This is a genomic window from Olsenella profusa (genome assembly GCF_016900315.1).
In the GTDB taxonomy this organism is placed as follows: Bacteria; Actinomycetota; Coriobacteriia; order Coriobacteriales; family Atopobiaceae; genus Thermophilibacter; species Thermophilibacter profusus_A.
Genome location: NZ_JACSNQ010000009.1, coordinates 1 through 57214, shown reverse-complemented (window position 1 = coordinate 57214; position 57214 = coordinate 1). Strand labels below are relative to the sequence as shown.

The following is a 57214-nucleotide window of genomic DNA, read 5'->3' as shown; positions in this document are numbered from 1 at the left end:
CTCTGAGCGTCCGCCCAAACGAGGCTTTGTGCGAGACCACTTTGGCGGCACGATGCTTTCCGGTTCCTGAAAAACCTGTCTCAGAGAGCCCGCCCCGGCGAGAAGAACCTCGGGGCGCGCACGGGAATTCCCCAGCTCAGTGCCTCTCGGGAGGGAAGGTCTCGGTGACTGGACAGGCGCGGCCCAGCCGGGTCGCACGCCGGACGAGCCGCACGACACCGAGCCGCGCGCGGCCTGGCGCCCGGCTGCCCGCCGCGCGGCGCCGAGCCGTACGTCGCGCCGCGCTAGATGCGGAAGAGGTAGCCGACGCCGCGGATGGTCACGATGTGGCTTGCCACCTGCGGGCCCACCTTGGAGCGGACGCGACGGATGTGCACGTCCACCGTACGGGTACCGCCGCAGTACTCAAAGCCCCAGACGCGGTGGAGCAGCGTCTCGCGCGAGTAGGCGCGGGAGGGGTGCGTGGCCAGAAAGGACAGCAGCGAGTACTCCATGAGCGTCAGGTCCACGGGCTTCTCGTCGATGTAGACCTGGTAGGTGGCGAGGTTGATGGTCATGTTGTCCACGGTCACCAGGTCGGCCGGCGCGCTCTCCTCCCCCGGCCAGAGCAGCAGCGTGCTGCGCAGCTCGAACTCGGCGAGGCCGGCGGTGGAGAGGATGAAGTCGTTGGTGCCCTGGGTGGGCATGTGGAGCGTGGCGAGCTTGTCCGGGTCCTGGACGAGCAGCATCGGGATGAAGCCGTTCTCCGCCACGAAGGCGTCGACGGAGTTGAGGATGTCCTGGCTCATGCCCTCGGCGTCAAGGATTACGAGGTCGAACTCGTGGCCGGAGCTGACCGCCTGCGAGAAGGTCTCCTCGTTCGCCAGGGCGATGGAAACGTCGATGGCGTGCGAGAGCTCGCGCATGCAATCGTGCAGCCGCGTGGTCGCGGATATGAGCAGGATGTTCTTATGGTGCATCCGTCGTGCCTCCCAACATGGACACATGTATTTGCAAAGGGTACCACAACGCCCCCGCGCGAGCAGGGGCGTTGTTGCAAATACTCAAATGAGGCGCAGATAGAGGGCGGTCCCCCGGGCGCGCGTAACACGTCCGAAACGCTGTGTTCGCCACGTTTGCGCAGCTCAGCGCCCCGCTTCCCGGCGAGAAGAACCTGCGGTCGCACCGCGGCCGCCCACCGGGGCGCCGCGCCGAATCCGGGTGCCAAATCCGGCGGGGTTGTGCGCGGCGCGGGAATCGGCGGGAGTGTGCGTTTGGGTGCCAGAATTCGCGGGTCTGTGCGCGCTGAAACGCACACTCCCCCAGAATCGGGCGGCCAAAACGCACACTCCCCGGAAATCGCGCGCAGCGCACAACCCCGCCCAATTCCGCGCGGCGCACAAACTCGCCGCTATACGCACGTTCTTCTCGCCGAGGGAGGGGCCGGGCGGGCGCAAGGCAGCCGCCCTTGGCCCTACTTGATCGAGCCGAGGAACTCCGCCGTACGGGCGTTCTCCGGGTGGTCGAAGACCTTCTCCGGCAGGCCCTGCTCCACGATCACGCCACCCTCCATGAAGACCACGCGGTCGGCCACGTCGCGCGCGAAGCCCATCTCGTGGGTCACGACGATCATGGTCATGCCGGAGTTCTCCGCGAGGTCGCGCATGACGTCGAGCACGCCGCGCACGAGCTCGGGGTCGAGCGCCGAGGTCGGCTCGTCGAAGAGCAGCACGTTGGGGTGCATGGCCACGGCGCGGGCGATGGCCACGCGCTGCTGCTGGCCGCCGGAGAGCTGGGCGGGCTTGAAGTCGGCACGGTCGGCAAGGCCCACGGCGGCGAGCTGCTTCAGGGCCTCCGCCTCGGCCTCGGCCTTGTCCCGCTTCAGAACCTTGGTCTGGCCGATCATCACGTTGCCCTTTGCCGTGAGGTGCGGAAAGAGGTTGAACTGCTGGAAGACCATGCCCACGTCGCGGCGAAGCTTGTTGACGTCGGCCGTGCTCTTGCCGGTAATCTCCTCGTCCTCGATGAGGATGTGGCCGGCCGTGGGCGTCTCCAGCAGGTTGATGCAGCGCAGCATAGTGGACTTGCCCGAACCCGAGGGGCCGAGAACCACCACGACCTCGCCAGGCCAGACGTTGAGGTTGACGTCTTTTAGGACCAGCGTCTCGTCGAAGCTCTTGTTGAGATGCTCGATGCGCACGATAGGGTGCTCCCCGGGCGTGAAGTGGTGACGCGTGAGGCCCTGGTCGGAGGCGTAGGCCGCGGCGGCGGCCTCGTCGGCGGGGAGCGCCGGCGGGACCTCGGGGACGTTCCTGCGGTGAATCCTAGCAGCCATCGGCGGCCTCCTTAGCGCTGGGGAGCGGGGCGACGCCCGCGGGGGCGACGGCGGGCGCGCCCGTGAGGGCACTCACGGCGGCACTCACGGCCGCTGAGTTCTTCTCGCCAGAGCGAACGAGCTCGTCGGCGTTGTCGGCGACCTGCGCGCGACGCTTGGGACGCGGGCCGCCGCCGCGCTCGGAGCGGGCGATGTTGTCCTCGACAATGCCGACGACCTTGATGAGCGGCAGCGTGACGATCAGATAGAAGATGCCGGCTGCCACATACGGGGTGATGTTGCCCGAGACGGTGGTGAGGTTCTTGGAGAACATCATGAGCTCCATGACGCCCACCGAGGACAAAAGCGAGGTGTCCTTGAAGGCGGTGATGAAGTCGCTCGTGACGGTGGGGATTACGCGGCGCACGGTCTGCGGCAGGATGATGTTGAACATGGTCTGCACGTAGTTCATGCCAAGGGAGCTCGCGGCCTCGTACTGGCCCTGCGGGATGGACTGGATGCCCGCGCGGAAGATCTCGGCGAGGTAGGCCGAAGAGTTGATCGCCATGACGATGATGCCGAGCAGGTTGTTGTCGATGTTGATGTTGAGCATCGGCAGGCCGAAGAACATGATGTAAATCTGCAGGAAGAGCGGGGTGCCGCGCAGCACGTTGATGTAGACCACGGCCACCGCGCGCACGATGCGCCAGCGGGAGATCTTGAGCATGGCGAAGAGCAGCCCCAGCGCGATGGCGAACGGGTAGGCCGCCACCACGATGCCCAGACAGAGGAGCCATCCGGGCGCGAGCGACGCGAACGACGTCACGAGCAGCTGCGGGCGCAGGAACATCCCCAGGAACTGGTTTGAGTTCCAGGCGTCCACCCACGGCTGCTGGTCGAGCCAGTTGACGATTGACTGCAGCGGAGTGTTAGCGATCGTGGTGATGGGGTCGGAGTCGGCGAGCGCGTGCTCGCCGTCTGCGGCCTGGTAGGTACCGGAGACCACCACGTCGCCGCCCGCGGCGGGGAACTGCATGTTGGTGATCTCCAGGCGAAGCAGCGAACCGGCCGGCACCGTCTGGTCGAAGGTGACGGTGATGCTAGAGCCGGAGGGCGTGGCCGTGCCGGTGACGTCCATGCGGGAGAGGCCCTCAAGCGCGGTGATGCGCGTGGTGGAGTGGTCGAAGCTCGCACCCTCGGGCAGGGTGAGCGTGACCGAGGTGACCTCCTCGCCGTCCTCGACGGTGCCCTCCCAGGTGAGGCGCGTGTCCATCCCGCCGATAACGCCATCGCCGCCATCCTCGTTGGGACGGGCGGTAGCGTTCTCGGTGGTGAGCGCCTGCGCCTGCTGCGGCACCGCGAGCGTGGTGGCAAAGACGCACGCAAGCGCGATGACCAGCGCCGCGAGCAAGGCCCCCCTTCTGTGCTGCATGCTACCTCCGTTCCGAGCCGGGAGATGTCCGACGGAAGCGGTCCCTCGGCCCACTCATCACGTATCGAGAGGGGCGCACGGCGTCTGCCGCCGCGCGCCCCGCCCGACCGTCCGGTTCTTCTCGCCTAGATCTCGGTGGTGCCGAACCACTTCTGCTTGATGTCGTCCATCGTGCCGTCCTCCTCCAGCGCGGCAAGGGCGTCGTTGAGGGCGTCCTTGAGGCCGGGGTTGTCCTTGGAGACGGCAATGCCGTACTGCTCGCCGGTGGGGATCTCGATGGCGACCTCGAGGTCAGAGAAGGACTGCGAGATCATGTTCTGGGCCACGGGCAGGTCGATGACCATGGCGGTGTAGAGGCCGGTCTGGACGCCCATGAGACCGGCGGTCACATCCTGCAGAGGCACCTTAGTGGCGTTGGGCAGGTGCTCGGAGATCCACTCGTCGCCGGTGGTGCCGGACTGGCAGGCGATCTGCTTGTCGGCGGCGTTGAGGGTGTCCTCGGTCTCGGAGGAGCCGGCGGGCAGGATGAGGCCCTGGTTTGAGGCCAGGTACGGGTCGGTGAAGTCGACCTGCTCAAGGCGCTCGTCGGTGATCGTCATGCCGGCGATGGAGATGTCGGCCTTGCCGCCCTGCTGGATGGTCGGGACAAGGGTGTCGAAAGCCTGGTTGGGCAGCCACTCGCAGGAGGAGAGGCCCATGTGCTCGGCGAGAGCGTTGGAGAGGTCCACGTCGAAGCCCACGGTGTTGCCGTCCTCGTCGATGTACTCGAACGGGGCAAAGCCGAGCTCGGCCACGTTGGTGAGCACGCCCTCCTTCACGAGGGTGTAGCTGGGCTCGTCGGAGGCGGTGTCATCGGTGGTCGTGGCGTCGTCGGCCGGGGCAGCGGTGTCGTTGCTGCAGCCGGCGAGAAGCGCCGCGGACCCCGCGAGGCCAAGCGTGGCGATGAAGTTGCGCCTGTTCATGGTGGTCATTGCTGTTCCTCCCTATGTATTCTGCGGCCCGGCGGCCGCCCTTCCCCTATGTAAATTGGGGACTGTCCCCAATTTGTTCTTCTCGCCCGGGTGGCCGGGCACGTAGCTAGAGCTCGGTACCGAACCACTTGACCTCGAGGTCGGAGATGGTGCCGTCCTGCTCGAGCTCGGAGAGTGCCTCGTTGATGGCCTCGGTGAGGCCGGGGTTGTCCTTGCTGACGACGATGCCGTACTGCTCGCCGGTGGGGATCTCCACGGCGACCTGGCAGTTGTCGTAGGAGTTGGCCAGGTACTGCATGACGGGAAGGTCCGCCACCGCCGCGTCATACTGGCCCGCGGAGACACCGGTCACTGAGAGCACCGGGTCGTCGAGCGAGACGACCTCGGCGTTGGGCAGGTGCTCCTCGGCCCACGCGGCGCCCGTCGAGCCGGACTGCACGGCGATGCGCATGCCCTCGGCGTTGAGCGCGTCCTCGGAGGTGGCCTGCGCGTCGGAGCGCGTCACGATGCCCAGGTTGGAGTCGAGGTAGGGATCGGTGAAGTCAATCTGCTCCCTGCGCTCGTCGGTAATTGTAAAGTTGGAGACGCCCACGTCCGCGCGGCCGCCCTGCTGGATGAGCGGGATGATGCTGTCGAACTTCATCGCGGGCAGGTACTCGCAGGTGAGGCCGAGCTTGTCGCACACGGCGCCCATGAGGTCGACCTCGAAGCCCATGGCCTCGGTGGAGCCCTCCTCCACGTAGTCGAGCGGCGGGTTGGCGAGGTCTGAGGCAACGATGAGCTTGCCGTCCTCGACGAGGGTGTAGGCCGCCTGGTCGTCTCCCCCGTCCGTAGAGACGGGAGTGCTGGTCTGCCCTCCCCCGCTGCATCCCGCGATTGTCACGGCTAGCGCGCAGGCAACCACCAGGCCGCCCGCAATCCGGCTGGAGAGCTTCATGTGTGGGTCCTTCCCCAAGTGCTTCGGCGCGTGGTCACGCCCTTTCCCGACAGGGGCACGGGGTCTTCCCCGTGTCGAGACGAGCCTGCCGCCGCGCTGCCGCGGCACGGACGCCTCGCTGTCGCCAGTCTGCAAGTTTGGTTCAAGCGACGTTCAGGAACGCGCGACGAGGGTTTTCTTAACAAGATTGACACGCTGAGAGAGGTTCTTCTCACCGCGTGGAACGGGGCGAGAAGAACCTCCCGCCGCGGCTCTTCTCGCCGCGTAGGAGCCAGGCGACGTTTCCAGCCCGAGGCGGCGCGGCGCCCTCGCTAAACACCGCCGTAGTAGTGCTCGCGCTCCCAGTCGGTGACGGAGGTGCAGAACTCGTCCCACTCGCGGCGCTTCTCGCGCACGAAGTAGGTGAAGATGTGCTCGCCGAGGACCTCGCGCATGAGCTCGGACTCCTCGAAGCGGTCGATGGCCTCGCCGAGGGTACGCGGCAGCCGTTCAATCCCCTTGGCGGCAAGCTCGCGGGCCGGCGCGTCGAAGGTGTCGCTCGTGCACTCCTCCGGCATCGGCAGCCCCTCCTCGATGCCCTTGAGGCCCGCCGCGATGGTCACGGCCAGCGCCAGGTAGGGGTTGGCCGTGGGGTCGGGGCTGCGCAGCTCGATGCGGGTGGCGATGTGCTTGCCTGGCTTGTGCGTGGGGACGCGCACGAGCGCCGAGCGGTTCTTGCGGCCCCACGTGGCGTAGTTGGGCACCTCACCGGTGGAGATGAAGCGCTTGTAGGAGTTGACGGTAGGGTTGGTGACCAGCGTGAACTCCGGGGCGTACTTGAGGATGCCCGCCACGTAGTGCTGCGCGAGGTCGGAGAGGTGGGCGGGGTGGTGCTCCTTGGGCGCCCAGAAGAGGTTCTCTCCGTCGTGGTCCAGCAGCGACTGGTAGAGGAACATCGCCGAGCCCGGCGCCGACGCGATGGGCTTGGGCATGAACGAGGCGAACATCCCCTGCCCCGCGGCCTCCTGCTTGATGACCAACCGCGCCGTCATGATGTTGTCCGCGCAGCTCACGGCCTCGGTGAAGCGCAGCTCGACGCCGTTTTGCGAGGGGCCGGCCGTGTGGTAGGAGTACTGCACCGGGATGGACATCTTCTCCAGGGTGAGGGTGGTCTGGCGACGCAGGTCGTTGGCCGTGTCCATCGGCGTGAGGTCAAAGTAGCCGGCGGTGTCCAGCGGCACGGGGTCGAGGTCGTTGTCAAAGTAGAAGTACTCGATCTTGGGACCCACGTTGGGAACGAAGCCCTGGTCGTCGGCCTTGGTGAAGACGTTGAGCAGGCAGCGGCGCGGGTCGCCCTCGAAGGGCTCGCGGCTCGGCGTGAAGATGTTGCAGAACACGCGCGCCACGCCGGACTCGTGCGGGCGCCACGGCAGCAGCTGGAAGGTCTCGGGGTCCGGGAACGCCAGCATATCCGACTCTTCCAGGGAGACGAAGCCGTCCACCGACGAGCCGTCGAAGCCGATGCCCTCCTCAAAGGCCTCCTCGAGCTCCTCGGGGGAGATCGCAAAGGACTTCAGGTTGCCGAGCACGTCGGTAAACCACAGCTGCACGAAGCGGATGTCGCGCCCCTCCACGGTGCGTAGGACAAAGTCGATGTCTTTCTCGCTGCTCATGCGAATTCCTCCCCGGTCATACGGCTCGGGCTCATAGTCTGGGATAGGTTCTCACATGAGTGTTTCGCGCCTGTTTCCGTCCGTCTGGCGAGAAGAACCTGGGACAGGCGGCGGTGGGGCGACGGGCGGGAGCGAGCACGGCGGCATGCGGCCCCCGGGGCGACGGGCGGGAGCGAGCACGGCGGCATGCGGCCCCCGGCGAGGCGGGCGGGGGCGAGCACGGCAGGCCCCGGCGGGCGGCCGCCGGTGAGGCGGGCCACGGCGAGGCGGGCCACGGCGAGGCGGGCGGCCGCGCCCCCGGCGGCGCCGCTAGCGCGGGTTCTTCTCGCCGAGGGCGGACTCCGCGCGCCGGAGCATGTCGGAGGCCGCCGGGCAGGGCGCGCCGGTGGCGTGCGCCGAGCAGCTCGAGGCGGAGCCGCAACCCGCGCATCCCCCCTTCCCGGAGCGGACGAGCGAGCGCACGGCCAGCACGAGCAGCGCGGCCACGACGGCGAGGATTGCAATGTCCACGGGACCCATGAGACCACTTCCCGACCGGGCGCGGGGCGGGGCGGCAGGCCGCCGGCCAAGACCGCGCAAAAACTTTGGTGTTAACTGAAGGTAACTATACCCGTTGCGTCATACTATAGATGTTTGGCGGCAGACGCCGCACAAACTCCGCATTGGGAGGACCAAAGAGAAGGGACGTGTCTCCAATGAACGACGACCAGACCATGCAGCTTGTCATCGTCCGCCACGGCGAGTCCGAGTGGAACAAGCTCAACCTCTTCACCGGCTGGACCGACGTCGACCTCACCGACACCGGCCGCGAGGAGGCCCACGCGGGCGGCAAGGCCCTCAAGGAGGCCGGCTACGACTTCGACGTCTGCTACACCTCGCTGCTCAAGCGCGCCATCCACACGCTCAACTGCGTGCTCGACGAGCTCGACCGCAACTGGCTGCCCGTCCACAAGGCCTGGCAGCTCAACGAGCGCCACTACGGTGCCCTCCAGGGCCTGAACAAGGCCGACGCCGCCGCCGAGCACGGCGAGGAGCAGGTCAAGATCTGGCGCCGCTCCTTCGACGTCCAGCCGCCCGCCCTCGAGCCCGGCGACCCGCGCGACCCGCACATGCTCGAGATGTTCCGTGAGGTGCCTGCCGAGGACCTCCCCTACACCGAGTGCCTGAAGGACACCATCGCCCGCGCCTGGCCGTACTTCGAGCAGGAGATCAAGCCGCAGATGGAGGCCGGCAAGCGCGTGCTGATCGCCGCCCACGGCAACTCCCTGCGCGCCCTCGTCATGCAGTTCGAGAAGCTGACCCCCGAGCAGATCCTCGAGGTCAACATCCCGACCGGCGTGCCGTGCTCCTACACCTTCGACAAGGACTGGAACGTCGTCGACAAGCACTACATCGGCGACCCGGCCACCATCGAGGCCAAGATCAACGCCGTCGCCAACCAGGGCAAGGCCAAGAAGTAGGCTGCCGTCGCAGACGCTTCGTCGCGCCGTCGTGCCCCCGGTCCGGTTTTCGGGCCGGGGGCTTTCTTGTTGCGGGGCGGGCTGGGCACGTGTGCCGTCTCCCAAGGTACGTACACCCCCTCCCAGGGTACGTACACTCCCCTCCCCGGGTACGTACACTCCCCTCCCAGGGTACGTACACTGTTGCAACTTTGACGTTCTTCTCGCCAGCCCATCTAGCTGCGAAAACGTCGAGCGGCCCGGCGAGAAGGACTTTTGGGAGTGTACGTACCCGACGGGGTGGTGTACGTACCCTACGGATTTAGGTGCGTCCAACGCAAAGGCGCCACCTGCCTAGAGGGGGTTGGCAGGTGGCGCGAAGGTTCGCCGTTCGCGACGGGGAGAGGGTCCGTCGCTTCAGGCAGGGTTAAACCCGTTGCGCCGCCCCCCGGTGAGTCGCTTGCTTCCCGGTTCTTCTCGGCGCACTGTTAGAATAAGTTAACTCTGGCTAATTCCTAGTGTTAACCTAGTCTTACATATCTTCTCCATAATTGATCTAGGGGAGGTCGGGCGGGGTAACCGGGACCGGCGGGGGGGCGCCCGTGGCCGGCGAGGACCGACAGGGGCGCCCGTGGCCGGCGGGTGACCCCGAGGCAACGGGCGCCTCCGAGACGCGCAAGGGACACCCGAGGCCGACGGAGAGAAGCCGCGGCCGGCTTGGAGGATGGCGTCGGCCCTCGTGCCCTACCCCAACGCCACGTCGAGCACCATCATCACCACGAAGCCGCCGATGAAGCCGAGGGTGCCCACGTTGGAATGCTCGCCGAGGTGAGCCTCGGGGACGAGCTCCTCCACCACCACGTAGATCATCGCGCCCGCCGCAAAGGCCAGAAGCCACGGCATGAACGGGCTGATCCAGCCGCTCGCCAGCACCACGGCCACGCCGAAGACCGGCTCCACCACGCCGGAGAGGCTACCGGCCACGAAGGCGCGCCGCCGGCTCATCCCCTCGCGCGCGAGCGGCAGGGAGATCGCCGCGCCCTCCGGGAAGTTCTGCAGACCGATGCCGATGGCAAGCGCGAACGCCATGCCGAGGTAGGCCTCGCCGGCCGCGCCCGCCGTCTGCGCCGCCATCGCAAAGAGCAGGCCCACGGACATGCCCTCGGGAATGTTGTGGAGCGTCACCGCCGAGACCAGAAGCGTCGTGCGCTTCCAGCCGGTGCGGACGCCCTCGGGCTCGGCCGCGTCGGCGTGCAGGTGCGGCAGCACGGTGTCGAGCGCCATGAGAAACGCGACGCCCAGCAGGAACCCGCCCGCGGCGGGCAGCCAGCCCGGGACGCCCTGGGCCTCGGCCTGCTCGATGGCCGGGTTGAGCAGCGACCACACGCTCGCCGCCACCATGACCCCGGCGGCGAAGCCAAGGAAGATGTGGTGCATGAGGCGCCGCTCGCTGCGGAAGAAGAACACCACGGCCGAGCCGGCGGTGGTCATGAGCCACGTGAAGCCGCAGCCGAGCGCAGCCCACAAGAGAGCCTGAAGCGTTCCTTCTGTCATGAGGGCCTCCTTGAGGTCGAGAAGTACGTGGGGTTGGTGACGTACCGTTTTAGGACGGTTCCGTCCGCCGGAACGTCCAGAGACAGTGTCCCCTCCCAGCGGCGCACCGCTGGCGGACGGTTCTTCTCGCCAGAACGTCCGGAAACAGTGTCCCGCTCTATGACGCACCACTGACGGACGGTTTTCTCAGCCGGAACGACCGGAAACGGTGCCCCCTTCCAGGCGCACTGTTTTCGGACGGTTCCCCATGTTGGAACGTCCGGAAACGGTACCACCCTTCCGCGGAGCACCGCCGGCGGACGGTTCGGGCGAGAAGAACGTCCGAAAACGGTGCGTCTCGCCAAGCCCAGCCGCCAGCCCAGCCCCGCCCCACGCAGCCGTCAGAGCCTGCGACCATAGCGCGCACGGAACGCACTCGGGCTCATCCGCAGGCACGCCTCGAACGCCCGCGCGAACTTCGACGGGTTGGCGTAGCCCACGGCCCGGGCGACCTCGGCCACCGACGCGCTTGTCCGCACGAGCAGCTTGGCCGCGGCGATCATCCGTCGCCGGCGGGCCCACGCGTAGACGCTCGTGCCGAACTCAGCGCGGAAGGCGTCCTTGAGCACCGTCGGAGAGGTGCCGCAGGCCCGCGCGAGCTCGGGGATCGTCACCCGGCGCGACAGGTTGGCCAGGATGATCCCGCGCGCGGCCGCGGCTATGTCGGAATGCCTGCCCATATCACACCCTCCCGGTAAAGACGAGCGCGCCGTCGGCCACGCGGACCGGCGACGCGCCCACGGGATGATACGAAGGGACTGTCCCTTCGTATCATGCGGCAAGGTCGGCGAGGATCTTGTCGTCGGACTGCTCGGTCTTGGGCATCGGCCGGACGATCTGGAAAATCATGCCGGCAAGCAGCACGAAGGCCACCACGGTCCACACGCCGAAGTTCCCCAGCACGAAGAGCTCCCAGAGCTGGTTGATGATGAGGCCCACGCACCAGGCGAAGACGCACTGGTAACCGATTGCGAACCAGAACCACTTGGGGCTGTCCATCTGGCGACGGATGGTGCCGATGGCGGCGAAGCACGGCGCGTCGAGCATGTTGAAGGCCACGAACGCGCACATGGCGCCGACGTGCAGGATGCCGGAGGCGTCGGTGAACATGCCGGCGAAGCCGCTCCACATGGTCACGGAGTTCTCGGTGGCGTCGCCGATGCCGTAGATGACGCCGAAGGTGGAGACGAGGTTCTCCTTGGCGATCAGGGCGTTGATCGAGGCCGCGGCCGCCTGCCAGGTGTCGGCGCCGAGCGGCGCGAAGATCCAGGCGATGGCGTTGCCCACGAGGGCGAGCAGCGAGTAGTCGGTGTAGTACTCGGGCGCGCCGTCCATGAGGGAGAGGAAGCCGAAGGCGCCGTTGCCGCCCTCCCAGTTGGCGAAGCCGAACTCAAGCAGGAACCACACGACCACGGACGCGGCGAAGATGATCGTCGCGGCCTTCTTGAGGTAGGCGGAGATGCGCTCCCACACGTGCAGCCACCAGCTCTTGAGCGTCGGGAAGTGGTAGTCGGGCAGCTCCATCACAAACGGGGCCGGGTCGCCGGCGAACATCTTGGTCTTCTTGAGCATGAGTGCGGAGACGATGATGGCGGCAAGGCCGAGGAAGTAGAACATCGGAGCCACCCACCAGGCGTCGGAGCCGCCGATGAGCACGCCCATCACCAGGGCGATGATCGGGGTCTTGGCGCCGCAGGGGATCATCGTGGTGAGCATGGCCGTCATGCGACGGTCCTTCTCGTTCTCGATGGTCTTGGTAGCCATGACGCCGGGCACGCCGCAACCAGACGAGATGAGCATCGGGATGAAGGACTTGCCGGAGAGGCCGAAGCGGCGGAACACGCGGTCCATGACGAAGGCCACGCGGCTCATGTAGCCGCAGTCCTCGAGGAAGCAGAGCATGATGAACAGGACGAACATCTGCGGGATGAAGCCGAGCACCGCGCCCACGCCGGCCACGATGCCGTCGAGCACGAGCGCCTGGACGAAGTCGGAGGCGCCGGCCGCCTGGAGCCAGCCCTCGATGATCGACGGGATCGACGGGACGAAGCTGCCGTAGTCCTCCAGGGCCGGCGCGCTGTCCTGCGCGGCCACGGCGTCCTCGAAGTCGGCGGCGGTCACGGTGTCGATGACCGCGAGCTCCTGGCCGTCAGCAAGCACCGGCTCACCCGCGGCGTCGAGGCGCGTGGCGATGCCCTCCTCGCCGTCGGCGTCCACGGTGATGAAGTTGCCGTCGCCGTCGTGCATCGGCACGTCGGTGGCCGTGACGCCCGCGGCCTCGGCCTCGGCGGCGAAGTCGCTCACCACGGCCTGCGCGTCGGCGTCCTCCGGATCCTCGGCAAGGGTGGCCACGGCGTCGGCCACCCCGTCGGTCGCCACGCCGTCGGCCTCGGCGGCGGCCAGGAAGCCGTCGATCTTGTCGCCGTAGTAGCCGGCCTCGTACTCCTCGGTAGCCTCCTCGTAGGCCGCCTGGTCGGAGGGGTTCCACAGCCAGCCGTCGCCAAAGACGCCGTCGTTTGCCCAGTCGGTGCCCCAGGTGCCCACCGTGGACACGGCGATGTAGTAGACCACGAACATCACCACGACGAAGATGGGCAGCCCCAGCACGCGGTTCGTGACCACGCGGTCGATCTTCTCGGAGAGCGAGAGCTTCTTGGGCGCCTTCTTCACGCAGGCGGCCATGACCTCGCCGATCCAGTCGTAGCGGTCCGAGGTGATGATGGACTCGGCGTCGTCGTCGCGCGCCTCCTCCACGGACTTGATGGCCCGCTCGGCCTCGGCGAGCTGGGCCTTGGAGAGCGCGAGAGCCTTGATGGCCTCGGCGTCGCGCTCAAAGACCTTGATCGAGTACCAGCGGACGAGCTCGGCGTCGCAGCTCCCGGAGATGAGCGAGGCGATGGTGGTCAGCGCGTCCTCGACCTCCGGCGAGAAGCACCTGGCGCCGGGCTGGACCTTTCCCGCGCGGCCGGCGTCCACGGCCACCTTCACGAGCTCGTCGAGGTTCTTGTTGCGCAGGGCCGAGACCGAGACCACCGGCACGCCGAGCCGCGCGGAAAGGGCCTTGGCGTCCACGACGTCGCCGCGCTGCTCGAGCAGGTCGCACATGTTGAGGCCCACGACCACGGGACGGCCGGCCTCCAGGAGCTGCGTGGTCAGGTAGAGGTTGCGCTCCAGGTTGGTAGCGTCCACGAGGTTGATGATCGCGTCCGGGCGCTCGCCGACGATGTAGTCGCGCGAGACGACCTCCTCGGGGGTGTACGGGGAGAGCGAGTAGATGCCGGGCAGGTCGATGAAGGTCACGCTCTTGTCGGCGCGCCAGGTGGCCTGCTTCTTCTCCACGGTGACGCCGGGCCAGTTGCCGACGTAGCCGTTCGAGCCCGTGAGCTCGTTGAACAGCGTGGTCTTGCCGCAGTTGGGGTTGCCTGCGAGACCGATGATGGTTTCTGCCATACCTTGCCTTCCTGTTTCAAATGCTACTTGGTGGGTAACATTAGTTAGAGACGGCTAACTTATGGGGCGAGAAAAACGGCCGTCGAGCGGCCGGGACCTCGCACCCGATGCGCCGCGGGCTACGCCTCGCCCTGGCGCACGTCGGCGACCTCGACGCTCGCGGCCTCCTCCTTCCGGATGGAGAGCTCGTAGCCGCGCACCGTGAGCTCGATGGGGTCGCCGAGGGGTGCCACCTTGCGCACGTAGACGCGCGTGCCCTTGGTGAGGCCCATGTCCATGATGCGGCGCTTGAGCGCGCCCGCGCCGGTCAGCGCCGCCACGGTTGCGCTCTCCCCCACCTTCACGTCCTTGAGTGTTGCCATAGAGGTTCCTTTCTGTCTGCCGATCAAAGGGGCGTCCCGCGCGGGGCCGCCCCGGGGCGCCCGTGCGGCTGCCCCGTGTTCAGAGGGGGTGCCCCCTCGAATCACCCGAGCGTCACGCTGATGCGGCTCGCCATCGCGCGGTTGAGCGCAAGGCGCGCGCCCTTGACGCTCACGATGACATCGCCGGCGGCGCGCGAGACCACCTTGACCGCACTGCCCTCGACAAAGCCGAGGTTCGCGAGGTGCTGGCGCGTCTCCGCGTCTCCGCGGACCTGTGCCACGCAGGCCGTCTCGCCCTCGCCCACCATCGCAAGCGGGAGCCTGGCCGCTGAAGCCATTGCCTTCGCCTCCAAAAGTTTGAGTCCACTAACTCAACATAAGTAATATAGAACTAACTTCTGCGAGCGCAAGTACCGTTCGCGGATTGAGTTACAGATGGGAAACTTTTGGGTGAGGGGGCGGGGTGGCGAGCGGCGCGCGGGCCGGCGCGGGCGGCCGCGGGCTGGCGCGGGCGGCGCGGCGACGCGGGCGGCCACGGGACGGCGCAGGCATCCGACCCCGAACCTTACGAAACCGCAAGGCGGCCGTAAGTCTCTTCGATGGCTCTTGACCTGCGCGTTTGCGAGCATTCAGTCAGCAAGGAAGCATCGTCAGCCCTCAGAAGGAGGTCCGCCATGAAGAAGCTCGTGTTCATCGCCGTCGTGGTGATCGCGGGGCTCGCCGTCATTCTCGACAGTGGCCGCCCCGAGCATCGCTGGAGGCGCCGCTAGCGTGGGAAGCGGCACGGCGAAACGTCAGTCTGCGGACGGCCGTACCCGTCCTCTGGCGCCTGCAGCCGCCCCGGGGCTCTTCGGGTCGCGAAGACCGCACAACCCCCGGCACCATGACCCCCGCGACCGACCCGCGCCGAAAATAACCCACATTTGAAGCGCACCGACAAACGCCCAGCTGGCGTTTCTCTCGATTCACAAAGCCAAATGTGGATTAATTCCGAGTCCCCGCGTCCGATGGCGCGTCATCGGATGACACACCCTCGGATGAAGCTCCCTCCAATGACGCGTCCTCGCGACCCAGCCGCTGCAGCACAGAGCCGTAGGTCGCGGCAAGGACCTGCTGGAAGAGCGTCCCGATGACCACCGGGAACATCACCTCGCCGGGGAAGTACTCCCCCGCGATGACCGCGCCGGCAGAGATGTTGCGCATGCCGCAGAGGTAGGTCATCGTCACCTGCTGGCCGGCCGGGCGGTGCCACGCACGCGCCACGAGCAGGCCGACCGCGTACCCCGAGGCGGCGAACACGCACACAAAGGCCGCCACCGCGACGAGCGTGGGCGTGAGGCTGCGCACGTAGGGCGCCACGCCCGTCGAGTTGGTCAGGATCACCAGGACAAGCGCGATCTTGGCCGCCGGGGCGATGACCGGGGAGAGCTCGCGCGCAGCCCTCCCGTGCGAGAGGTCGTTGGCCGCGGTGCCGAGAAGCGCCGGCAGCGCGATGGAGACGACCATCTCCCCCATCATGCGCGCGGCGTCCACCTCGACCGTCTGGCCCAGGAGCAGGTGCAGCGTGAGCGGGATGGAGAACGGCGCCGCCACGGTCGAGACGAGGATCGTGGCCAGGCCGAGCGACGGGTCGCCGCCGTGCATGTTGATCCACATGGCCGCGACCACGGCCACCGGCACGCTGTACTCGAGGACGAGCCCGCACACGAGGTTGGGGTCCGAGCCAAAGAGCAGCGTCCCGAGCGCGCAGGCAACGCATGGCATGGCCACCGACGCGATGGCCAGCGTCGCGAGCATCGGCGCCGGGTGGCGGACCGTCCGGGCGAGGTTCGCGAAGGTGTTGGAGAGCGAGCTCTGGAACGTCATGAAGGCAAAGAGCGCCGTGACCGCCGGCTTGAGCACCGAAAGCTGGTCGGGGAAGAGCACGCCGAGCACCACGCACGTCGGCGAGACGAACGCCATGTGGCTCCCGAGGAAGCTGCCGAGCCTGCGCCATGCGTCCATATGCGATGCCTCCCTCTCATTGACCGAGGGCCATCGTAGTGTGCGGCGAGAAGAACGCGCGGCGGCGTAACGCAGTCGACATGGGAGGACACGAAGTCGATACCGTCGGCAGACGGCAGGCGGGGCGGCGAGAAGAGCCGGGCCCGCCGGGCATGGCAGCCGGCGGGCCCGGTGAGGGGGGGTCTGGGGCCCTACTCGCGCGCGTAGTAGGAGTGGCGGAGCGGCAGCTCGCACTGAAGCTCGCCGGTGAGCGCCCGGTAGGCGTTCTGGACCGCCGGTGCCGTGGGGATCGTGGCGATCTCGCCGATGCCCTTGGCCCCGTAGCCCACGTCCAGCAGCTCGTCCTTCTCGACGTAGATCGCGTTGATGTAGGGGATGTCCGGCGCCCGGAACAGGCCCAGGGTGCCGAACTTGGCCTGGGGCACGCAGTCCTTCAGCGGGAAGCGCTCGGTCAGCGCGTAGCCCATGCCCATGAGCACGCCGCCCTCGATCTGGCCCTGGATGGCGATGGGGTTCACGACCCTGCCTGAGTCGTGCGCGGCGTGGACCTCGGTCACGCGGCCGTCATCGTCCAGGATCACGACGTGCGTGGCGTAGCCGTAGGCCACGTGGCTCTTGGGGTTCTCCACGTCGGCGCCGAGCTTGTCGGTCTTCTCGAGGTACTCGTAGGAGAACTCGCGCCCCTCGAGGGCGGCGAGCGCCGCCACGGGGTCGGCCGCGTGGTAGCCCGCCCCCGGCCCCACGTACGGCGAGCCGTCGGCGTACTCCACGGTGAAGCCGTCGCCGTGGGCCGCCACGGGGCCGTCGTCGGTCTCGGTCCCCTCCTCCACCGCGAGCATGGCGTCGCGCAGCAGGAAGGCGGCCCCGCGCACGGCCTCGCCGGTGATAAGGGTCTGGCGCGAGCCGGAGGTGGTTCCGGAGTCCGGCGCGTTCTCGGTGGAGCACTCGCCGTTCACGATGCTCGAGAGCGGGAGGCCCGTCGCCTCGGCGACGTCCTGCAGAAAGACTGTGTTGCAGCCCTGGCCGATGTCCGAGGTGGCCGAGTACACCACGGCGCGGCCGCCCTCAACGCGGATCTTGCAGCGGCCCGCGTCGGGCAGGCCCACGCCCACGCCCGCGTTCTTCATCGCGCACGCGATGCCCGCGTGGCCGGGGTGCGCCTCGTAGACGTCCCTCACGGCCAGTAGGGTCTCCTTGAGGGCCGTTGAGCGGTCGGCGATCTGGCCGTTGGGCAGGACCTTGCCCGGCTCGATGGCGTTTCTGTACCGGATCTCCCACGGCGAGATCCCCACCTCGTCGGCGAGAAGGTCGATGAGGCTCTCCAGGGCGAACTCGCTCTGGCAGACGCCGAAGCCGCGGAACGCCCCGGCGGGCGGGTTGTTGGTGTACCAGCCGTAGCCGCGGATGTCCGTGTTCTGGTAGCAGTACGGCCCCACGGAGTGCGTGCAGGCGCGCTCGAGGACGGGGCCGCAGAGGCTCGCGTAGGCACCGGTGTCGAAGTTGATCTCACAGTCGAGGCCGCAGAAGATGCCGTCCTCGTCGCAGCCGAGCGTGAAGGTTCCCTCCATGTAGTGGCGCTTGGGATGGAAGTTGATGGACTCCTGACGCGTGAGGCGGACCTTGACGGGGCGCCCCACCGCGAGCGCGGCGAGCGCGGCCAGGTGCTGCACGGAGACGTCCTCCTTGCCGCCGAAGCCGCCGCCCACGAGCATGGTCTCCACGACCACGCGCTCCGGCGTGTCGTCCCAGCCCAGCATGTGGGCGATCTCCTTGCGGGTGTCGTAGGCGCCCTGGTCGGAGGAGCACACCTTCACGCCGTCCCTGTACGGGAAGGCGACGGCGCACTCCGGCTCCAGGAACGCATGCTCGGTGAACGGCGTCTTGAAGGTCCGCGTCACCTTGTGGGCGGCGTGCGCGAGCGCGGCCGCCGCGTCGCCGCGGACCACATGCCGCTGCTGACAGATGTTGTCGGTGGGCGTGACCCAGCTCCCAAAGGCGAGGTAGGGCTTGTGGAGCACGGGCGCGCCCTCCGCGCGGGCCTCCTCTATGGAGCGCACCGGCTCCAGCTCCTCGTAGGTGACCTTCACGGCCTTCTTGGCCTTCTCGAGCGTGGCCGGGTCCTCGGCCACCACCAGGGCTATGGCGTCGCCCACGCAGTGCGTGACGTCGCCCTCGGCGATCATGACGTCCCAGTCGTAGAGCAGGTGGCCCACGGCGTTCACGGGCACGTCCGCCGCGGTGAGCACGGCCAGCACGCCCGGCAGGGCGCGGGCCTTCTCGGCGTCGACCCTAACCACGCGGGCGCGCGGGTACTTGGAGCGGACGGCGCTGGCGTAGGCGAGGTCGGGGAAGTCGCGCTCGTCGATGTCGTCGGGGTACTTGCCGTAGCCGAGCACCTTGCGGCGCACGTCCACGCGGAAGGCGCGCTTGCCCACGCCGTAGTCGTCCCCGCGCTCGAGCTCAGGGTCGATGCTCTTCTCGCCGCGCAGGATCGCCGCGGCAAGGAGGATGCCCTCGATGATCTTCTTGTAGCCCGTGCAGCGGCAGACGTTGCCGCGGATGGCCCTCTTGACCTGGTCCTCGGTGGGGTCGGGCACCTTGTGGATAAGGGCCGCGCCGGCCATGACCATGCCGGGGATGCAGAAGCCGCACTGTACGGCGCCCACCGCGCCAAAGGCGTAGACGAAGGCCTCCTGCTCCTCGTGGGGCAGGCCCTCCACGGTCACGATGTCGCGGCCCTGAGCCAGGCGCGTGGTGAGGACGCACGCCTTGGTGGCGTAGTCGTCCACGAGCACGGTGCAGGTCCCGCACGCGCCCTCCGAGCAGCCGTCCTTGACGGACGTGAGATGGAGGTCGTCGCGCAGATAGCGCAGGAGCGGCTTGTCGCAGGTGACGAGCCGCTCCTCCCCGTTGACGGTGAAGCGGTACTCGGCGGGTGCCTTGGCGGCAGGTGCCTTGGAGCTTGCGGCCATGTCTCCCCCTAGTGCGCCGGGGCGTAGATGCCCAGCGCGTCGTGGATGACGCCCTTGCGGCAGGCGGTGGCGCACATGCCGCACGCGATGCAGAGCGCGTAGTCTATGCGGGCCTGCCGGTCCTCCACGCGCATGGCGCCCGCGGGGCACGCGCGCTCGCAGAGGCGGCACCCTATGCAGCCGGTGTCGGCAACCCAGATGCGCCTGGTCTCGTCATCCATGTCTCTCCTTCCGATGAGACGAAGGGACGGTCCCCTTGTCTCATTTCTCCTTTGAAGATGCGAGGGAGCTGTCCCCCCGCATCAGGTAGGCGTAGCCGTCGCGGACGGCGGCGATGGTGAGGCGCACGTCCTCGGGCAGGCCGCACGCGGCGTCTTCCACGTCATAGACGCCCTCGCTGGAGGCCAGGCGCACGCGGAACGTGCCGTCGCCCAGCGCCAGGAAGCCGCGGTTCTCGCTTGCGTCCATGTCCTCGGCGCTCCAGAAGAGGGTCAGCTTGTCCTTGTAGGGACGCCCGCTCCACGGGCAGAACACGGCGCAGTTGCCGCACTCGTTGCACATGCCGTCCACGTGGACCACCTGCTGCTGCGCGAGCCCCGGCACCTTCACGGCCACGTTGGCGCGGTTGGGGCAGACGTCGCAGCAGACCTCGCAGACCGTAGCGCACCCCAGGCAGCGGCTCGTGGTGCAACTGTCCACGTCAAGGCAGACCTCGCCCTTGCGGCCCATGATGGCGTCGAGCTTGTCGGAGCGGACGTTCTTCTGCGCGTAGGCGTTGAAGTCCACGCCGGCAAGGTCACGGGCGACGGCCTGCGCGTCGGCGATGGCCTCCACGAAGGTGGCCGGCCCGCGGCGGCAGTCACCGGCGGCCCAGACGTGGGCCACGCCCGTGGCGGTGCCGGCCGGACGGCCGCGCCGGTCGCACGCCACGCCCGCGCCCTCGTAGAGCCCGCGCTCGATCTGCTCGCCCACGGCGCAGATAACGGCCGTGGCCGGGACCTCCACGGTCTCGCCGGTCCCCTCGGGGCGACGGCGCCCGGACTCGTCCGGCTCGCCGAGGCGCATGCGCTCGCAGGTGAGCACGCCGTCCACCACGCCGAGCGGGGCGAGAAGCTCCATCAGCTCCACGCCCTCCGCAAGGGCCAGCTGCAGCTCCTCCTCGTCGGCGGGCATCTCGTGCACGGTACGGCGGTAGACGATCCGCACGTGCTCAACGCCCTCGGCGCGCTTGGCCACGCGGGCGGCGTCCATCGCGGTGTTGCCGGCGCCCACGATCACCACGTCGGTCCCCAGCTCCATCGGCTCGCCGGACTTGGCCGCCTCGAGGAACTCCAGGACGTCGATCTCCTCGCCGGACGTGAGGCCCACGCGGCCCGGCGCCCAGGCGCCCGTGGCCACCACGACGTCCGTAAATCCCTCGTCAAAGAGCTCGGAGACGCTCGTGACCTCGCGGTTCATCTGAACCTGCGCGCCAAAGGCCAGGCACAGCGCCACGTCCTTGTCGATGTCCGCGCTCGGGATGCGGAACTCCGGGATCACGTGGCGCGCGATGCCGCCAAGGGCCCCCGTGCGCTCGATGACGGTGACGCGCGCGCCGGCACGCGTCAGGAAGAAGGCCGTGGCCAGGCCCGCCGGGCCGCCGCCGACCACCGCGACGTTCTTCTGTGCCGCGGAGGCAAGGCGCGCCGGCCCCGCCGTACGCAGCGCGCGCACGACCTCGTCGAAGCCCTCGTGCGCGGCGGTGAGCTTGTGCGCGCGGATGCTCGCGCCCTCGGGCTCGTAGAAGCTGCGCTCGCACTTGGCGCCGCAGGGGTGCGGGCAGAGGTTGCCAGTGATGTGCGGCAGGGCGTTGCGCTCCACGATGATGCGCAGCGCCTCGGCGAACCTCCCCTCGTCCACACGGGAGAGGTAGGCCGGGATGTCCTGGCTGATGGGGCAGCCGGAGCGGCAGGGCGCCGTGAAGCAGCTCATGAGCGGCAGCTCGGCGTCGATCTTGTGGGGCTTTGCCGGCTTGATGGGCTTGCGGTAGTCCGCACCGGACGCCACCCGCGCCGCGAGCTCGCTCACGGCGTCAACGTCCACCGTGTCGCGCCGCGGCGCACCGGCGAGAAGCCCCGCGATCTGGGAGAAGCGCTCGTAGCCGCCCGGCTTGAGGACGTTGGTGGCCATGGTGATCGGCCAGATGCCCGCCGCGTAGAGCTCGCGAATGTTGCGGGCGTCCGCGCCACCTGAGTAGGAGATGCGCAGCTCACCGTCAAACTGGCGAGAAACACGACGGGCCAGCTCGATCGTCAGCGGGAAGAGCGAGCGGCCGGACATGTACATCTCCTCGCTCGGCAGCTCTCCGCGCGTCACGTCCACCGGGAAGGTGTTGGTGAGCTTGACGCCAAAGGCGAGCCCGCGCTCGGCGCAGAGCGCGCGCAGGCGCTCGAACATCGGGACGGCGTCGGCCCACTGCAGGTCCTCGCAGAAGTGCGTGTCGTCGAAGGCGATGTAGTCAAAGCCCAGCTCGTCGAGGCGGCCGCGGGCGAAGTCATAGCCCAGGAGCGTCGGGTTGCACTTGATGTAGGTGTTCACGCCCTTCTCGGTGATGAGGTAGGTGGCGATGCGCTCGATCTCGTCGGGCGGGCAGCCGTGGAGGGTCGACTCGGTCACCGAGCGGGAGACGCGCGGCGAGACGGACTCCACGAAGGAGGCGTCCACGTTCTGGAAGCGGTCGAGGTTGGCAAGCGCCCAGTCGCGGCACTCCGCCCAGACCTCCGTGCCGCTCGCATCCTTCATGCCCTCGATGTAGGCGTCCACCTTGGGCGACTTGATGCCCTCCAGGCTGTAGCCGACGGACATGTTGAAGACGAAGCCGTCCGGGTCCCCGAGGCCGTACTCGCGGGCGATGAGCTTGCAGGCCCACCAGGCCTTGACGTACTCGGCAAAGGCCTGCGGAACCGTGAGCTCGGTGGACCACTCGCAGTTGTAGCACTCGTCCTCGGCCGTGATGCAGGGCTTGTTCACGCAGGCGGAGAGCTCCTCGCCGTCCATGACCTGCACGGTCTTGAGCTCGAAGAAGCGCGAGCCCGCCACGTAGGAGGCCACGATGTTCTGCGCGAGCTGCGTGTTGGGGCCGGCCGCCGGGCCGAAGGGCGTCTCGATGCGCTCGTCGAAAATCGGCTCCGCGCCGCCCTCGTGGACGTAGGCCTTGCGCACCCCGAAGATGGACCCCTGGGTCTGGTGCTCGGTCAGGATCCAGTCCATGACCTGGGCAAACGGCATCGGCCTCATGACGTCGCTCATTGCTGCTCCTCTCCTGGGAGGGCCCCGCCCTCCCCTGTCCGCCGACGAGACCGCGCGCCGGCAGATGGGTGAATCGGCCCCGCGGAGGCCGAGGGGGCCGGGCGCCCCTCGCACCCGGCCGCTGCGCTAGTAGGTGGTGCCGTTGAGCTCCCCCCAGAGCCGCTTGGCCTGCTCGAGGGTCCACGCGTTGATGCGCTCCTCGTCGATGCCCACGAACGAGCGGTCACGGTAGACCACCCGCCCGTTGATGATCGTGGTGCGGCAGTTCTTGCCCATCATCCCGAAGAGCATGTGGCCGTCCACGTTGTCCGCCGAGAAGGGCGTGAAGACCGGGTAGTCCATCACGATGACGTCGGCCACGGCGCCCGGGGCGAGCACGCCGATCTTCTCGCCGAAGTAGGCGCTGGCCATGGCGGGGTTGTTCTGGAAGAGCATCGTCATGTCCTCGACCCAGCCCACGTTGGGCATGCCCGCGTTGTGGCGCTGCGCGATGATGAAGACCTTGAGGCTCTCCAGCATGTCGTGCGTGTAGGCGTCCGTGCCCAGGTGCACCGGGATGCCGCGGCGGTAGAACTCCAGCACCGGCGCGATCCCCACGGCGTTGTTCATGTTGGACTCGGGGTTGTTGACCACGTGGGTGCCGGTCTCCTTGATGATGTCCATCTCGGCCGGCGTGACGTGGATGCAGTGCCCGAGCATCGTGCGCGGGCCCAGGAGGTCGTGCTGGAGCAGGCGCTCCACGGGCGGGATGCCGCCGCGGCGCTCGCGAGAGTCCCAGACGTCGTTCATGCCCTCGCAGACGTGGATGTGGAAGCCCGTGACGCCGTCGTTGGCCTCGGCCATCTTGTCCATCGTCTCGTCGGAGAGCGTGAAGGTGGCGTGCCCGCCGAACATCGCGGCCACCATGTGGTTGCCCTGGGCGCGGGCGTCGGCCGCCCAGCGCGCGAACGCGGCGTTCTCGGCGATGGCCTGGTCGCGCTTCTCCGCGCCGTCACGGTCGGAGGTCTCGTAGCAGAGGCAGGCGCGGATGCCGACCTCCTCGCAGACGTCCTTGATCGCGAAGAGCGAGCCGGGGACCTCGCGGTAGCTCGCGTGGTGGTCGAAGATCGTGGTCACGCCGTCGCGGATGGAGTCGAGCACCGTGGCGTAGGCGCTCGCGCGCGTGCCGTCCAGCGTAAGCGCGCGGTCGATCTTCCACCACTGCTGCTCGAGGTTCTCCAGGAAGTCGTGCGGGTCGCAGCCCTTGATGGAGAGGCCGCGGGCGAGCCCGGAGTAGATGTGAGTGTGGCAGTTCACCAGGCCCGGCATGATCACGCCGCCGTGGGCGTCCACGTACTCGGCGTCCGGGTACTTCTCGGCAAGGGCGGACTCGGGGCCCACCTCGCAGATTTTCTCACCGTCGATGGCGACGGCCCCGTGCTCGAGGTATGCATTGTCAGCGTCGCGCGTGACGACGCGACCGTTGGCTACGAGCAGCATGGCTCCTCCTCTCGCGCGAAGGGGCGTCTCCCCTCCGCGTCGGTGGCATGTGTTACTCCTTGCTGGCGGGCATGACCTTGGCGACGGCCTGCTCCTTGGTGGCCGCCTGGCGAATCTCGTACGGCGGGTCCACCGGCAGGATGAGGTTGAGGGCGATGGCCATGATCGCGGCCGGGGTGATGGCGTTGGATCCGATGACGGTGGTGACCCAGCTGGGCATGCCGGGGCCCGCCAGGCAGCCCGAGGCCATCCAGATGCCCAGGCCAAAGACGACCGAGGTGCCCACGATCGTGGTGGTGCGCGGCGTGAGGCCGTCCTTGATGAACATGCGCACGCCGTTCATGGTGATGGTGCCGAAGACGCCCACCGTGGCGCCGCCGATGACCGGCTGCGGGATGGCCGTGAGCACGGCGGAGAGCTGCGGCAGCAGGCCCGCCGCGGCAAAGACCGCCGCCACGATCACGAAGACCCACTTGTTGACGACCTTGTTGGAGGAGATGATGCCGACGTTCTGGCCCAGGGCGCTCGTGGGCAGGCCGCCGAGGAACGCCGAGACGATGGACGTGGCGCCCTGGGAGACGATGGCGCCGGAGAGCTCGCGCTCGGTGGGCATGCGGTCCATCGAGCCGAGGCAGGCGGCCGAGACGTCACCGATGACCTGGATGGCGACCATCGGGTAGACCACGGCGAGCGTGATGCAGACCTCGGGCGCGAACTCAATCGGGTACGGCATGATCTTGGGAAACGCAAAGATTCCCGCCTCGCCCACGGCAGAGAAGTCGAGCATGCCGAAGGGCGCGGAGACGATGATGCCCACGATCATGCCGAAGAACACGCTGCCGAGCTTGAGCGTGCCCTTGGCGAAGTTGTTGAGGCCAAAGACCACGGCAAAGGTGACGAGCGCCACGAACCACGCCTGCGGGGTGCCCCAGAGCGCGGTGCCCTCGCCGCCCGCCATGTACCTGATGGCCGTGGGGTAGAGCGAGACGCCGATGGTGAAGATCACCGTGCCGGTGACCACGGGCGGAAACAGGTTCTTGAGCTTGCTGTAGAACAGGCCGAAGAGGATGGCCGCCGCGCCGCCCACGATCTCTCCGCCGAGAAGGGCGCCGAAGGAGAACGTGGCGCCCATCGCCTGCAGCGCCGGCAGGAACGCAAACGAGACGCCCATCACGATGGGCAGGCCGCCGCCGATGCGGCGGAACGGCGCGAAGGCCTGCAGCGCCGTGTCGATGGCCGAGAGGATGAGCGCCACCTGGATGATGTCGGTGCGCTGCTCGGTGGTGAAGCTGAAGGTCGCCGCGATGAGGATGGCCGGCGTGATGATGCCGGCGAACGACGCCAGCACGTGCTGGAGCGCGCAGGGCAGCATCGCCCCGATCGGCGGCATCCCCTCGCGCTGGAACAGAATGGCGGACGACCCCCCGTCGCCCGCGGCCCGTGACTTCGCCATGTTCGTCCTCTCCACGAGTCTGCGACTATGTCCTCCATTATTCACGTGGAATATCTAACAAAATGTCTGCTTTAATGAAAATCTGTTAGACGGTAGGTTACGAAACGCGAACGGTTGACGAGCGCGCCGCTTACGGCGAGAATCTCGTTGTACTTGGGGCACTATAACGCCAGGTCGGCGCAGGGACCCCGCACCCTGCGACCAGACTGTTTGGCTTGTTTTGCTAACAAAAAGTTAGTTTTGAGAAGGCTTCGGGTACCATAGTTGACACGCCCGCTCACCCGCGCACGCGCGCGGGCCAAGGAGGTATCCCGTTGACCGAAACCCAGCTCGACTTCTACAAGCGACTCGCCCACGCGCTGGCGCTGCAGTTTGGCAGCGGCTGCGAGGTCGTGGTGCACGACCTGGAGTCGGCGGACCCGGGCCACTCCATCGTGGCCATCGAGAACGGTCACGTCACAGGGCGGCGCCTGGGGGACGGCCCGAGCCACGTGGTGCTCGAGGCGCTACACGCCGACGGCGCCAAGCTCACCGACCGCCTCTCCTACCTCACCAAGACGGCCGACGGCAAGCTTCTCAAGTCCTCGACGGTCTTCATCCGCAACGACGAGGGCCGCACGGTGGGCATCTTTGCCATCAACTACGACATCACGGTGCTGCGCGCCGCGCACGACGTCATCGGCTGGCTCGTGGGCACCGAGCCGAGCGCGCCGCGCGAGCCCGAGCCCATCGTCCGCAACGTGGCCGACCTGCTGGACGACCTCATCGAGCAGAGCGTGCAGCTCGTGGGCACGCCGGCGGCGCTCATGACCAAGGAGGAGAAGGTCCGCGCGATCCGCTACCTCAACGACACCGGCGCCTTCCTCATCACCAAGTCGGGGCCCAAGGTCTGCAGGTACTTCGGCATCTCCAAGTACACCCTCTACAGCTACCTCGACGAGGCCCGAAGCGGCGAGAAGGACGCGTAGGGCGCGGGCCCTTCTCGCTTCAGGTCCTTCTCGCCGGGCGGGGAGGATCCGAGGCGTGCCGCCCGCGGCTAGTTTACGCCGCGGAAGCCGCGCCCGATGATCTCCGAGCTGCTCGTGATCGTGATGAACGCGCCAGGGTCGGTCGCGCGCACGAAGAGCCTGAGCCGCATGGCCTCGCGCCGGGTGAGGACGCTCGTGAGGATGGTCTGCCGCCGCCCGGAGTAGGCGCCCCAGCCAAAGGTCACCGTGGCGGTGCGGCCGAGCTTCTTGACGATGAACTCCTCCACCTCGCGCGGGCGCGCGCAGATGACCTGGCAGACCTTGCGCTGGCGGATGGACTCGATGAAGCCGTCCACCACGAAGGTCTTGCCGATGAGCGCCAGCACGCAGTAGAGGCCCACGCGCGCGCCGAAGATCCCGATGGCGGCCACCACCACGGCCACGTCGACGGCAAAGAGCGCCTTGCCGATCTCTATGTCGGTGTGCTTGCGCAAGATCATGGCCAGGATGTCCGTACCGCCCGTGGACGCGCCGATGTCAAAGACCAGCGCCGAGCCCACCGCCGGCAGCAGCACGGCAAAGCAGACGTCGAGCCAAAGGTCGCCGGTGATCGACTGCGTCACCGGGAACAGCCACTCAAAGAGCGAGGTGTAGCCCGAGAGCGCGAACGAGGCGAACGCGCTCCACAGCACCGCCTTGCGGTCCAGGAAGACAAAGCCGAGCACCACCAGGACGGCGTTCATGACCCACATGTACGCCGAGACGGGCAGCACCGGCAGCGCCGCGTTGAACAGGATCGCAAAGCCCGTGGTGCCGCCGAAGGCCAGGTGGTTGGGCGTCTTGAAGAGCACGAGCGCTGCCGCCGTGAGGATGAGCCCCACGTTGAGCATGCCGAAGAACTGCGGGAAGCTGTAGGCCATCCGCTTCTTCGACAGCCGCTCGGCACGCTCGGCCTCGTCCGCGCTCACCACCTCCGAGACCGGCTCGACCGTCTCCGCCTGCTGCGCGCGCTCCTCAGCGTCCACTTTGCCCCTCTCGCCCTCTGACGTCCCCGGGTTCGGCAGTCTATCAGGTTTGCGCACCCCCGACGGCGAGAAGGACAGGCGGCGCGCAAAGTGGCCTACTCCGTTCCCCGGCGCAGTACGGCAAGGTAGTCATCATAGGCAAACACCCTGTTACGCTGGGCGTTTGTCCGCTCGGTCACAATGTCGAGCGCCTCCAGCCTCCTTACCGCACCGGACACGGTGTTGTAGCTCACGCCAAGTGCCCGGGCAGTCCGCCCAATGTCAATGATTGGCTGCTGCTCAAGGTACGTAAAAACGCGCTCGGTGCTCTTCAGGGCCCTCCCCGTTTTCGCTATCTTGCCGAGGTTGGCATCATGAAGCTCCACAAGCCTCCCGATGGCCTGGGACGCATCGACCGCCGCGGCGTCGACTGCCTCTACGAAGAAGCCGACCCACTGCTCGTAGTCGCCCGTCTCTCGCACCCGCGTCATACGGTCGTAGTATTCCCACTGGTTTCGCTTGAGAAAGTAGGAGGGACAGAGCACCGGCTTATGAAGCAATCCCTCCTGCATGAGAAACAGCAGGATGAGCAGCCGCCCAACACGCCCGTTGCCGTCAAGGAAGGGGTGGATGGTCTCAAACTGATAGTGGATGAGTGCCGCCCTCACAATGGGGTCATTGGCATCTCCGCTGTTGAGATAGGTCTCTAGCCTTCCCATCGCCTCGTACATGTCCTCCACGTTGGGCGGAACATAGCGGGCCTCCCTCAGCGTACAGCCCGCAGGCCCCACCCAGTTCTGCGACCGCCTAAACTCGCCCGGGGTCTTGTCCTCCCCGCGGACGCCCCGCATAAGAACGGCGTGGGCCCGCCGCAGCAGGCGGTTACAAAGCGGCAGTCCAGAAAGATCCTCGATGGCACCACGCATGGCTCGGACGTAGTTGACCACCTCGGCAACGTCGGCGTTGGCAGAACCCTCCGCCTCCGGGTCGAGCACATCATCCAAGGTGCACTGCGTCCCCTCAATCTGAGAGGACATGAGGGCCTCTTTGCGCACATACGACGAAATGAAGAGGTCGACGCTCGGAATGAAGCGCGACATGGCATCCAGCTCGGCAAGATGCCGGTTGGCGCTTCCGACACGCTCGGAAAGCGGGCCGTCAAAGAGCAGCGGCGGGTCAGGCGGCAACGGGGCCGGCCGGAACGACTGATACGCAAGCTCACCGCTTAGGTTGGTTATAAACGAGCCCGGCCGCGCACCTGGCACCACAACCATCTCCTAAGTTGAAATATGAGACAGGATACACCTCTCTTATTTCAAGATATCTTCTCTATTTGAAATAGTGAAGGGCAATCCCGAGCCATATTTCAAAATGGCGAGAAACACGTGCGGCTGGCGGACGCCCCGGAATCTCGAAGCATCCTCCAGCTGCACGTTGCGATACGGAATTCTTGAAACGCACGGCTCGCGGACGGGCTTAACCTAAATGTCCGCAGTGCGTCTTGCTCACTAGGCCTCCAGCCGCTCCGCAAGCATCTTGTTGAAGGCCTTGGGGTTGCCCGAGCCCTTAGCGGCCTTCATGCACTGGCCCACGAGGAACCCGAGCACCTTCTTGTTGCCGTCACGGTACTGCTGGACCTGGTCCGTGCAGCGGCCGAGCACCTCATCCACGATGGCCGAAAGCGCGCCCTCGTCGGTGGACTGGCGCATGCCGTGGGCGTCCACGTAGGCCACCGGGTCCTCGCCGGTCTGGCTCACCGCCTCCAGCACCTCGCGGGCCTGCGCAAACGTCACCGCGTCCTCGGCGAGAAGCCCCGTGATGCCGCGCACCTGCCCCACGGTCAGCCCCGGGAAGCTCGGGACGAGGTTCACCATGACGTTGGCCAGCGTGCCCACGTTCTTCTCGCCCATGCCGTCGAGGGCCTCCTCGAAGAAGGCGGCCACCGCCGGGTCGGACGCGATCTGGGCCGCGTCCTTCTTCTTGAGGCCGTAGTCAGCCATGTAGCGGGCGCGCTTGGCGTCCGGCAGCTCGGGGATGCGCGCCCGGCAGCGCTCGATGAACTCGTCGGTGAGGTCGAAGGGCGCGAGGTCGGGGTCCGGGAAGAGGCGGTAGTCGTCGGCGGTCTCCTTGACGCGCATGACCACGGTGCGCTTGCGGCTGGGCTCCCAGTGGCGCGTCTCCTGGTAGACGATGCCGCCCTCCTCGAGCACCTCGGCCTGACGGCAAATCTCGTGCTCCAGGGCGTCGTGCAGGCTCTTGAACGAGTTGATGTTCTTCATCTCGGTCTTGGTGCCCAGGCGGGTCTCCCCGCGGCGGCGCAGGGAGACGTTGCCGTCGCAGCGCATCGAGCCGCTCTCCAGCGAGCAGTCGGAGATGCCGAGCGTGAGGAAGGTCTCGCGCAGCTTCTCCATGAACAGGCGCGCCTCCTCGGGCGTGCGCAGGTCGGGCTCGGTGACGAGCTCGATGAGCGGGGTGCCGCAGCGGTTGTAGTCGATGAGGCTCTCGGTGGCCGCCGTGATGCGGCCCTCCTCGCCGCCCACGTGCACCATCTTGGCCGCGTCCTCCTCCATGTGAATGCGCAGGATGCGGACGGGGGCCACGTAGGAGCCGTCGGCGTCCTTCTCGACGCCCGTGCCGTCTGGCCGCTCGCGCGCGCCCTCGCCGGAGACCTCCAGGTCCAGGTGGCCGTGCATGCAGAAGGCCACCGGGCCCTGCGTGGTCTGGAAGTTCTTGGCCATGTCCGGGTAGAAGTAGTGCTTGCGGTAGAACATCGAGTGGCGCTGGATCTCGCAGTTGGTGGCCAGGCCCGCCATCACGATGGACTCGATGGCGTGCTCGTTGGGCACCGGCAGCGCGCCCGGCAGACCCAGGCACACGGGGCAGACGTTGGTGTTGGGCGGGTCGTCGTGCGACAGGCGGCAGTTGCAGAACATCTTGGTCTCGAGCGTGGTGAGCTCGGTGTGGACCTCCAGGCCAATCACGGCCTCCCAGTCCCTCAGGACCTCGGCGAGCTTCTTCATCTGAGCTCACCCCCCTTCCCCGCAAAGCCGGGCGCAACTGGCGCGGTGCCCACCGCGCGCTCGATGGCGCGGGCAAACGTGAGCAGCGAGCGGTCCTTGAACGCCGGGCCCTGGAGCTGCGCGGAGACGGGCAGGCCGGAGACGGCGCCCAGGCCCATCGGCACCGAGATGCCGCCGTTGCCGGCGATGTTGTTGGAGATCGTGTACATGTCCGAGGCGTACATCTGCGTGGGGTCGGAGATCTCCCCAAAGCGGAAGGCCGTGCGCGGCGTGGCCGGCATGAGGATGACGTCGCAGGTCTCATAGGCGCGTGCGTAGTCGGCCGTGATGAGGGTACGGACCTGCTGCGCCGGGTAGTAGTACGTGTCGTAGACGCCGCTGGAGAGCAGGTAGGCGCCGAGCATCTGGCGGCGCTTGGCCTCCTCGCCGAAGCCGTGCGCGCGGGAGAGCGAGGTCTGCTCGGCCAGCGTGGCGCAGCCGCTCTCCTGGTAGCCGTAGCGCACGCCGTCAAAGCGCGCGAGGTTGGAGAACGCCTCGCACGGCGCGATCACGTAGTAGGCGGCGATGGCCGAGGCGATGTTGGGAAGCTCCACCTCGACCACGCGGGCGCCCTGCTCCTCGAGGGCGTGCGCGGCGAGAAGAACCGCGTTCTTCTCCTCCTGCGTGAGGCCCTCGGCATCCATGAGGGCCGGGACGATGCCGACGCAGCGGCCCTCGATGGAATCGTCGAGGTGCTCGAGGAAGTCCACCGGGCAGTCCTGGGAGGTGGAGTCCCACGGGTCGTGCCCGGCGGCCACGAGCGCGTTCATGGCAAGCGCCACGTCCTCGACGCTGCGGCCGAACGGGCCCACCTGGTCGAGCGAGGAGCCGAAGGCCACCACGCCGTAGCGGCTCACGGCGCCGTAGGTGGGCTTCATGCCCACCACGCCGCAGAGGCTCGCGGGCTGGCGGATGGAGCCGCCGGTGTCCGAGCCCAGGGCCACGGTGACCTCGCCGGCGGCCACGGCCGCGGCCGAGCCGCCCGAGGAGCCGCCGGGCACGCGCTCGGTGTCCCAGGGGTTGTGCGTGGGGTGGAAGGCCGAGGACTCCGTGGAGGAGCCGAAGGCGAACTCGTCCATGTTGGTCTTGCCCACCGGCGTGGCACCGGCGTCAAGCAGGCGCTGGACGCAGGTGGCGGTGTAGGGGCTCTCGTAGTTCTCCAGCATGCGGGAGGCGCAGGTGGTGCGGGTGCCCACGAGGTTCATGTTGTCCTTGAACGCCACAGGGACGCCGGCCAGCGGCCCGAGGGGCTCGCCCGCGGCGCGGCGGGCGTCGGTCGCCTCGGCAGCGGCAAGGGCGAGGTCGGCCGAGACCTGCAGGAACGCCTGGACCTCGCCGTCGCGGGCCTCGACAGCGTCAAGGGCGGCGCGGGCCACCTCGACGGCGGAGAAGTCGCCAGCGGCCACGCCCGCGGCGATCTGGCGGGCGGAGAACTGGTCGAGGCTGGTGGTGCTGGCGGCGTTGGGCGCGGCGGCGCACATCAGCGGTCACCTCCCTGGTCACCGAGGATGGACGGCACGCGGAAGCTGCGCTCGCGGCTGGAGCCGGCGTTCTTAAGCGCCACGTCAACGGGCAGGTGGCGCACGTCGTCGTCCGGGACGTCGGCGGCCATCACGTTGGAGAGGTCCCCGATGGGGTGGAAGGTGGGCTCGACGCCCTCGAGGTCGTATTGGCGAATGGGCTCGAGCAGGGCCACGGCCTCGTTCATGTACGTGGTCATCTCGTCGAGCTCCGCGTCCGTGAGGGCGATCCGCGCGTAGTCCGCGATGCCCGCAACGTCTTCTCTGGTGAGCGGCATGAGGTCCTCCTGTCGTCAGATGGGGTCATTCTACGACAGGCCCCGCCCGCGCAGGCCACCAGCAACGCGCCAGAGACGCGGCCGCAACAAAGCACGCCGAGAAGGGCCTCACGCAGGCGGGTGCCGCCTCACCGCCCCCGCCCCCTTGCGGTAAGAGAACCCGCTCAGAGACGGCTGCCCCGCCGACCCCTTGGCTTTCTAAGCGAGAGTTCCGCGTAGCGCACTCTCGCGTGAAGTCCCGACGAGCGGCCGGGGGCAGCACCCGCGCGATGAACGTTCTTCTCGCCTAGCAGATCTTGACGACCCAGCCCTCCGGGCCCTCGATCTCGCCGTCTTGGATGCCGGTGAGGGTCTCGCGGAGCTTGGCCATCACGGGGCCGACGTGCTCCATGCCGCCCTCGCCGAAGACGACCTCGGTGTCGCCGTTGACGACCTTGCCCACCGGGGAGATCACGGCCGCGGTGCCGCACATGCCGCACTCGACGAACGCACCGCTCGCGACCTCCTCGAACTTGACCGGGCGCTCCACCACAGTCATGCCGAGCATCTCACGCGCAACCTGCACCAGGCTGCGGCGGGTGATCGACGGCAGGATGGAGTTGGTGGCGGACTGGGGCACCACGATCGTGCCCTCCTTGTCCACGAACATGAAGTTGGCACCGCCGGACTCCTCCACGTAGGTGTGGGTCTCGGGGTCGAGGAACATGTTGTCGGCGAAGCCCTCGGCGTGGGCCTGGACGCTCGGGTAGAGGCTCATGGCGTAGTTCAGGCCGGCCTTGATGGCGCCGGTGCCGTGGGGCGCGGCGCGGTCGTACTCGGGCACCTTGACGGCCACGGGCTTGACACCGCCCGAGTAGTATGGGCCCACCGGGGTCACGAGGATGCGGAACTGGTACTCGTCGGCGGGCTTGACGCCGATGACCTCGCCGGTGGCCACCATTAACGGGCGGACGTAGAGCGTGGCGCCCGAGCCGAACGGCGGCACCCAGGCCTCGTTGGCCTTGACGACCATCTTGACGGCCTCGACGAACTTGTCCTCCGGGAACGGCGGCATCACGATGCGACGCGCGGAGTCGGCCATGCGGGAGGCGTTGAGGTCCGGGCGGAAGCAGACGATGTCGCCGGACTTGGTGGTGTAGGCCTTGAGGCCCTCGAAGACCTCCTGGCAGTAGTGGAAGATGCCCGCGCACTCGGAGAGCGTGAGGGTGTGGTCGGTGGTGAGGCCGCCCTCCTCCCAGGCGCCGTCATGATAGTTGCAGACGTAGCTGTAGTCGGTGGGCTGGTAGGCAAAGCCCAGGCTGCCCCAGTCGATGTCCTTCTTCTCCATGTGGGTGTCCCCCTCTTGGTCTGGGTTGTGTTGCGCTCACGATAAACCCTGCGCGCCGGGCGGGGGCACCGCTTTGCGCAGGTTTAACATTGGCCGGTCCAAGCCGCCGAGAAGAACCGAGGCACCGCCATGCGCATGTTCCGCAACGACTACTCCGAGGGCGCCGCACCCGAGATCCTGGCCGCGCTCGTGGCAACCAACGACGAGCAGACCGTGGGCTACACCGAGGGCGACCCGCACTGCGAGCGCGCCCGCGAGCTCATCCGTGCCACCTGCGGCCGTGACGACGTGGACGTGGAGTTCTGCATCGGCGGGACCTCGGCCAACGTGATCGGCGTGACGGGCCTCCTCGAAGAGTGGGAGGGTGCCGTCTGCACGCCCGACGCCCACATCAACGTGCACGAGACGGGGGCCGTGGCGGCGTGCGGGCGCACCGTGCTGCCCACCGACGACCGCGACGGCTTCCTCTCCCCGGAGGCCGCCGAGCGCGTCTGGCGCTTCCAGACCTCCACGGGCCGCCACATGACGCGCCCCGGCTGCGTCTACATCTCCGACACCACCGAGATCGGCGGGGTGTGGGACCTGGCTCGCTTTGACGCCATCTGCGACTGGGCGGACTCCCGCGGCCTGCCGGTCTTTCTCGACGGCGCGCGCCTGGGCTCGGCGCTCACCTCGCCGGCCGCCGGCGGCCTCACGCTGGAGCACATCGCCCGCCGCTGCGGGGCCTTCTACCTGGGCGGCACCAAGAACGGCATGCTCATGGGCGAGGCCATGGTCATCGCCGACCCCAAGCTGCGCCGCGCCTTCCCCTACCTCCAGAAGGAGCGCGGCGGTCTTCTGGCCAAGGGGCGCCTGCTGGGCGTGCAGTTCGAGGCGGCCTTCTCGCCGGCGGCGGACGGCGGCGAGGCGCTCTACTGGCACCTGGCCCGCGGCGCCAACGAGCGTGCGCTCCAGCTGCGCGCAGGCATGGTCGAGCTGGGCTTTGAGCCGTACGGGGACTCCGCCTCCAACCAGCAGTTCTTTGTGATGAGCGCCGCGCAGCGCGACGCCTTCGAGGCGGCCTGCGGCTGCGAGACCTTCTACGAGCTCCCCGACGGCCGCGTGGTGGCGCGCTTCGTCTGCTCCTGGGCCACGCAGGCCGCCGACGTGGACGAGCTCCTGGCGCTTGCCTCCACGCTAGCGTAGCAGGCAGCCGCGCGGTTCTTCTCGCTAGGGTACGTACACTGCAGCCCGAGTTCGGCTTAGGGTACGTACACTCCACCCGGCCCACCCACAGGGTACGTACGCTGCCTCCGTAGGGTACGTACACTGCCTGACGTTCTTCTCGACAGTCCGTCCAACGTTTCCGCAGGTAAAAGAGCTGGCGAGAAGGACATCAAAGTCGCAGCAATGTACGTACCCTGCGGATGGGTGTACGTACCCTACCGCGCCGGCGCGCAAATCCCGCCGTCCGGTCGGGTCGCGCGGCTCTTCTCGCCCTAGAGCTCCAGCCCCACGTAGCTGCTGACGACCTCGTCGGCCGACGAGAGGTCCTGCTCCACCGAGCACCCCGCGTAGCCGATGGCATGGCAGCCGGCCGCGTGCGCAGCGGCGATGCCGGTCGGCGAGTCCTCCACCACGAGCGCGTCCACGGCATCCACGCCCAGCAGCTCGAGCGCGCGCAGGTAGGGGTCGGGGTGCGGCTTGCGCCGGGCCACCATGTCGCCGGTCACCACCACGTCAAAGAGGTCAAGGGCGCGCAGCCGGTCGAGCGCCGTGAGCAGGCACCGCGCGACCGTCGTGGAGACGAGCGCCGTGGCCACGCCGCGCGACCGCAGCGACGCCACGAGCTCGCGCGCGCCCGGCTCCAGCGCGAGGTCGGCCTCCGCGTAAGTGCGGTAGCAGCCGTCGCGCTCGCGCTCGTAGTCGTCGATGGTGCCGGTGGCGCCGTAGCGCGCAAGCAGCGGCGGCACGGTCACGCGATCGTCGCCGCCGGCAAGCTCGGCCAGCTCGGCGTCAGTCACGGGCGCGCCCATCGCATGCAGAATGCCGCGGATGAGCGCGAGGTTGTGCCCCTCCGTGTCGCAGAGCGTCCCGTCGAAGTCAAACAGGACCGCCTTGAGGCTGCTGGGCCGCATAGCCCCTCCAAAAGTCCGCCGTCAGTCTGCCGCCAGTGTATCAGAGGCCCGCGCCAAAGGCTTCTGGCGAGAGTGAGAGCTCCGCGCGACGCGCAGCCAAAGCGTGCGGCCGGCCAAAGACGCGCGACCGGCCAAAGCGTGACTTTGCGCGAGTCGACGTCTTGCAACTCGCTCGCAGTCACGCTTCCAGCACCCAAAACGTGACTTTGCACGAGTCAGCGTTTTGCAACTCGCTCGTAGTCACGCTTTGCTGCGCGCTACCGTGACTTTGCGCGAGCCGACAACGGATAACTCACTTGAAGTCACACTTTGCGGCCTCACACCGTGACTTCGCGCGAGCCGGCAAGAGAACTCGCTCGAAGTCACGCTCTTGGCGAGAAGAACGTGACATAGAGCGAGTCAACGCCGTGCAGCTCGCTTGTAGTCACACCTCCGGCACCCAAAGCGTGACTTTGCGCGAGTCAGCATGCGACCGGCGAGAAAAACTCGCCCGAAGTCACGCTTCAAGGCGAAGGCGTGACTTCGGGCGAGCCAAGAAGAGCGCCACTGCGGAACGCGACACGCAGCGCGCGGCACGGACCCCGCGCACCTCACTCGCGAAAGCCTAGCCCGCGAGCCGCTCCGCAAAGTCAGCCAACGTGCCGGGGATGTCGATCTGCTGCGGGCAGACCGCCGCACAGCTCCCGCAGGCGATGCAGGCGCTCGGGCGCTTGTCCTCCGGCAGCGTGCCCACGAACATCGAGGGGATGAAGCCGCCCGATCCGCCGGTCACCATGGCCTCGTTGTACATCTCCAGCAGCTTGGGGATGTCGAGCCCCATCGGGCAGTGCGAGGTGCAGTAGTGGCACGCCGTGCACGGGACGGTGTGCTGCGAGGTCATGCTGGCCACCACCTCGTCAAGAGCGGCGCGCTCGTCGGCCGTGAGCGGGCGCTCCTCGGAGAACGTCTCGACGTTGGCCTTGAGCTGCTCGAAGTCGGACATGCCAGAGAGCGTGACCACGACCTCGGGGACGCCCTGCACGAAGCGGAACGCCCAGGCCACCGGCTCCTCGTCCGGGCGCAGCTCGCGCAGGCGCGCCGCGTCCTTCTCGCCGAGGCGCGCGAGCTTGCCTCCGCGCACCGGCTCCATAACCCACACCGGAATGCCACGGCTCGACAGCAGCTCGACCTTGCCGCGCGCGTTCTGGAACTCCCAGTCCAGGTAGTTGAGCTGGATCTGGCAGAACTCCATCTCGTCGCCGTAGGCGTCGAGGAAGCGCGTCATGCAGGCGATGTCTCCGTGCGCCGAGAAGCCCAGGTGGCGGATGCGGCCCGCGCGCTTCTGCTCCAGCAGGTAGGCGAGGATGCCGTGGTCCGCGTTGAGGTACTCGTCCACGTTCATCTCGCAGACGTTGTGGAAGAGGTAGAAGTCAAAGTAGCCGGCGCCGGTCTTCTCCAGCTGGCGCTCGAAGATCTCGGCCACCTTGTCCATGTTGGAGAGGTCGTAGCCGGGGAACTTGTCGGCCAGGTAGTAGGACTCGCGCGGGTGGCGTGCGAGCGCGCGGCCGAGCACGACCTCCGACTGGCCATCGTGGTAGCCCCAGGCGGTGTCGAAGTAGTCGACGCCGTGCTCGAGCGCGTAGTCCACCATCTCGTTGACGGCGTCCTGGTCCGGCGTGGCATCGTCGCCGTTCACGCACGGCAGGCGCATCGCGCCGAAGCCGAGCCGCGACAGGCTGAGCCCCTTGAAGTCACGATACAGCATGCGGTCCCCTCTCCCTCTCTGTAAGCGACAATGTGTCACTCACAGTATAGCGCGGCGAGAAGCGCGGGCGGGCGCGGGCGTCGCTTACAAAATCGCGTCCGTTGCGTCAACAACCCCCAGCCCCGCAACACCCCGCCCTTTGCGGTAAGAGAAGCCGTACGTTGCGGCCCGCCAAAAGGCCGCCGGGGCTTCTAAGCGAGAGTTTCGCAAAGCGCACTCTCGTGTGAAGTCCCGGCGGCCTTTTGGCGGGCAAACCCCGTAACGAGACGTTCTTCTCGCTAGGCGTCTTTCATGATGATGTCGCGCACGATGCCGGACACGTGGTCGCACGCGTCAAGGCAGAGCTCCATGCGGTCGAAGATCCTGAGCCAGGTGACGGCGTACTTACCGGAGGCGTCCTCCTCGTCGGAGAAGAGGCGGCGCAGCGCCGTCTGGTAGACGGTGTCGCCCTCGTCCTCGATGCTGCCCACGGCCAGCGCCTTCTCCATGACGGCGCGGTCCTTCTTGTAGTCGGGCAGGTGGAAGATCATCTCCTGCATCTCGCGCACGGCGCGCACCGTGAGCTCGGAGATCTGCTCGCCCTCGAGGCGCAGGTCGTTCAGGTTGAAGAGGTCCAGGCGCACGGCCACGCCGTACATCGAGTCCACCACGTCGTCCATCGCGAGCGCCAGGGCGGAGATGTCCTCGCGGTCGATCGGCGTGATGAACGAGGTGTAGAGCTTGGACATGATCGCCTTGACCCGCTCGTCGGCGTTGGACTCAAAGACCTTCATGTGCGGGATGCGGCTCTTGGAGTTGGGGAAGTCGCGGACGATCCCGTTGTACTCCTCCGCCGCCTCCACGATGAGCGCGGCGAACTCCTTGAGCATGGTGTAGAACTCGTCTTCCTTCTTGATGCGGGGCATGTGGTCTCCTTTGCGTAGTGACGAGGGGCGAGAAGTACGTGCGGGGCGCGGGCGCCACGGGACGGGACCGCCTGGTCGCGGACGCCGGAGCCGGCCTAGGCGCTCGGCCGTGCGGGCGCGCCTAGAACAGCACCAGGAACAGGCGCGCGAGGACGTAGCCGATGACGCCGCAGCCGGGGAACGTGAACACCCAGGTGAGCACCATCTCCTTGGCCACCCCCCAGTTGACGGACTTGGGGTCCTTGGCGGCGCCGGCACCCATGATGGCCGCCGTCTTGGTGTGCGTGGTGGAGACGGGAAGGCCCGTCAGCGTCGCGATGAGCAGACTCGCGGTGGCGGAGACGGAGGCGGCAAACCCCTGGTACTTCTCCAGGCGCACCATCTCCATACCTACCTTCTTGATGATCTTCTTGCCGCCCACGGCGGTGCCGATGGCCATGACCGCGGCGCAGAGCACCATGATCCAGAGCGGGAAGCCTCCCATCTCGTCCACCGTCATGTTGAGCGAGAGGGCGATGGCGAGCATCGCGGTGGACATGAACTTCTGGCCGTCCTGCGCGCCATGCATGAGGGCCACGCCCGCCGCGCCCAGCACCTGCATGCGGCCGAAGAAGTTGTTGGCGCGCCGGCGGTCTGCGTTGCGGCAGGCGATGGGGATGACCTTCGAGATCAGCCAGCCCGCCAGAAAGCCGAGAACCGTGGAGAGCACCAGGCCGTAGACGACCTTGACCCACTCGCCCATGTTGACGCCGTCAAGGCCGCCGGAGACCGCCAGCGCGCCGCCGGTGAGGCCGGCGATGAGCGCGTGGCTCTCCGAGGTGGGGATGCCGAAGGCCCAGGCGCCCAGGCCCCACGCCACGATGCCCACCGTGGCCGCGGCCAGCGCGATGAGCGCGGCGTGCGAGTCCCCGCCAAAGTCCACCATGCCCGAGATCGTGTCCGCGACGGCGGTGGAGATGAACGACATGGCCACGAGGCCCACGAAGTTGCAGATGACGGACATGATGATTGCGTGGTCGACGTTGATCGAGCGGGTGCCCACCGGCTCGGCGATGGCGTTTGCGGCGTCGGTGGCGCCGTTGACGAAGATGGTCCCCATCACCAGAAGCATGACGACGATCAGGAACGGGTTGCTCGACAGGACGCCGAGAAACTGCTCAAAGCTAATCAAAGGCGAACTCGCTTCCTTCGCACCGCACAGGCGGCCAATTGTCACAGCTTTGTAAACGCTTGATTAGCATAACGTAAGGAACGCACTCGCACGGGCGAGAAGGACCTCTCAGGGCCCCGTTTGTAAGCTTGCTTACAAACAGCTTACATTACGAATGACACGAGGGACACGAAGGGACCGTCCCTTCGCATCATCCTGCTTTGAAAACGCGGACTGCTGCAGGGCGAACGCCACGGCCACTTTGGAATTCACGCCCGTTGCAGCCAAACCACCCCAAGCCGCTTTGAAAAACGCGACCGTCACGCGAAGGCGAGCGACCCGCGCCGCAACAGCCGTCATTCCCTAAGCGCACGCGAGCCAAAACGCTACAACGAACCCAAATCTGTAAGCGAAGGCGCACCCATCGGTGCAACAGTCTTCAATTCCAAAGCAGGGACGGGCAGCCAAGCCGCAACGCCCGTCATTCCCTAAGCACCCGTACGCCGCGACGGCGCAACATCCGCTGATTCCAAAGCATGGGATTGCATAGGGTTGCATAGGAGTGCATGGCCCGCTCAGCACCCAGCGGGAAGGCGGGCCCGCGACACCGCAGGCTGACCGCGGCTTTCTCAAAGCACGAAAAAGGCCGCCGGGCGAGAAGCCCGACGGCCTGCACTTACGCTGGAGCCAGCTACCAGACTCGAACTGGTGACCCCCGCTTTACGAGAGCGGTGCTCTACCAACTGAGCTAAGCTGGCGTAAGCGGCTAACTACTATACGGTAAGCGACGGTGCCACGCAAGCCCTGTTTTTCTCGCCGGCGAGAAGGACGCCGGCGCCGGCGGCCGGGGCGGCGAGAAGGGCCGCGCAGCCCGCCACGCCCCCTCTACAGCAGGCGCAGCACGCCGCGGACGAGACGCTCGAAGTCCTCGGCGTGGCCCTCGGCCGCCGCGAGCACGCTCTCGTGGGAGACCGCCGGCGCGCCGGACTCGTTGGCCGCGAGCGTGAGCCCGAGCACGTTCATCCCGAGCGCCTTTGCCATGATGACCTCGTTCACCGTGGACATGCCCACGTAGGAGACGCCCAGGGCGCGCAGCGCCGCCACCTCGGCCGGCGTCTCGAAGCACGGCCCCAACACGCCCGCGTAGACGCCCTCCTCCACGGCGACGCCCAGGTCGTCGGCCACCCCGCGCGCGATGGTTCGCAGGTAGGGCGAGTAGGCCTCGTTCATGTCCACGAAGGGGCTCTCCACGTCGCGCAGGCCCTCCCACTCGGCCAGCGGGTTGTGCCCGGTGAGGTTAATCTGGTCCGTGAGGATGCCCAGGCCCACGTGCGCCTGGCCCGGCACCGCGCCCGTAGCGCAGGCAAAGACGATGTCGCGACAGCCCAGGTGGTGAGCGTGGCGCACGAGCGAGGTCACCTCGGCGGCGGAGTAGCCCTGGTAGAGGTGGATGCGGCCGGGATAGACCACCACCGGCACGTCGTCGATGGTGCCCACGGTGGCCTCGAAGCGGTGCCCCGCCACGGGGCGCGCGCCCACGGGGAAGCCATCAATGTCACGGTAGTCGATCCGGCGCACGGGGCGCACGAGCTGGCCCAGGTGCCCCAGCCCGCTTCCCAGCACGATGGCAACAGGGTGCTCGACGCTCGGCTTGCACGCCTTGACGGTGTCCTCGGTGACCACGCAGATCCCCTCCCTCCCGAGCCGCTCGGCAAAGACGCCCTGGCCCGGTATCAGTCTTCCAGAGTAGGTTCCATCGTAGACCAGACCGACGCCGCACGACGGGCTCTTTGCCTTGAGCACGGCCAAAGTGGGCCGCGTGCGGCGCACCGTCGCCAGGCAGCGCTCGGAGCCCCGGGCAAAGTCCTCGGTCACGTCGCGCCCGTCGGCAAGAAACACGCGGCCCTCGCGCTGCTCCGCGGGCGGGCGCGGCACGGGGAGGCCGCTCGCCGTCTCTGGGCAGACGCGGCACACGTCGACCTTGCCCGCCAGCTCGATCACCTCGGTGCAGGGCTTGGCGCCACCGTCATAGCGGACCGGGGCGCCCAGCAGGCAGGAGCTTATCGCCACGCGCATCCTGAGCCCCCTCGCTCCCCTACTCCGCCAGCGACCCGAGCTGGATGGTGGCCTGGGAGAGCAGCGCGTCCGTGTAGGAGTTCCACTCCGTGGAGCGCTGCGCGTAGGCGTTCTGGTAGAGGCTCGACGCCACCGAGTAGGCCGCGCTCGCCGCCGCGTAGGTGGCCGCGTCGTTGGTGATCTCGTAGCTGGAGAGGGTGGCGTAGTAGTCCCCGTCCGTGCGTGCCCAGTCGTTGGCGTCGGCGTCCCACTCGTCGCCGAGAAGGGCAATCACGTAGCTCGCGTAGTCGGCGGTGGGGGTGTCCTCCTGGCCCTCGGCGGGCTCCGCGGGCTGGGTGGGCTGCTCGGGCAGCTCGGTGGTCACCACGCTGTCCTGGAGCTTGCGGACGGTGAGCGTCTCGCGCAGCATGCTCCTCACCGTGTCCGCGTCGACGCCGTAGCTTGCGGCGATGGTGTCGAAGTCGTCCGTGCCGAAGTTGGAGCTCGCAAAGTCCGAGAGCTCGTCGTCGGAGACGGTGATGCCCTGGTCCTCGGCCTGGGCCAGCAGGATCTGGTTCTGCGCGTAGGCCACCACGTCGGAGGCGGCGGGCACGTTGTAGGTACCGTCGTCGTTGGCGCCGAGCGCGGAGCCGTTGGCCTCCTCGAGAACCTCGCGCGCGGTGATGTTGTTGGTGCGGCCCTCGTAGGTGTAGGTTGCCACGGTACTGTCGAGCTCGGCGGCGGAGAGGGTCGTGCGCCCGGCAAGGGAGACGCCGCCGGGCCCTCCCAGCAGGAAGTGCCCCGCGAGCACGCCGATCACCAGGACCGCCACGCACACGGCCACCCAGGCCGGGGTCGGCAGCACGTGGCCGTGGCGCGCGGCGGGCTTTTCCGCGGCCCCGCCGGCCTTGTCCGCGGAGCCCGCCTTGTTCGCGCGCTTCTCGTCGTTCTTCTCGCCAGCGCCCTTGTGCTCAGCAAGACGTGGGTCTGCCATGGGTCCCCCCTCATGGTCGGGCCCGCCGGTCGGCGGGCCGCAGGTACGCAGTCTGTCTGATTCTACGCCGCCGGCCGGCGCGCGCCGCGGGCGGCACAGGGGCCGCACAACGCTCCGACGCGCCTGAAAGCGGGCGGCCCGGAAGGGGCCCGCCACGGCGGCGGACGGACGGGCCCGGCTGCCCGCGCGGCGGCGGGCCCGACCGCCCGCGCACCGCCGCCCCAGCCCGAAGCGCCCTACTTCAGCGCGTCGACGATCTCCTGCGAGAGGGTCTTGACGTAGCCGGAGCCGTTCTCGGCGTCGAACTTCACGCGCGCGCCAAGGGCCTTCTTGGTGGCCTCGGAGGCCGCGCCGCGCGCCACGGAGAGCAGCGCCACGAGCATGTCGCGGTACTCGGCGTCGCCGTGGTAGCACTGGATGGCCTCGTCGAGCAGCGGCCAGGCCTCGTCGGAGCGCTCCGCCGAGCTCGCGGAGAGCCGGCACAGGAAGACGAAGGCCGCCAGGCGCACCGTGGCCGAGCCGTCGTCAAAAAGCGACGCCTCCGCGCCGTCGAAGGCGCCCGTCACACGGTCGGGCTCCACCTCGGCCACGGCCGAGAGGGCGTCGAGCACCTCCCAGCGCGTCTGGGCCTCCGGGCGGTAGAGCGCGTCGACGAGCTCGTCCACGTAGTCGAGCATGATCTGCGGCCGCGCCTTGGCCGCGAGCGCCAGCTGGTGCGCGACCTCCTGGCGGCGCCTCCTGCTTGCGCCCGAGAGCTCCTTCACAAGGCCCGCGATCTGCGAGCTGTCCACATCTGCCATGAGTCCTCCTTACTCGCAGAACCCGTCGACCACGGCGGTGCCGCTCTTGGGGTCCTGGTGAATCTCGATGAAGCCAAGCTTGGACGCCTCGCGCAGAAGCGCCGTGAACGAGCGGTACCCGTAGGTGCCCTCGGCGAACTGCGGGCGCTTGCGCTTCATGGTGTCCTTGAGACGCGAGGCCAGGATGAAGCCGTCGCTCTCGCGCTGCAGGGCGTCGATGGTCTCAAAGAGCAGCTGGTAGCACTCCTGGCGCTCCTTGGGGACCTTGGACGTGAAGTCCGGGATGCCGGCGCCGCGCGTGAGGTCCTCGTAGAAGAGGAACTCGTCGCAGACCTCGGTGAGCAGCGAGCTCGTGGCCTCCTTCATGCCCACGCCGATGACCGTCTTGCCAAACTCCTTGAGCTTGGAGACGAGCGGCGAGAAGTCCGAGTCCCCGGAGAGGATGGCAAAGGTGTCGATGTGGTCCTTGGTCAGGCAGATCTCCATGGCGTCCACCGCCAGGCGGATGTCGGCGGAGTTCTTGCCCGTGTAGGCGCGGTCCGGGATCTCGATGAGCTCGATGCCGAGCTCGTGGAGCGGCGTCACCGCGTCGGAGAAGCGCTGCCAGTCGCAGTAGGCGCGCTTGGCCGTGATGCGGCCCTTGTCCACCAGGCGCTCCAGGATGAGCTTGACGTCGGGCAGCGGGCCCGGCTCCTGGTGGCCGTTGCGCTTGCGCCTCCCGGTGCCGAGCGCCAGGTTCTCGTAGTCGATGAGCACCGCGATGGAGCTCTGGGGGATGTCGTTTTCGTTCAAGGTCGGTGGTTCCTTCTTTCTCCTTCAGGCGGCCAGGCGAGAAGAACCCGCGGGCTGCAGGTCGCTCCTGCGCCGGGGCGTGCGGGCGCCGCTGGGCGCGTGCGGGTGCTAGGGCGTACGCGGGCAGGCCCTCGCGGCTAGCCCTCGTGGTGGCAGTGGCACTCGTGGCCGTCCTCGTGGTGACTGTGACCGCCGCAGCACTCGTGGTCGTCGCCGTGACCGCCGCAGCACTCGTGGTCCTTCTCGCCGGCGTGGTCGTGGCCGCAGTGGCACTCGTGGCCGTCCTCGTGATGGTCGTAGCCGCAGTGGCACTCGTGGCCGTCGCCGTGGTCGTGCCCGCAGCCGCAGCCGTCCTCCTCGTCCTGATCGAGCAGCGACCAGTCGAGCCCGGCGGCGGTGCAGGTGGCCTCGTCGTCGTAGAGCAGGGTGATGGCCTGGGTGCCCATGCGCGCGCCGCCGATCTGGCAGAGCATGTCGAAGAGCGTGAAGGCCGTCTCGGCGCCAGGCAGCGTGATGTCGAGGTCCTCGGAACGCGAGAGCGCGAGCGCGATGTCCTTGCGCAGGTGCTCGGCCATGAAGCCGGGCTTGAAGTCGCCGGCCACCGAGCGCGGCGCCAGGGTCTTTGAAGCGCCGGAGCCGCCCGTGCCGCAGGCGAGCACCTCGAGCATGCGGTCCACGTCGATGCCGGACTGCTCGGCGAGGGCCACGGCGTCGGCGTAGCCCACCATGCAGGAGGCGAGGCTCACCTGGTTGCAGAGCTTGGCCGTCTGGCCGCCGCCCGGCACGTCGAAGTAGAAGCGACGGCTGGAGAAGCACTCCAGCAGCGGCAGCACCGGCGCGGCCTCCTGCTCGGTGACGCCCATGATGAGCGTGAGGGTGCCGTCGACGGCGCCCTGCTCGCCGCCCGTGACCGGACAGTCGAAGGCGTGCTTGTCCTCGACCTCGGCGGCGTCGTGGATGTCGCGCGCGAGCTGCGGGGAGCTCGTGGTGAGGTCGATGAGCCAGGCGCCCTTCCTCGCCGCGCGGATGAGCCCGTCGGTGGCCAGGTAGACGTCCTCGACGTCGCTGGGGTAGCCCACCATCGTGAGCACCACGTCGGCGTCGGCCGCCGCGGCGGCGGGGCTGTCCGCCCAGTGCGCGCCCCGGGCGAGAAGCCCCTCGGCCTTCTCGCGCGTGCGGTTGTGGACCGTGAGGTCGAAGCCGGCGTCCAGGATGTGGCCGCCGATCGGCGCGCCCATGATGCCGGTACCGATGAGGGCGACCTTGCGGATGCGGGTGTGAGTCATGTGTGTGGGGTTCCTTTCTTCCGGGGCCTCGCGCCGGGGCACGGCACGGGGACGGAGGCGTCTGTCACATAGGCTAGCTTACCCCACCTGCCTGTGTGACAGACGCCTCCGTTCCTCACGGCCACGCCCCCTCCGCAGCCTACCTAGTGCGGGCGCGCCCTCGTGGCCGGCCGCGGGCAGGCCTGCGTGCGGGGCTAGCGCTCGCCCCGCACGCGGCGGGCGATCCGGTCGGTGAACGAGAGCGCCTCTCGTCGGTCCTTGCCCCAGAAGACCACGGCCACCATGCCGGGCCCCACGTGGGCGCCGACGACCGGGGAGACCGAGCTGTAGATGATCGGCACGTCGGAGCAGCCGGGCTCCTTGCGAATCTGGTCGGCCAGCCAGCGCGCGTCCTTCTCGGCGTCCGTCGAGACGATGCCGATGGGCAGGCGGTTGTCCCCGCCCTCGGCGCCGAGGTAGTTGGCCTTGAAGTCGGCGATGATGGCGCGCAGGGCCTTCTTGCGGCCGCGGCACAGCCCACGCAGGGTCAGCGCGCCGTTGAGGTCGTAGGAAAGCTCCGGCTTGACGTCGAGCTTGCCTCCCACCTGCGCAGCCGCCGGCGGGATGCGCCCGCCGCGGGCCAGCGCGTCGAAGGACTCCAGGGTGAAGTAGCCCTGTATGTAGTAGCGGGCCTCCTCGGCCCACGCCACGAGCTCCCTGGCGGTGAGCCCGCTGGCCGCCTGGTGCACCGCCTCGATGGCAAGGAGCTCGGCGGCGGCCGACGGGCAGAGGTTGTCCACCACGTAGATCTCAAAGTCCGGGTGGTCCTGTCGCACCATGTCGGCCGCCTGGCGCGCGGTGTCCACGCTCGAGGAGAGGCCACGCGTGAAGGCCAGGTAGACCGTCGGCGTGCCCTCCTGGGCGGCGCGCTCGAAGACCTCCAGGTAGTGACCGGGCGTCACGGCCGAGGTGGTGGCGTACTCGCCGGCGCGCATGCGGCCGTAGAACTCCTGCGGCGTCATGGAGCGCCAGAGGTCGTCGGCGTGCTCCTCCCCGCCCATGACGTAGGAGAAGCTCACCACCTCCACGCCCAGCGCCTCGGCGACCTCCGGCGCGAAGTCCGCGCAGGAGTCCACGATGATGCGCACGTTGGACGCGCGGTGGTAGGCCTTCCCCAGGTGCGCGACCTCCTCGGTGGCCGGGCCGTTGTCGACGGGCTGGGCGGGCGCGGCGGCGGGCGACGATGCGGCTGCCGCGGCGGGCGCGTCAGCCGCGCCCGGGACCGACGCGGGAGCGGCCCCCTCGTCGGGGGCCGCCTCGTGGTTCTTCTCGCTCAGTTCCTGCTGGGTGCTGCTACTCATTCTCTTCCTCGATCTTGGGCTTGATGATTCCGTAGCCGCCGTTCTTACGGTGGTAGATCACGTTGATGAGGCCCGTCGTCGCGTTGGTGAAGACGTAGAAGTCGTGGCCGAGGAGGTCGGTCTGGACGAGCGCCTCCTCCTCCGTCATGGGCACGAGGTCGATGTACTTCTCGCGGACGAGCTGGTCGTCGTCGGTCTCGTCCGGGCCGGGCTCGATGAGGGCGGCGAGGTCCTCCTGGGTGACGGTGCCGCCCTTGGCCTGGGCGACGCGCTGGCGGCGGTCGATGACGCGGGTCTTGTACTTGCGGAGCTGCCGGGTGACCTTGTCGGCGGCCTCGTCGATGGCGGCGTACATGTCGTCGGAGCTGGCAACCACGCGCACCACGTTGTCACGCACGAAGACGGTGACCTCGCATGCCTTGCGCTCGGGGTTGGAGGGGTTCTTGTCCACGCGGAGCACGACGTCGCACGTCATCGGCTTGATGTCGAACACCTTGAGGGCGCTGCCCACCTTCTCCTCCACGTGCTCGCGCAGGGAGTCGGAGACGCTCACCTTACGGCCCGAGATCTTGATGTCCACCATGCGAACCTCCTTCGGTTGACGAGGGGCGCGGCAATGGGACCGGCGCCCTTAGGACACTGATACCCACTTGCGGGCGGGGCAGTCCACGCTCATGGCGGGTCGAGCCTCCCGAACGGGCGCTCCTACTCGGCGGGCGTTGCGTCGGCGTCGTCGGCGGGCGCGTCGGCGGCGGCGTCGTCGGCGGGCGCGTCGGCGGCGGCGTCGTCAGCGCCGTCGGCGGACGCGTCAGCGGGCGCATCGGCAGGCGCGTCCTCGGTGCGCTCGACGAGGCCCGTCACGCGGGACTCGGGCGTGAGGGCCGGCATCGCGCCGAGCCAGCGGGACCGCACGAGGTCGCCCACGCCGTTGGACTGGATAGAGGAGAGCGCGCCCTCCACAGCCGAGGCAAGCGCGTCGTTGGAGACGGCCACGCCCAGGGAGACGGGCTCGTCGAGCGTGCCGGCAAAGACGGTACCGGGATAGGCCGTGGCGAGGTAGGCGCCGGAGAGGGCGTCGCAGACAACGTAGTCGACCTCGCCGGCGTTGAGCGCGTCGAAGGCCTCGTTGAGGTTGGGGTAGGTGGACTCGGCCACGTCAACGGCGTAGCCCTCCAGCATGCTCTGGGAGACCGAGCCGTCCTGCATGCCCACCGTAGCGCCCGTGAGGGCGGAGGCGTCGATCGGCGCGGTGACGTCCTGGCGGGTGAAGAGGGCCGTCGCGCTCTGGGCGTAGGAGCCCACCACCGTGGAGCCGCCGGCGTCGTCGGCGTCGACGCCCATCACCACGTCGCAGCTCTGCTCGAGCCCCGTGGCCACGTCGGCCACCGTGACGAAGCTCACCGAGGGCAGCCCGAGCGCGTCGGCGAGCGCGTGGGCGGTGTCGACGTCGATGCCCGACTGTGTGCCGTCCGCCGCGGTGAAGGCCAGCGGCGCGGTCTCCGTGGCAAGGACGCCCACGGTGAGCGTCTCCGCCTGGCGCAGCGCGTCGGCGGACACCACGGGGCTGAGCGCGTCGCGGCGCGCGGCGCGGGCGTCGGCCACGGACGTGGACGCGAGGAAGTCGTCGAGGTTCACGGGTCCCGCCGAGCACCCAGCGATGCCGGCGGCGGCGAGAAGCGCGACGAAGGTCGTGGCGATGGCGCGGATGCGGCTGCGGATGCTCGTGGGCATAGTTCCTCTTCCCTCGCGTGTCACTCGGTCCGTCTCACCCAGCTGACCTGGTCTTTGCCCCCACACCCGCACACCGGGGACGTCGCTTCCGGCGCCGCGGCGCCTCCACTCTAGCCCCTCTCGCCCGCGAGGCCGGATGCCTCTTGCGTATGACGGGCGGTGCGACTTACCTCTAGGACGAGCCATGATCGCCCGGGCGCGCACGTCCGGGCTTACGTGGATCCCTTTGCCCTCGTCTGGCATGGACTTGGGCGGCTGCCGCCAGGCGACGCCCGCCCGCAACCACAGACCTGGGTCGAGACGCCCACAGTATACCGCGCGGACGCCTCGCGGTGAGGGGAGCCCCGCCCAGACGCACCGGCCGGTCGGCCGCATGCCGGTCGGACAGACGGGGCCACGCCTTCAGGCGGGCGCTCCGCGGCGCCCGCCCCGAGCAGGGTACGTACACCCCGTCGTAGGGTACGTACACCGCCGCAACCCCAGCGTCCTTCTCGCCACCTCACCTAGCTGCGGAAACGTCAGACGGCCCGGCGAGAAGGACGTCGGGGAGTGTACGTACCCTAAAGCGGGGTGTACGTACCCTGCGGGAGGGTGTACGTACCCCCAGACGTGCGGCCAGAGGCGGGACGTGCGGGACAGACCCCGCCTACCACACGCGGGCCAGGACGCAGGCGGTGACGGAGGCGGCGCCGCGGGCGCGCAGGGCGCGCGTCGCCTCGGCGAGGCTCGCGCCGGTGGTGGCCACGTCGTCGACGAGCAGGAGCCGTGCGCCGGAGACGTCGCCCGCCACGCGCACGGTGCCGGCGAGGTTGGCGGCGCGCTCGGAGCGCCCGAGCTCACGCTGGTCGCGAGCCGCCCTGCGCACGAGCACGTCCGCAAGCTGCAGGCCCGCCTCACGTGCCAGCTCACTGCTCACGAGCTCCATGTGGTCGAACCCTCGCCGCACGTAGGCCGCCGAGGTCGCGGGCACGAAGCACACCGCGTCCGTCTCGCCCGGCGAGAAGCGCGGCGCGCCGTCTGCCGCCGGCCACGCCGACGCCTCCTCCAGCGCCGTGAGCATGATTGCCGCCATGACAGGGGAAAGCCGAAGCTCGTGGGCGTCCTTGAGGGCGGTCACCACCCGCGCGGGCGTACCGGAGAACCCGAGCGCCGCCACCGTGGCGCGCGCCGGCCAGGCAAGGGACGGGTCGGGCGTTCGGGTGGTGCCACCGCCGCACTCCGTGCAGGCGAGAAAGCCAAACGGCGCGCCGCAGACCGGGCAGGCCAGCCGCTGCTCAATCCAGGGAAGGCCCGCGCGGCACTCTTCGCAGAGCAGCTCGCCCGGCTGCTCGCACCCGACGCAGCGCGTGGGCCAGAGAACCTCCGCGAGCTCGTCTGCTGCCACGCGGAGCGCACGGCCGATACGCATGCGACCCCCTTTCACTGAGGATGGGGGTCGCTCGGTAGTCGATAGTCTACCACGTCGGCCGGTCGGCTGGCGGCCTGACGGGCAAGCGCGACGCTGGGGCGGCGCACGGGTATCATCCTCGGCAGGGAGGGAGCTGGATGAGAATCGTCACCTGCGACATCACGGACGGGGGCCCGGACCGGCTCGTCATGCACCTGCTCGCGGACCTCTCCGAGGCGCTCGAGGTCTATGCACGCCACTACGGGAACGGGGACGTCCCCGAGCTCGCATGCGCGACCGGCGAGAAGGACCTGCGAGGGGACGTGGCGGTGCTGGGCCTGGCGGCCGGGCGGGACGTGGGCACGGCCGCCCTTCCTGTGGGCACGCGCGTCTATGCCGTGGTCACGACGCCCTCGCTCGACGCGACGACGGCGTCCCCGGCGCTCGCGAGCCTCGAGCGCGCCTGCGCCCAGGCCGACGCCCGCTGGTCGGGAGCGCTGGTGGTGGGTGACGCCGCCTGGCAGCTGCGCTGGGCCGCCTCACCGCGCATGGGCTGGCGCCGGCGCGGCACGTCCGAGGCCGTCGACCGCCTCATCGCCGCAATCCGCTCGGGCGCGGACTTCCCCGTCGAGCAGGCGCGCGCGCCGCTTCCGCGCCGGCTGTGCCTGGCCCTGGGCAGCGGGCCCCGGCGCTAGGGGGTCTCTGCCAGGCGTTCTTCTCGCCCCGCACTCCCCCGCCGAGGCCGCCGTCCGATGCGCGCGACTGGCGGTGCCCTCCAGGTATGCCTGGTCGGTACGCCTGGTCGGTGCACCTGGCGACATCCTCCGGGCGCACTTGGCAACCTTTCTCGGTGCGCCTGGCCTGCACTGAACGCCCCTCCTCACGTGCGCCCTTGACAGCCCCTTCCGAGTGCGCCTGCTCGGTGCACTGAACGCCCTTCCTCAGGTGCACCCGTTAAGTGCACCCGACCACGAGTGCACTTAACGCGATTAGGTCGGTTTTGGGTGCACTTGAGGCGAGAAAGGCGTTCTTCTCGGTGCACTTGAGGAGTGCACCTGAGTTGAGGGTGCTGTGGGGTACACCTGACGGGTGCACTTGGCGAGAAGGACCGGCGAGAAGGACGGGCCGGCGGCGTCCCGAGCGCGAGGCCCCCGGCCCGCAACGCCCGCCCCGCTACAGGTCGAAGAGCGTGCAGGCGTTGCGCCAGAGCGCACGATAGGTGGCGGCGCGGCCCTCGCGGCCGGCTGCCTCGCGCACCTCCGCGACCTTGGCCGCCGTGAACGCGACCATCGCGGGCTCGCACTCCTCGCCGCGCAGGGGCACCGGCGCCATGTAGGGGCTGTCGGTCTCCGTGAGCAGGTAGCGCTCGGGGCAGAACGTGGCCGCCTCGCGAATGTCGTCGGAGCGGCTGAAGGTTGCCGCCCCGCCAAAGGCCACGTGGCAGCCAAGCCGCGTGAAGTCCTCCATCACCTTGAGGCCCGAGGTGAAGCAGTGCAGGTCGCAGCCGCGCTCCGGCACGCCCTCCTCGGCGAGGATCCGCGCGGCGTCCAGGTGCGCTCCACCCCGGACGTCGCCGGCGGCGTCGCGGATGTGGAGCTCCACGGGGAGCCCGAGCTCGTGGGCCAGGCGGAGCTGCCGGCGGAAGGCCTCCTCCTGCACCTGGTAGGGAACCTCGTTGTAGGGGCCGTAGTCCAGCCCGAACTCCCCCACGCCTACGGCCCGGGGGCTGGCGAGAAGCTCGCGCAGCCGCGACATCGCCTCGTCGTCGAGCTGGGCGGCGCCGTAGGGGTGCGCACCCGCCACAATCCGCACGTTGTCCAGCAGGTCGGGCACGTCCCCGAAGCCCTCGAAGGCCGGCGGCACGAAGCCCTGCTCGGCGCACTCGTCCAGGCACGCGCGCGCAAGCTCCACCTGCTCGTCCAGCCAGGAGAGAAACGCGGGCACGCTCGGCCACTTGCGGGGCACGTCGTCCACCGGGTCCACGGGCACCACGAGCAGCCGCACGCCCACGAGCGCGGCGCGGGCCAGGGCGAGCGCCGGGTCGTGCGCGCGGAAGCTCGTGAGGTGGCCGTGGGTGTCCGCGAGCGGCGCGGCCGGCGCGGGCAGGGGGCACGCGCGGCCCTTGCGGTCGTGGAAGAGCTCGCCGTCGGCAAGCGTGAGGTGGTCGAGGGCAACGGGATCAGGCATGGTGTGCTCCCTCGTCAGGCGTGGCCGGGACGTCGGTGGCGGTGGCCGGGGCATCGGTGGCGTTGACGGCGGCCGGGGCGTCAGGGGCGGCAACGGCGGCGGCCGGGCCACCGGACGCGGCACCGGCGCCGCCAGTCGCAGCGCCCTCCGCCCCCTCAAGCGCGACCGCCAGCCGCACGAAGTCCTCCGGCGCGAGCGTCTCCGCGCGGCAGGTCGGCGCGACGCCGCAGGCGGCAAAGGCCGCGTCGAGCGCGCCCTTCTCGAAGCCGGAGGCGGACATCGAGTTTCTGATGGTCTTACGGCGCTGCGCGAACGCGGCGTCGATCACCGTCCCCACGGCGGCCAGGCACGCAGCGGAGAGCGGCTTACCCGTGGCGGGGTCCGTAAGCGGCGCGCGGTCCAGGCGCACCACGGCCGAGTCCACGTGCGGCGGCGGCATGAAGTTGCCCGGCCCCACCTCAAAGCGCCCGGTCACGCGGGCGAGCAGGGCCAGCTTCGCCGTGTAGGCGCCGTAGGTCTTGTTGCCGGGCGCGGCGCAGATGCGGTCCGCCACCTCGGCCTGCACCATCACCACGAGCCGCCGCAGGCTCGCCATCTCCTGGAGGTACTTGAGGATGATCGTGGCGGCCACGTTGTAGGGCAGGTTGGAGACCATGACCTCCGGCGCGCCGCCCGCGGCCTCCACGATCTTCTCGCCGTCCACGGAGAGGGCGTCGCCCATGAGGAAGGCCAGGTTGGGGTGGGCCGCCGCGTGGGCCGAGAGCACCGGCTCCAGCTCGCGGTCGGCCTCCACGGCCACCACGCGCCCGCCCTCGGCCAGAAGCGCCAGCGTGAGCGTGCCGATGCCCGGGCCCACCTCGAGCACGCGCTCGGTGCCCGTGAGCTCGGCGAGGTCCATGATCTTCTCGATGACCGCGTTGCTCACCAGGAAGTTCTGGCCCAGACGGTGCTTGGTGGCCAGCCCGTAGGCCTCGAGCAGCGCACGCGTGGCGCCGGGGCTCGCCAGGGGAGATTCGCCCACGACCGCCTACTTCTTGGTGTCGAGGCGCGGGAAGAGCGCGTCGCCCTTGGTCACGTCCACGCCGCCGGCAAGGCCACCCCAGGCGCAGGCGGCACGCAGGTCGTCGGTGGCCGCCTCCTCCTCGAGGCTCATGCGGCGCAGCACCTCGGCCGAGGTCTTAGGCATGAACGGGGCGAACAGGTGGGCGCAGATGCGGATGGACTCCAGGAGGTCGCGGATGATGCCCGCGAGCTCCCCGGCGCGTGACGGGTCCTTGGCCACGGCCCAGGGCGCGGAGTCCTCGATGTAGTGGTTGGCGGCGTGAACGAGCTCCATCACGGCGTCCTTGGCGCCCACGTAGTCGAAGCGCTCCATGCACGCGGCGTAGCGGTCGTAGATGCCGTCGGCCACGTCGTGCAGGACGCCGCCCTGCTCGGCCCAGCCCTCCGGGGTCTCCGGCGTCTTGCCGTCGAAGTACTTGGCGCTCATGTTGAGCGAGCGGCTGACGAGGTTGCCCCAGCTGTTGGCCAGGTCGGCGTTGTAGACCTGCTCCATGCGCTCGAAGGAGATCGCGGAGTCCTCGCCGTGGGCCACGTCGGTCATGAAGTAGTAGCGGTAGCCCTCCACGCCCAGAAGGTCGATCACGTCCTGCGGCGCGATGGCGTTGCCGCGGGACTTGCTCATCTTCTCGGCCTTGCCGGTCTCGGCGTTGCGGACCGTGAGGAAGCCGTGGGCAAAGACGTGCTCGGGCAGGGCCTCGCCGATGGCCATGAGCATGGCCGGCCAGATCACGCAGTGGAAGCGGATGATGTCCTTGCCCACCACGTGGCACTGCGCGGGCCAGCGACGCGCGAACTCGGCCCTCGAGGCCTCGTCGTCGCGGCCGAAGCCCACGGCCGTGGCGTAGTTGAGCAGCGCGTCGAACCAGACGTAGGTGACGTGCCTCTCGTCAAAGGGCAGCTGGATGCCCCAGTCGAAGGTGGTGCGGGAGACCGAGAGGTCCTGCAGGCCGCCGGCCACGAAGCTGCGCACCTCGTTCATGCGGAAGTCGGGCTGCACGAAGTCGGGGTGCTCGTCGTAGAGCCTGAGCAGCGGCTCCTGGAACGCGGAGAGCTTGAAGAACCAGGACTCCTCCTGGACGCGCTCGAGCGGACGCCCGCAGTCCGGGCAGAGGTGCTCGCCCTTGGTGCCGCGCTCCTCGTCGGCCTTGTTGACCTGCGTCTCGGTGAAGTAGGTCTCCTCCGGCACGCAGTACCAGCCGTCGTAGGAGCCCTTGTAGATGTAGCCGGCCTCGCGCATGCGCTCCCAGAGGTACTGCACCGCGTGGTGCTGGCGCGGCTCGGTGGTGCGGATGAAGTCGTCGTTGGAGATCTCGAGCTCGCGCCAGAGGTCCTTGAAGTGCGGCTCCTGCGAGTCGCACCACTGCTGCGGGGTCATGCCGTGCTCGGCGGCGGCCTCGGCGACCTTCTCGCCGTGCTCGTCCATGCCGGTCAGGAACTTGACGTCGTAGCCGGCCGCGCGACGGAAGCGCGCCTGGACGTCGGTGAGGATGGTGCAGTACGCGGTGCCCAGGTGCGGGTCGGCGTTGACGTAGTAGATGGGGGTGGTGATGAAGTAGGACGGCTTCTCTACCATAGGTCGGCTCCTCATGACGGACGTGCATGCGGAGTCGATTGTACCGCAGAGGGCCCGCACGGCGAGAAGGACGTGCGGGCGGGGGGTGCGCTCGCGGCGGCGCACCGGATTCGGACGGTTTTCTCAACAGGACCGTCCGACAACGGTGCGCGGCCGAGGCGGCGAGAAGGACGTACCGTTTTCGGACGGTTTCCTCTCTCAGAACGTCCGGAAACGGTGCGCGGCTGAGATGACGAGGAGGCCGGCACCGACTCCGGACGGTTTTCTCGTCAGAACCGTCCAGAAACGGTGCGCGGCCCGAAGTGGCGAGAAGGACGCACCAGTTCTGGACGTTTTTCTCGACAAGAACGTCCGGAAACAGTGCGCCGCCGGCGCCGCTGGGAACGGCGCCCGGGCCAATCCGTCTCAGCGGGCCGCTGCGACGACGGCGTCGTAGACCTCGGCGCGGGGCAGGCCGAACGCGCGGGCCAGCCGCTTGGCGAGCGCACTCTTGGGCTCGCCGGCCGCCAGGCCAGCCGCGATCTCCTCCTCCAGCGTGCGTGCGGGCCCGGCCGCGGCCGCCCGGCGGCGCTCCAGCTCGGCGGCGTCCGGCGCCGCGATCACGATCACGCACTCGCCGCGCACCTCGCCGCGGCCCGCCACCTCGGCGGCCAGCGCGGCGGCCTCGCCTCGCACGACCTCCTCATGGACCTTGGTGAGCTCCCGCACCAGTGCCACGCGGCGTCCCGGCATGACCGCGGCCACGTTGGCGAGCGTCTCGGCCACGCGGCGCGGGCTCTCGTAGGCCACGAGCGTCCCCGGCACGAGCGCCAGCTCCTCGAGCCGCGCCCGCTGGGCGCCGGCGCGCCGCGGTAGGAAGCCCTCGAAGAAGAAGTGCTCGCTCGCGAGCCCCGAGGCCACGAGCGCACAGGTCACGGCGCTCGGCCCCGGCACCACCTCCACCCGCAGGCCGGCGTCGAGCGCCGCGTCCACGAGCCGCTGGCCGGGGTCGGAGACGCCCGGCATGCCCGCGTCGGAGACAAAGGCCACGTGCTCGCCGGCCTCGAGGCGCGCCAGCACGCCAGCGACCTTCTCGCCCATGACGTTCTCGTCGCAGCGCTCCAGGCGCGCGTGCAGGCCGAAGGCGCTCATGAGACGCCCCGTGACGCGCGTGTCCTCGCAGAGCACGAGGTCGGCCGCGCCGAGTGTCTCCACCACGCGCGGGGAGGCGTCGCGGAGGTTGCCGATCGGCGTGCCCACCACGGAGAGCAGGCCCGCGGTGCGGGGGCCAGTCGATACGGCGGCAGGACGGGAATCGGTCGACGCGACGGCGGGACGGCTATCCGCCGGGGCATCCGCCGGACGGGGGCCCGCCAGCACGTCCGCGGGGCCGGCACCGGCCGAGGCGCCCGCCGCGGCCTGCAGGTTCTTCTCGCCAGCCGTCACACGATCATCCCGCGCTCGAAGGTGGCAAGGGCCACGCGCGCGTCCCACCCGGCGAGCATGCCGCTCGTCTTCCAGGTGTTGAAGAACCACGCGGGGCACTTCTCGTAGGAGGAGATCTGCTCGGAGGTGTAGACGCGCTCCAGCGCGATGCGGCCCTCGGGCGTCATCTGGGCGTCGGCGATCGGCAGCGAGGACGACCACTTGCCCACCATGACCGGCATGCCGGTGCGACGGGCGTCGGCCACGTGGCGGGCGTGGGCGGCCACGAGCTTGCGGACGCCGGAGGGACCGGAGACGTCCACGTTGGGGACGGTGTGGTCCAGGTGGCAGTCCAGCCAGACGTTGCGGTAGTGGCGCTGCGCCATGAAGCGTCGCCAGTCGGCGGGGACGCCGCCGTCCGGCATGATGACCACGGGGTCGTCCCCCGCGGCGCTGCGCACGAGCTCGTAGGCCTCACGGTAGTAGTTGCGCAGACGGTGGATGGGCACGCCGTCGGTGAGCGTGAGGCCGCGACGGACCTGGGGCACCACGTCGTCGGCGAGCTCGATGCCGAAGAAGCCCACGCGCGAGGCGTAGCGCTTGGACAGGGCAAAGACCACGTCGAGCATGCGCTCGCGCGTGACGTGGCAGTCGGCGTTGTCCGGGGAGACGCCGTTTCCGGAGTGCGGAGCGCCGAGGTTCATGGCCAACGCAAAGACCACCTTGAGTCCAATCTCCTCGGCCCAGTCCAGCGCCTCGTCCACCAGCTCGATACAGCCCACGTAGGGGCCGGGCTCGGGGCCCTGCGCGCCGTAGACGTACCAGGGCACGGGGAGGCGCACGGCGTTGAACCCGCGCGAGGCGATCTTGACGAAGTCCTCGCGCGTGACGAAGTCCTCGCGGTGGGCGCGGACGACGTCGGCGTAGCGCTTGCGGCCGAGGGCGGTGACCAGCGTCTCCTCGTCAAGGGCGCCGGCCTCCGCAAAGAGCTCCGGGGTCACCCACGACTCGAGCGTCAGCCAGCCCGTCAGGTTGACTCCGTGCAGGGAATTGCCGCCCATGACGCACCTCCGCTCCCCGGTTGCTCTCCCTCCAGCCAGTATAGCCGTGCGCCCGGACACTTCCGCCCCGGCGAGAAGAACATCTGGCAGACGGAGTTGTGGGAGGGGTCAGACGCGCGATGGGCGGGCGGGGGCGGCGTCGGGC

General features: G+C 68.8%; 45 protein-coding genes, 1 tRNA gene and 1 pseudogene. 4 read left to right on the top strand and 43 right to left on the bottom strand.

All coding sequences use genetic code 11. The features are described 5' to 3' along the window. Positions 1-284: 284 nt before the first annotated feature. From H9X80_RS05620 to H9X80_RS05590, 7 genes are all read right to left on the bottom strand, one after another. Positions 285-959, bottom strand: a complete 675-nt coding sequence (locus tag H9X80_RS05620; RefSeq protein ID WP_204793360.1) for a response regulator transcription factor — start codon at positions 957-959, stop codon at positions 285-287. A 494-nt stretch (positions 960-1453) separates the two neighbouring features. Further along, positions 1454-2314: an amino acid ABC transporter ATP-binding protein gene (locus tag H9X80_RS05615; protein ID WP_239471685.1), complete on the bottom strand. Its 861-nt coding sequence runs from the start codon at positions 2312-2314 to the stop codon at positions 1454-1456. Further along, positions 2304-3725, bottom strand: a complete 1422-nt coding sequence (locus tag H9X80_RS05610; protein WP_204793359.1) for an amino acid ABC transporter permease — start codon at positions 3723-3725, stop codon at positions 2304-2306. Before H9X80_RS05610 ends, H9X80_RS05615 begins: the two co-directional genes overlap by 11 nt. A gap of 125 nt (positions 3726-3850) precedes the next feature. Beyond that, on the bottom strand, positions 3851-4696 hold the full coding sequence (locus H9X80_RS05605) for an amino acid ABC transporter substrate-binding protein (protein WP_204793358.1): 846 nt from the start codon (positions 4694-4696) through the stop codon (positions 3851-3853). Positions 4697-4802: 106 nt separating this feature from the next. Further along, the gene (locus H9X80_RS05600) at positions 4803-5633 is read right to left on the bottom strand and encodes an ABC transporter substrate-binding protein (RefSeq protein ID WP_204793357.1); all 831 of its coding nucleotides are present in this window, start codon (positions 5631-5633) and stop codon (positions 4803-4805) included. A 311-nt stretch (positions 5634-5944) separates the two neighbouring features. Continuing rightward, positions 5945-7285 (bottom strand): glutamine synthetase family protein, encoded by a 1341-nt coding sequence (locus tag H9X80_RS05595; RefSeq protein ID WP_204793356.1) that lies wholly within the window; start codon positions 7283-7285, stop codon positions 5945-5947. 309 nt (positions 7286-7594) lie between these two features. Then, entirely contained in the window at positions 7595-7804 is a 210-nt protein-coding gene (locus H9X80_RS05590; RefSeq protein WP_204793355.1) for a FeoB-associated Cys-rich membrane protein, read from the bottom strand. A gap of 176 nt (positions 7805-7980) precedes the next feature. Between H9X80_RS05590 and gpmA the strand changes: the two genes are divergently transcribed. Beyond that, positions 7981-8745 (top strand): 2,3-diphosphoglycerate-dependent phosphoglycerate mutase, encoded by a 765-nt coding sequence (gene gpmA / locus H9X80_RS05585; protein ID WP_239471691.1) that lies wholly within the window; start codon positions 7981-7983, stop codon positions 8743-8745. Between the two features lie 723 nt (positions 8746-9468). On the opposite strand, the gene H9X80_RS05580 is transcribed toward gpmA, so the two are convergent. The 11 genes from H9X80_RS05580 to H9X80_RS05530 all read right to left on the bottom strand — a co-directional run bounded on the left by H9X80_RS05580 (position 9469) and on the right by H9X80_RS05530 (position 25325). Beyond that, positions 9469-10278, bottom strand: a complete 810-nt coding sequence (locus H9X80_RS05580) for a ZIP family metal transporter (protein WP_204793354.1) — start codon at positions 10276-10278, stop codon at positions 9469-9471. Positions 10279-10658: 380 nt separating this feature from the next. After that, positions 10659-10997 (bottom strand): helix-turn-helix domain-containing protein, encoded by a 339-nt coding sequence (locus H9X80_RS05575; RefSeq protein ID WP_204793353.1) that lies wholly within the window; start codon positions 10995-10997, stop codon positions 10659-10661. Between the two features lie 91 nt (positions 10998-11088). Continuing rightward, positions 11089-13767: a ferrous iron transporter B gene (feoB, locus tag H9X80_RS05570; protein ID WP_204793352.1), complete on the bottom strand. Its 2679-nt coding sequence runs from the start codon at positions 13765-13767 to the stop codon at positions 11089-11091. Between the two features lie 119 nt (positions 13768-13886). Next, entirely contained in the window at positions 13887-14129 is a 243-nt protein-coding gene (locus H9X80_RS05565) for a FeoA family protein (protein WP_204793351.1), read from the bottom strand. A gap of 101 nt (positions 14130-14230) precedes the next feature. Beyond that, on the bottom strand, positions 14231-14467 hold the full coding sequence (locus H9X80_RS05560) for a FeoA family protein (RefSeq protein WP_204793350.1): 237 nt from the start codon (positions 14465-14467) through the stop codon (positions 14231-14233). Between the two features lie 646 nt (positions 14468-15113). Beyond that, on the bottom strand, positions 15114-16133 hold the full coding sequence (locus tag H9X80_RS05555) for a bile acid:sodium symporter family protein (protein WP_204793349.1): 1020 nt from the start codon (positions 16131-16133) through the stop codon (positions 15114-15116). 191 nt (positions 16134-16324) lie between these two features. After that, positions 16325-19105 carry a selenium-dependent xanthine dehydrogenase gene (gene xdh, locus H9X80_RS05550; protein ID WP_204793348.1) on the bottom strand — a complete coding sequence of 927 codons (2781 nt, stop codon included), beginning with the start codon at positions 19103-19105 and terminating at the stop codon, positions 16325-16327. Between the two features lie 8 nt (positions 19106-19113). Then, positions 19114-19326, bottom strand: a complete 213-nt coding sequence (locus tag H9X80_RS05545; RefSeq protein WP_204793347.1) for a 4Fe-4S binding protein — start codon at positions 19324-19326, stop codon at positions 19114-19116. 40 nt (positions 19327-19366) lie between these two features. Beyond that, positions 19367-22393 carry a putative selenate reductase subunit YgfK gene (ygfK, locus tag H9X80_RS05540; RefSeq protein ID WP_204793346.1) on the bottom strand — a complete coding sequence of 1009 codons (3027 nt, stop codon included), beginning with the start codon at positions 22391-22393 and terminating at the stop codon, positions 19367-19369. A 126-nt stretch (positions 22394-22519) separates the two neighbouring features. Further along, complete coding sequence (ssnA, locus tag H9X80_RS05535) at positions 22520-23872, bottom strand: putative aminohydrolase SsnA (RefSeq protein ID WP_204793345.1); 1353 nt, start codon at positions 23870-23872, stop codon at positions 22520-22522. A 52-nt stretch (positions 23873-23924) separates the two neighbouring features. Continuing rightward, positions 23925-25325 (bottom strand): uracil-xanthine permease family protein, encoded by a 1401-nt coding sequence (locus H9X80_RS05530; RefSeq protein WP_204793344.1) that lies wholly within the window; start codon positions 25323-25325, stop codon positions 23925-23927. Positions 25326-25639: 314 nt separating this feature from the next. On the opposite strand from H9X80_RS05530, the gene H9X80_RS05525 reads away from it, so the two are divergent. Beyond that, positions 25640-26293 carry a helix-turn-helix transcriptional regulator gene (locus tag H9X80_RS05525; RefSeq protein ID WP_204793343.1) on the top strand — a complete coding sequence of 218 codons (654 nt, stop codon included), beginning with the start codon at positions 25640-25642 and terminating at the stop codon, positions 26291-26293. A gap of 68 nt (positions 26294-26361) precedes the next feature. Here the strand turns inward: H9X80_RS05525 and H9X80_RS05520 are convergent, their stop codons facing one another. From H9X80_RS05520 to H9X80_RS05495, 6 genes and pseudogenes are all read right to left on the bottom strand, one after another. After that, on the bottom strand, positions 26362-27318 hold the full coding sequence (locus tag H9X80_RS05520; protein ID WP_342590877.1) for a YitT family protein: 957 nt from the start codon (positions 27316-27318) through the stop codon (positions 26362-26364). A 95-nt stretch (positions 27319-27413) separates the two neighbouring features. Then, on the bottom strand, positions 27414-28565 hold the full coding sequence (locus tag H9X80_RS05515) for a Fic/DOC family N-terminal domain-containing protein (RefSeq protein WP_204793342.1): 1152 nt from the start codon (positions 28563-28565) through the stop codon (positions 27414-27416). A 240-nt stretch (positions 28566-28805) separates the two neighbouring features. After that, the gene (gatB, locus tag H9X80_RS05510; protein ID WP_204793341.1) at positions 28806-30317 is read right to left on the bottom strand and encodes an Asp-tRNA(Asn)/Glu-tRNA(Gln) amidotransferase subunit GatB; all 1512 of its coding nucleotides are present in this window, start codon (positions 30315-30317) and stop codon (positions 28806-28808) included. Then, the gene (gene gatA, locus H9X80_RS05505; RefSeq protein WP_204793340.1) at positions 30314-31837 is read right to left on the bottom strand and encodes an Asp-tRNA(Asn)/Glu-tRNA(Gln) amidotransferase subunit GatA; all 1524 of its coding nucleotides are present in this window, start codon (positions 31835-31837) and stop codon (positions 30314-30316) included. The genes gatB and gatA overlap by 4 nt, the downstream gene beginning before the upstream one ends. Beyond that, entirely contained in the window at positions 31837-32154 is a 318-nt protein-coding gene (gene gatC / locus H9X80_RS05500) for an Asp-tRNA(Asn)/Glu-tRNA(Gln) amidotransferase subunit GatC (RefSeq protein WP_204793339.1), read from the bottom strand. The genes gatA and gatC overlap by 1 nt, the downstream gene beginning before the upstream one ends. Before the next feature lie 286 nt (positions 32155-32440). Further along, positions 32441-33484: pseudogene (locus tag H9X80_RS05495) on the bottom strand (branched-chain amino acid aminotransferase); the annotation flags it as partial. Positions 33485-33610: 126 nt separating this feature from the next. Between H9X80_RS05495 and H9X80_RS05490 the strand changes: the two are divergent. Beyond that, a complete protein-coding gene (locus H9X80_RS05490) occupies positions 33611-34666 on the top strand; it encodes a threonine aldolase family protein (RefSeq protein WP_204793337.1) in 1056 nt (351 codons plus the stop codon). 293 nt (positions 34667-34959) lie between these two features. On the opposite strand, the gene H9X80_RS05485 is transcribed toward H9X80_RS05490, so the two are convergent. The 14 genes from H9X80_RS05485 to H9X80_RS05420 form a co-directional block, all read right to left on the bottom strand. Further along, positions 34960-35598, bottom strand: coding sequence for an HAD family hydrolase (locus H9X80_RS05485; RefSeq protein WP_204793336.1), 639 nt, complete (start codon positions 35596-35598; stop codon positions 34960-34962). A gap of 604 nt (positions 35599-36202) precedes the next feature. After that, a complete protein-coding gene (locus tag H9X80_RS05480) occupies positions 36203-37342 on the bottom strand; it encodes an aldo/keto reductase (protein WP_204793335.1) in 1140 nt (379 codons plus the stop codon). Between the two features lie 278 nt (positions 37343-37620). Then, positions 37621-38247 (bottom strand): DUF47 domain-containing protein, encoded by a 627-nt coding sequence (locus H9X80_RS05475; protein WP_204793334.1) that lies wholly within the window; start codon positions 38245-38247, stop codon positions 37621-37623. A gap of 121 nt (positions 38248-38368) precedes the next feature. Next, positions 38369-39418, bottom strand: coding sequence for an inorganic phosphate transporter (locus H9X80_RS05470; RefSeq protein WP_204793333.1), 1050 nt, complete (start codon positions 39416-39418; stop codon positions 38369-38371). A gap of 661 nt (positions 39419-40079) precedes the next feature. Then, positions 40080-40155 (bottom strand) — tRNA-Thr (locus H9X80_RS05465). Positions 40156-40282: 127 nt separating this feature from the next. Further along, entirely contained in the window at positions 40283-41473 is a 1191-nt protein-coding gene (locus H9X80_RS05460) for a purine-nucleoside phosphorylase (protein ID WP_204793332.1), read from the bottom strand. 19 nt (positions 41474-41492) lie between these two features. Further along, positions 41493-42446, bottom strand: a complete 954-nt coding sequence (locus H9X80_RS05455) for a hypothetical protein (RefSeq protein ID WP_204793331.1) — start codon at positions 42444-42446, stop codon at positions 41493-41495. Between the two features lie 236 nt (positions 42447-42682). Then, positions 42683-43246, bottom strand: a complete 564-nt coding sequence (locus H9X80_RS05450; protein ID WP_204793330.1) for a hypothetical protein — start codon at positions 43244-43246, stop codon at positions 42683-42685. Between the two features lie 9 nt (positions 43247-43255). After that, positions 43256-44038: an NYN domain-containing protein gene (locus H9X80_RS05445; protein WP_204793329.1), complete on the bottom strand. Its 783-nt coding sequence runs from the start codon at positions 44036-44038 to the stop codon at positions 43256-43258. A 137-nt stretch (positions 44039-44175) separates the two neighbouring features. Beyond that, the gene (locus tag H9X80_RS05440) at positions 44176-45324 is read right to left on the bottom strand and encodes an NAD(P)-dependent oxidoreductase (protein ID WP_204793328.1); all 1149 of its coding nucleotides are present in this window, start codon (positions 45322-45324) and stop codon (positions 44176-44178) included. A 194-nt stretch (positions 45325-45518) separates the two neighbouring features. Beyond that, positions 45519-46664: a DegV family protein gene (locus tag H9X80_RS05435; RefSeq protein ID WP_204793327.1), complete on the bottom strand. Its 1146-nt coding sequence runs from the start codon at positions 46662-46664 to the stop codon at positions 45519-45521. Beyond that, positions 46657-47247 (bottom strand): ribosome hibernation-promoting factor, HPF/YfiA family, encoded by a 591-nt coding sequence (gene hpf, locus H9X80_RS05430; protein ID WP_204793326.1) that lies wholly within the window; start codon positions 47245-47247, stop codon positions 46657-46659. The genes H9X80_RS05435 and hpf overlap by 8 nt, the downstream gene beginning before the upstream one ends. A gap of 122 nt (positions 47248-47369) precedes the next feature. Continuing rightward, on the bottom strand, positions 47370-48395 hold the full coding sequence (locus H9X80_RS05425; protein WP_204793325.1) for a substrate-binding periplasmic protein: 1026 nt from the start codon (positions 48393-48395) through the stop codon (positions 47370-47372). Positions 48396-49041: 646 nt separating this feature from the next. Next, positions 49042-49803: a ComF family protein gene (locus H9X80_RS05420; protein ID WP_204793324.1), complete on the bottom strand. Its 762-nt coding sequence runs from the start codon at positions 49801-49803 to the stop codon at positions 49042-49044. 137 nt (positions 49804-49940) lie between these two features. Here H9X80_RS05420 and H9X80_RS05415 point away from each other — a divergent pair, with 137 nt between their 5' ends. Then, positions 49941-50477, top strand: a complete 537-nt coding sequence (locus H9X80_RS05415) for a hypothetical protein (RefSeq protein WP_204793323.1) — start codon at positions 49941-49943, stop codon at positions 50475-50477. A gap of 478 nt (positions 50478-50955) precedes the next feature. Here the strand turns inward: H9X80_RS05415 and H9X80_RS05410 are convergent, their stop codons facing one another. The 5 genes from H9X80_RS05410 to H9X80_RS05390 all read right to left on the bottom strand — a co-directional run bounded on the left by H9X80_RS05410 (position 50956) and on the right by H9X80_RS05390 (position 57069). After that, complete coding sequence (locus tag H9X80_RS05410) at positions 50956-51969, bottom strand: TatD family hydrolase (RefSeq protein WP_204793322.1); 1014 nt, start codon at positions 51967-51969, stop codon at positions 50956-50958. Beyond that, positions 51962-52990 (bottom strand): 16S rRNA (adenine(1518)-N(6)/adenine(1519)-N(6))-dimethyltransferase RsmA, encoded by a 1029-nt coding sequence (rsmA, locus tag H9X80_RS05405; protein WP_204793321.1) that lies wholly within the window; start codon positions 52988-52990, stop codon positions 51962-51964. Before rsmA ends, H9X80_RS05410 begins: the two co-directional genes overlap by 8 nt. A gap of 6 nt (positions 52991-52996) precedes the next feature. Continuing rightward, positions 52997-54604: a methionine--tRNA ligase gene (metG, locus tag H9X80_RS05400; protein ID WP_204793320.1), complete on the bottom strand. Its 1608-nt coding sequence runs from the start codon at positions 54602-54604 to the stop codon at positions 52997-52999. 405 nt (positions 54605-55009) lie between these two features. Then, the gene (rsmI, locus tag H9X80_RS05395) at positions 55010-55855 is read right to left on the bottom strand and encodes a 16S rRNA (cytidine(1402)-2'-O)-methyltransferase (RefSeq protein ID WP_239471687.1); all 846 of its coding nucleotides are present in this window, start codon (positions 55853-55855) and stop codon (positions 55010-55012) included. 170 nt (positions 55856-56025) lie between these two features. After that, complete coding sequence (locus H9X80_RS05390) at positions 56026-57069, bottom strand: glycoside hydrolase family 5 protein (RefSeq protein WP_204793319.1); 1044 nt, start codon at positions 57067-57069, stop codon at positions 56026-56028. Positions 57070-57214: the final 145 nt, after the last annotated feature.

What these genes read in the sequence shown, in the direction of transcription:
- H9X80_RS05415 (WP_204793323.1), top strand. Translation starts at nt 49,941, where the DNA reads ATGAGAATCGTCACCTGCGACATCACGGACGGGGGCCCGGACCGGCTC.
- H9X80_RS05555 (WP_204793349.1), bottom strand. Translation starts at nt 16,133, where the DNA reads ATGGACGCATGGCGCAGGCTCGGCAGCTTCCTCGGGAGCCACATGGCG.
- metG (WP_204793320.1), bottom strand. Translation starts at nt 54,604, where the DNA reads ATGGTAGAGAAGCCGTCCTACTTCATCACCACCCCCATCTACTACGTC.
- H9X80_RS05435 (WP_204793327.1), bottom strand. Translation starts at nt 46,664, where the DNA reads ATGAGTAGCAGCACCCAGCAGGAACTGAGCGAGAAGAACCACGAGGCG.
- H9X80_RS05610 (WP_204793359.1), bottom strand. Translation starts at nt 3,725, where the DNA reads ATGCAGCACAGAAGGGGGGCCTTGCTCGCGGCGCTGGTCATCGCGCTT.
- ssnA (WP_204793345.1), bottom strand. Translation starts at nt 23,872, where the DNA reads ATGCTGCTCGTAGCCAACGGTCGCGTCGTCACGCGCGACGCTGACAAT.
- H9X80_RS05455 (WP_204793331.1), bottom strand. Translation starts at nt 42,446, where the DNA reads ATGGCAGACCCACGTCTTGCTGAGCACAAGGGCGCTGGCGAGAAGAAC.
- H9X80_RS05490 (WP_204793337.1), top strand. Translation starts at nt 33,611, where the DNA reads ATGCGCATGTTCCGCAACGACTACTCCGAGGGCGCCGCACCCGAGATC.
- H9X80_RS05450 (WP_204793330.1), bottom strand. Translation starts at nt 43,246, where the DNA reads ATGGCAGATGTGGACAGCTCGCAGATCGCGGGCCTTGTGAAGGAGCTC.
- H9X80_RS05615 (WP_239471685.1), bottom strand. Translation starts at nt 2,314, where the DNA reads ATGGCTGCTAGGATTCACCGCAGGAACGTCCCCGAGGTCCCGCCGGCG.
- hpf (WP_204793326.1), bottom strand. Translation starts at nt 47,247, where the DNA reads ATGGTGGACATCAAGATCTCGGGCCGTAAGGTGAGCGTCTCCGACTCC.
- H9X80_RS05545 (WP_204793347.1), bottom strand. Translation starts at nt 19,326, where the DNA reads ATGGATGACGAGACCAGGCGCATCTGGGTTGCCGACACCGGCTGCATA.
- H9X80_RS05440 (WP_204793328.1), bottom strand. Translation starts at nt 45,324, where the DNA reads ATGACTCACACCCGCATCCGCAAGGTCGCCCTCATCGGTACCGGCATC.
- feoB (WP_204793352.1), bottom strand. Translation starts at nt 13,767, where the DNA reads ATGGCAGAAACCATCATCGGTCTCGCAGGCAACCCCAACTGCGGCAAG.
- H9X80_RS05600 (WP_204793357.1), bottom strand. Translation starts at nt 5,633, where the DNA reads ATGAAGCTCTCCAGCCGGATTGCGGGCGGCCTGGTGGTTGCCTGCGCG.
- H9X80_RS05580 (WP_204793354.1), bottom strand. Translation starts at nt 10,278, where the DNA reads ATGACAGAAGGAACGCTTCAGGCTCTCTTGTGGGCTGCGCTCGGCTGC.
- H9X80_RS05390 (WP_204793319.1), bottom strand. Translation starts at nt 57,069, where the DNA reads ATGGGCGGCAATTCCCTGCACGGAGTCAACCTGACGGGCTGGCTGACG.
- H9X80_RS05460 (WP_204793332.1), bottom strand. Translation starts at nt 41,473, where the DNA reads ATGCGCGTGGCGATAAGCTCCTGCCTGCTGGGCGCCCCGGTCCGCTAT.
- gatA (WP_204793340.1), bottom strand. Translation starts at nt 31,837, where the DNA reads ATGTGCGCCGCCGCGCCCAACGCCGCCAGCACCACCAGCCTCGACCAG.
- H9X80_RS05420 (WP_204793324.1), bottom strand. Translation starts at nt 49,803, where the DNA reads ATGCGTATCGGCCGTGCGCTCCGCGTGGCAGCAGACGAGCTCGCGGAG.
- H9X80_RS05480 (WP_204793335.1), bottom strand. Translation starts at nt 37,342, where the DNA reads ATGCTGTATCGTGACTTCAAGGGGCTCAGCCTGTCGCGGCTCGGCTTC.
- H9X80_RS05620 (WP_204793360.1), bottom strand. Translation starts at nt 959, where the DNA reads ATGCACCATAAGAACATCCTGCTCATATCCGCGACCACGCGGCTGCAC.
- xdh (WP_204793348.1), bottom strand. Translation starts at nt 19,105, where the DNA reads ATGGCCGCAAGCTCCAAGGCACCTGCCGCCAAGGCACCCGCCGAGTAC.
- H9X80_RS05530 (WP_204793344.1), bottom strand. Translation starts at nt 25,325, where the DNA reads ATGGCGAAGTCACGGGCCGCGGGCGACGGGGGGTCGTCCGCCATTCTG.
- H9X80_RS05475 (WP_204793334.1), bottom strand. Translation starts at nt 38,247, where the DNA reads ATGCCCCGCATCAAGAAGGAAGACGAGTTCTACACCATGCTCAAGGAG.
- H9X80_RS05595 (WP_204793356.1), bottom strand. Translation starts at nt 7,285, where the DNA reads ATGAGCAGCGAGAAAGACATCGACTTTGTCCTACGCACCGTGGAGGGG.
- H9X80_RS05425 (WP_204793325.1), bottom strand. Translation starts at nt 48,395, where the DNA reads ATGCCCACGAGCATCCGCAGCCGCATCCGCGCCATCGCCACGACCTTC.
- H9X80_RS05590 (WP_204793355.1), bottom strand. Translation starts at nt 7,804, where the DNA reads ATGGGTCCCGTGGACATTGCAATCCTCGCCGTCGTGGCCGCGCTGCTC.
- H9X80_RS05560 (WP_204793350.1), bottom strand. Translation starts at nt 14,467, where the DNA reads ATGGCTTCAGCGGCCAGGCTCCCGCTTGCGATGGTGGGCGAGGGCGAG.
- gatB (WP_204793341.1), bottom strand. Translation starts at nt 30,317, where the DNA reads ATGAAGAAGCTCGCCGAGGTCCTGAGGGACTGGGAGGCCGTGATTGGC.
- H9X80_RS05410 (WP_204793322.1), bottom strand. Translation starts at nt 51,969, where the DNA reads ATGCCTGATCCCGTTGCCCTCGACCACCTCACGCTTGCCGACGGCGAG.
- gatC (WP_204793339.1), bottom strand. Translation starts at nt 32,154, where the DNA reads ATGCCGCTCACCAGAGAAGACGTTGCGGGCATCGCGGACTACGCGCGG.
- H9X80_RS05575 (WP_204793353.1), bottom strand. Translation starts at nt 10,997, where the DNA reads ATGGGCAGGCATTCCGACATAGCCGCGGCCGCGCGCGGGATCATCCTG.
- gpmA (WP_239471691.1), top strand. Translation starts at nt 7,981, where the DNA reads ATGAACGACGACCAGACCATGCAGCTTGTCATCGTCCGCCACGGCGAG.
- H9X80_RS05565 (WP_204793351.1), bottom strand. Translation starts at nt 14,129, where the DNA reads ATGGCAACACTCAAGGACGTGAAGGTGGGGGAGAGCGCAACCGTGGCG.
- H9X80_RS05485 (WP_204793336.1), bottom strand. Translation starts at nt 35,598, where the DNA reads ATGCGGCCCAGCAGCCTCAAGGCGGTCCTGTTTGACTTCGACGGGACG.
- H9X80_RS05605 (WP_204793358.1), bottom strand. Translation starts at nt 4,696, where the DNA reads ATGACCACCATGAACAGGCGCAACTTCATCGCCACGCTTGGCCTCGCG.
- ygfK (WP_204793346.1), bottom strand. Translation starts at nt 22,393, where the DNA reads ATGAGCGACGTCATGAGGCCGATGCCGTTTGCCCAGGTCATGGACTGG.